General features: G+C 72.0%; 38 protein-coding genes and 1 pseudogene (2 of these 39 cut by a window edge). 29 read left to right on the top strand and 10 right to left on the bottom strand.

The features are described 5' to 3' along the window. The 12 genes from P1K89_RS03550 to P1K89_RS03495 form a co-directional block, all read left to right on the top strand. A protein-coding gene (locus tag P1K89_RS03550) for a glycoside hydrolase family 95 protein (protein WP_284614979.1) crosses the window boundary here: on the top strand, positions 1–2,168 show its 3' portion. 304 nt of this gene lie to the left of the window's left edge; 2,168 of the gene's 2,472 nt are visible here — the last part of the coding sequence; its start codon lies off the left edge, out of view; the stop codon is at positions 2,166–2,168. After that, positions 2,165–3,805 (top strand): family 43 glycosylhydrolase, encoded by a 1,641-nt coding sequence (locus P1K89_RS03545; protein WP_284614978.1) that lies wholly within the window; start codon positions 2,165–2,167, stop codon positions 3,803–3,805. Before P1K89_RS03550 ends, P1K89_RS03545 begins: the two co-directional genes overlap by 4 nt. Positions 3,806–4,033: 228 nt before the next feature. Further along, entirely contained in the window at positions 4,034–5,518 is a 1,485-nt protein-coding gene (locus tag P1K89_RS03540) for an alpha-N-arabinofuranosidase (protein ID WP_284614977.1), read from the top strand. Between the two features lie 74 nt (positions 5,519–5,592). Then, positions 5,593–7,233 (top strand): glycoside hydrolase family 5 protein, encoded by a 1,641-nt coding sequence (locus P1K89_RS03535; protein WP_284614976.1) that lies wholly within the window; start codon positions 5,593–5,595, stop codon positions 7,231–7,233. Positions 7,234–7,244: 11 nt separating this feature from the next. After that, positions 7,245–8,807 (top strand): alpha-L-fucosidase, encoded by a 1,563-nt coding sequence (locus P1K89_RS03530; RefSeq protein ID WP_284614975.1) that lies wholly within the window; start codon positions 7,245–7,247, stop codon positions 8,805–8,807. Positions 8,808–8,951: 144 nt separating this feature from the next. Further along, the gene (locus P1K89_RS03525) at positions 8,952–10,124 is read left to right on the top strand and encodes a glycoside hydrolase family 27 protein (protein WP_284614974.1); all 1,173 of its coding nucleotides are present in this window, start codon (positions 8,952–8,954) and stop codon (positions 10,122–10,124) included. Further along, positions 10,121–12,004, top strand: coding sequence for a beta-L-arabinofuranosidase domain-containing protein (locus P1K89_RS03520; RefSeq protein WP_284614973.1), 1,884 nt, complete (start codon positions 10,121–10,123; stop codon positions 12,002–12,004). Before P1K89_RS03525 ends, P1K89_RS03520 begins: the two co-directional genes overlap by 4 nt. Before the next feature lie 11 nt (positions 12,005–12,015). Next, entirely contained in the window at positions 12,016–13,962 is a 1,947-nt protein-coding gene (locus P1K89_RS03515) for a glycoside hydrolase family 97 protein (RefSeq protein WP_284614972.1), read from the top strand. A 29-nt stretch (positions 13,963–13,991) separates the two neighbouring features. Continuing rightward, complete coding sequence (locus P1K89_RS03510) at positions 13,992–15,422, top strand: glycoside hydrolase family 27 protein (protein WP_284614971.1); 1,431 nt, start codon at positions 13,992–13,994, stop codon at positions 15,420–15,422. Positions 15,423–15,424: 2 nt separating this feature from the next. Next, on the top strand, positions 15,425–18,400 hold the full coding sequence (locus P1K89_RS03505) for a glycoside hydrolase family 31 protein (protein WP_284614969.1): 2,976 nt from the start codon (positions 15,425–15,427) through the stop codon (positions 18,398–18,400). Between the two features lie 56 nt (positions 18,401–18,456). Continuing rightward, a complete protein-coding gene (locus P1K89_RS03500) occupies positions 18,457–20,490 on the top strand; it encodes a sialate O-acetylesterase (protein WP_284614968.1) in 2,034 nt (677 codons plus the stop codon). A gap of 52 nt (positions 20,491–20,542) precedes the next feature. Next, entirely contained in the window at positions 20,543–23,131 is a 2,589-nt protein-coding gene (locus tag P1K89_RS03495; protein WP_284614967.1) for a glycoside hydrolase family 2 protein, read from the top strand. Positions 23,132–23,267: 136 nt separating this feature from the next. Here the strand turns inward: P1K89_RS03495 and P1K89_RS03490 are convergent, their stop codons facing one another. Together P1K89_RS03490 and P1K89_RS03485 are read right to left on the bottom strand one after the other, a co-directional pair. After that, positions 23,268–24,221 (bottom strand): alpha/beta hydrolase, encoded by a 954-nt coding sequence (locus P1K89_RS03490; RefSeq protein WP_284614966.1) that lies wholly within the window; start codon positions 24,219–24,221, stop codon positions 23,268–23,270. Between the two features lie 16 nt (positions 24,222–24,237). Continuing rightward, on the bottom strand, positions 24,238–24,999 hold the full coding sequence (locus P1K89_RS03485; protein WP_284614965.1) for a PEP-CTERM sorting domain-containing protein: 762 nt from the start codon (positions 24,997–24,999) through the stop codon (positions 24,238–24,240). A 244-nt stretch (positions 25,000–25,243) separates the two neighbouring features. On the opposite strand from P1K89_RS03485, the gene P1K89_RS03480 reads away from it, so the two are divergent. Together P1K89_RS03480 and P1K89_RS03475 are read left to right on the top strand one after the other, a co-directional pair. Beyond that, entirely contained in the window at positions 25,244–26,674 is a 1,431-nt protein-coding gene (locus tag P1K89_RS03480; protein WP_284614963.1) for a hypothetical protein, read from the top strand. A 268-nt stretch (positions 26,675–26,942) separates the two neighbouring features. Further along, positions 26,943–28,079: an ABC transporter substrate-binding protein gene (locus P1K89_RS03475; RefSeq protein ID WP_284614962.1), complete on the top strand. Its 1,137-nt coding sequence runs from the start codon at positions 26,943–26,945 to the stop codon at positions 28,077–28,079. A 24-nt stretch (positions 28,080–28,103) separates the two neighbouring features. On the opposite strand, the gene P1K89_RS03470 is transcribed toward P1K89_RS03475, so the two are convergent. Beyond that, positions 28,104–29,921 (bottom strand): sigma-54-dependent Fis family transcriptional regulator, encoded by a 1,818-nt coding sequence (locus P1K89_RS03470; RefSeq protein WP_284614961.1) that lies wholly within the window; start codon positions 29,919–29,921, stop codon positions 28,104–28,106. Between the two features lie 251 nt (positions 29,922–30,172). On the opposite strand from P1K89_RS03470, the gene P1K89_RS03465 reads away from it, so the two are divergent. The 8 genes from P1K89_RS03465 (at position 30,173) to P1K89_RS03430 (ending at position 41,492) form a co-directional block, all read left to right on the top strand. Then, positions 30,173–31,651, top strand: coding sequence for a benzaldehyde dehydrogenase (locus tag P1K89_RS03465; protein WP_439897966.1), 1,479 nt, complete (start codon positions 30,173–30,175; stop codon positions 31,649–31,651). 123 nt (positions 31,652–31,774) lie between these two features. Then, the gene (locus tag P1K89_RS03460) at positions 31,775–32,542 is read left to right on the top strand and encodes a coniferyl-alcohol dehydrogenase (RefSeq protein ID WP_284614959.1); all 768 of its coding nucleotides are present in this window, start codon (positions 31,775–31,777) and stop codon (positions 32,540–32,542) included. Between the two features lie 73 nt (positions 32,543–32,615). After that, the gene (locus P1K89_RS03455; protein WP_284614958.1) at positions 32,616–34,370 is read left to right on the top strand and encodes a DUF1302 domain-containing protein; all 1,755 of its coding nucleotides are present in this window, start codon (positions 32,616–32,618) and stop codon (positions 34,368–34,370) included. A gap of 33 nt (positions 34,371–34,403) precedes the next feature. Further along, positions 34,404–35,762 (top strand): DUF1329 domain-containing protein, encoded by a 1,359-nt coding sequence (locus P1K89_RS03450; protein WP_439897950.1) that lies wholly within the window; start codon positions 34,404–34,406, stop codon positions 35,760–35,762. Next, the gene (locus P1K89_RS03445) at positions 35,759–36,847 is read left to right on the top strand and encodes a WD40/YVTN/BNR-like repeat-containing protein (protein WP_284614957.1); all 1,089 of its coding nucleotides are present in this window, start codon (positions 35,759–35,761) and stop codon (positions 36,845–36,847) included. The genes P1K89_RS03450 and P1K89_RS03445 overlap by 4 nt, the downstream gene beginning before the upstream one ends. 37 nt (positions 36,848–36,884) lie before the next feature. Continuing rightward, positions 36,885–39,353 (top strand): efflux RND transporter permease subunit, encoded by a 2,469-nt coding sequence (locus P1K89_RS03440; protein WP_284614956.1) that lies wholly within the window; start codon positions 36,885–36,887, stop codon positions 39,351–39,353. Then, complete coding sequence (locus P1K89_RS03435; protein WP_284614955.1) at positions 39,350–40,318, top strand: alpha/beta hydrolase; 969 nt, start codon at positions 39,350–39,352, stop codon at positions 40,316–40,318. Before P1K89_RS03440 ends, P1K89_RS03435 begins: the two co-directional genes overlap by 4 nt. Positions 40,319–40,331: 13 nt before the next feature. Further along, entirely contained in the window at positions 40,332–41,492 is a 1,161-nt protein-coding gene (locus tag P1K89_RS03430) for an ABC transporter substrate-binding protein (protein WP_284614954.1), read from the top strand. A gap of 33 nt (positions 41,493–41,525) precedes the next feature. On the opposite strand, the gene P1K89_RS03425 is transcribed toward P1K89_RS03430, so the two are convergent. The 3 genes from P1K89_RS03425 to P1K89_RS03415 form a co-directional block, all read right to left on the bottom strand. After that, positions 41,526–42,629, bottom strand: coding sequence for a M14 family metallopeptidase (locus tag P1K89_RS03425; RefSeq protein WP_284614953.1), 1,104 nt, complete (start codon positions 42,627–42,629; stop codon positions 41,526–41,528). A 100-nt stretch (positions 42,630–42,729) separates the two neighbouring features. After that, on the bottom strand, positions 42,730–43,764 hold the full coding sequence (locus P1K89_RS03420; RefSeq protein ID WP_284614952.1) for an FAD:protein FMN transferase: 1,035 nt from the start codon (positions 43,762–43,764) through the stop codon (positions 42,730–42,732). 7 nt (positions 43,765–43,771) lie between these two features. Then, positions 43,772–44,170, bottom strand: a complete 399-nt coding sequence (locus P1K89_RS03415) for a c-type cytochrome (protein ID WP_284614951.1) — start codon at positions 44,168–44,170, stop codon at positions 43,772–43,774. 154 nt (positions 44,171–44,324) lie between these two features. Between P1K89_RS03415 and nosZ the strand changes: the two genes are divergently transcribed. The 7 genes and pseudogenes from nosZ (at position 44,325) to P1K89_RS03375 (ending at position 53,581) form a co-directional block, all read left to right on the top strand. Continuing rightward, positions 44,325–46,235, top strand: a complete 1,911-nt coding sequence (gene nosZ, locus P1K89_RS03410; protein WP_284614950.1) for a TAT-dependent nitrous-oxide reductase — start codon at positions 44,325–44,327, stop codon at positions 46,233–46,235. A 97-nt stretch (positions 46,236–46,332) separates the two neighbouring features. Beyond that, positions 46,333–48,962, top strand: a pseudogene (locus tag P1K89_RS03405) (4Fe-4S binding protein). Beyond that, positions 48,959–50,230 carry a nitrous oxide reductase family maturation protein NosD gene (locus P1K89_RS03395; protein ID WP_439897949.1) on the top strand — a complete coding sequence of 424 codons (1,272 nt, stop codon included), beginning with the start codon at positions 48,959–48,961 and terminating at the stop codon, positions 50,228–50,230. The pseudogene P1K89_RS03405 and the gene P1K89_RS03395 overlap by 4 nt, the downstream one beginning before the upstream one ends. A gap of 6 nt (positions 50,231–50,236) precedes the next feature. Beyond that, entirely contained in the window at positions 50,237–51,205 is a 969-nt protein-coding gene (locus P1K89_RS03390; protein WP_284614947.1) for an ABC transporter ATP-binding protein, read from the top strand. After that, positions 51,205–52,029, top strand: a complete 825-nt coding sequence (locus P1K89_RS03385; protein ID WP_284616304.1) for an ABC transporter permease — start codon at positions 51,205–51,207, stop codon at positions 52,027–52,029. The genes P1K89_RS03390 and P1K89_RS03385 overlap by 1 nt, the downstream gene beginning before the upstream one ends. 17 nt (positions 52,030–52,046) lie before the next feature. Beyond that, positions 52,047–52,580: a nitrous oxide reductase accessory protein NosL gene (locus P1K89_RS03380; RefSeq protein ID WP_284616303.1), complete on the top strand. Its 534-nt coding sequence runs from the start codon at positions 52,047–52,049 to the stop codon at positions 52,578–52,580. A gap of 83 nt (positions 52,581–52,663) precedes the next feature. Beyond that, positions 52,664–53,581, top strand: a complete 918-nt coding sequence (locus tag P1K89_RS03375; RefSeq protein ID WP_284614946.1) for a DMT family transporter — start codon at positions 52,664–52,666, stop codon at positions 53,579–53,581. Between the two features lie 10 nt (positions 53,582–53,591). Here P1K89_RS03375 and P1K89_RS03370 read toward each other — a convergent pair whose 3' ends face one another. The 4 genes from P1K89_RS03370 to P1K89_RS03355 form a co-directional block, all read right to left on the bottom strand. Next, positions 53,592–54,299 carry a hypothetical protein gene (locus P1K89_RS03370; protein ID WP_284616302.1) on the bottom strand — a complete coding sequence of 236 codons (708 nt, stop codon included), beginning with the start codon at positions 54,297–54,299 and terminating at the stop codon, positions 53,592–53,594. Positions 54,300–54,395: 96 nt separating this feature from the next. After that, on the bottom strand, positions 54,396–56,027 hold the full coding sequence (gene ipdC / locus P1K89_RS03365; protein WP_284614945.1) for an indolepyruvate/phenylpyruvate decarboxylase: 1,632 nt from the start codon (positions 56,025–56,027) through the stop codon (positions 54,396–54,398). A gap of 86 nt (positions 56,028–56,113) precedes the next feature. Continuing rightward, complete coding sequence (locus P1K89_RS03360; protein ID WP_284614944.1) at positions 56,114–56,509, bottom strand: VOC family protein; 396 nt, start codon at positions 56,507–56,509, stop codon at positions 56,114–56,116. A gap of 548 nt (positions 56,510–57,057) precedes the next feature. Continuing rightward, positions 57,058–57,671 carry the 3' portion of a threo-3-hydroxy-L-aspartate ammonia-lyase gene (locus P1K89_RS03355; RefSeq protein WP_284614943.1) on the bottom strand. It continues 355 nt past the right edge of the window, so only the last 614 of its 969 coding nucleotides appear in the window; the start codon falls outside the window, past its right edge; it ends in the stop codon at positions 57,058–57,060.

The raw sequence follows: 57,671 nt of genomic DNA, 5'->3' as shown, positions 1-57,671 counted from the left end.
GGGTGCGCCAGCTGATCGCGCAGGCCAAGTGGAGCGAGGCCAACGAGCTGGTGTCGGCGGCGCTGATGGGCAAGCCCCTGAAGCAGATGCCCTTCAGCAGCGCCGGCGACCTGCTGCTGGACTTTCCCGGCGTCACCGGCGCGGCCCGACTGCGCCGCAGCCTCGACCTCGACAGCGCCGTCGCCGTCACGACCTTCATCGACGGCGGTGGGCGCCATCGGCGCGAAGTCTTCTGCAGCGTGCCCGACCAGGTGGCGGTGATGCGCCTGGAGATCGAGGGCGAGGGCACGATCGACCTCGACCTCGGCTACCGCCACGCCGACTACCAGCCCTACGGCGGCTTCGGCGACACCAGGCACGATGCACACGGCGTCGTCTACGTCGGCGCGCCGTGGCATCACCGCGAGTCGCTCGAGGCCGGGAAGCGCCCGCCGACGCTGGCGATCCGCGCCGACGGCCGCGACGCGCTGCTGGTCGAGGGCCGCAACGTCGCGGCCTTCGGCATCCCCGGCCAGCTGCGCTACGCGCTGCGCGTGCAGGCGGTCGGCGACGGGCGCATCGAGGCCGCCGGCGATCGGCTGCGCGTGCGCGGCGCGCGTCGGCTGATGCTGGTGATCGCGGGCGAGACCAGCTACGTCAACTACCGGGATGTGAGCGGCGACCCCGTGGCCGCCGTGCGCCGGCGCACCGCCGCGGCGGCGCTCAAGCCGTACGACAAGCTGCGCATCGACCACGTGCGCAGCCACCGCGCGCTGTTCCGCCGCCTGCACATCGACCTCGGCGGCCACGAGGCCGACGCGAAGCCCACGCACGCCCGCATCACCGGGGTGCCGCGCGCGGCCGATGCGGCGCTGGCGGCGCTGTACGTGCAGTATGCGCGTTATCTTCTGCTGTCCTGCTCGCGGCCGGGCAGCCAGCCGGCCAACCTGCAGGGGGTGTGGAACGAGGTGCTGCACCCGCCCTGGGAAGGCAAGTACACGATCAACATCAACACCGAGATGAACTACTGGCCCGCCGGGCCGGCGAACCTCTTCGAGTGCGTCGAGCCGCTGCTGAAGATGGTCGAGGACCTCGCGGTCACCGGCGCGCGCACCGCGCGCGACAGCTACGGCGCGCGCGGCTGGGTCGCGCACCACAACACCGACCTGTGGCGCGCCACCGCGCCAATCGACGGCCCGCTGTGGGGCATGTGGCCCACCGGCGGCGCGTGGCTGTGCACGACACTCTGGGAGGCCTGCCGCTACCAGCCCGACCCCGCGCTGCTGCGCCGGCTGGCGCCGCTGCTGAAGGGCGCCTCGCTGTTCTTCCTCGACACGCTGATCGAGGACCCGAAGGGCCGCGGCCTCGTCACGTCGCCGTCGATCTCGCCCGAGAACGAGCATCACCCCCAGGTCGCGCTGTGCGCCGGCCCGGCGATGGACAGCCAGATCCTGCGCGACCTGTTCGACGCGACGCTCGAGGCGCAGTCCACGCTGGGCGACGCCGACCCTCCGTTCGCCGAGGCCCTGCGCCAGGCGCGCGCGCGCCTGCCGGCCGACCGCATCGGCGCGCAGGGCCAGCTGCAGGAATGGCTGGACGACTGGGACGCGATCGCGGCCGATCAGCAGCACCGCCATGTCTCGCACCTGTACGCGGTCTACCCCAGCGGCCAGGTCAACGTGCGCGACACGCCCGCGCTGGCGCAGGCGGCGCGCGTCACGTTGAACGCGCGCGGCGACGAGAGCACCGGCTGGGCGACCGCGTGGCGGCTGGCGCTGTGGGCGCGGCTGGGCGACGGCGAGCGCGCCTACAAGATCCTGCAGGGCCTGCTGGGGCCGCGGCGCACCTACCCGAACATGTTCGACGCGCACCCGCCGTTCCAGATCGACGGCAACTTCGGCGGCGCGGCGGGCATCCTGGAGATGATCGTGCAATCCTGGGGCGGCGAGGTGCACCTGCTGCCCGCGCTGCCACGCGCCTGGCCGCAGGGCCGGCTGCACGGCGTGCGGGCGCACGGCGGGCTCGAGCTCGATGTCGACTGGCGCGGCGGGCAGCTTCACCGGCTGCAACTGCGCGGCCCGGCGCGGGCGGCGGTGGCGCTGCGCTACCGCGGCCAGCGGCTCGGCATGACGCTGGATGCACGCGGCCAGGGCCGCTTGACCGCGGATGACTTCAAGGCTGCGGCATGAGCGATCGCACGACGCTGCCGTCCAGCGCGCGGCGCCGCGCGATGAAGGCCGCACTTGCCGGCGCGGCCGGCACGGCCGGCACGGCCGGGGGGCCGGCAACGGCCGCCGCGCCGGCCGCGGCGGCGTGCGCCGCGGCGCCGCGCTTCGGCCGCGGCATCGAAGGCCAGCGCCGCGCGGACCTCGGCGACGGCCGCTTCGTCAATCCGATCGTGCCCGGCGACCACCCGGACCCGACGATCCTGAAGGACGGCGCCGACTACTACATGACGTTCTCGTCGTTCCAGTCGACGCCGGGCGCCGTGATCTGGCACTCGCGCGACCTGGTGAACTGGACGCCGATCACCGCCGCGCTGAACAAGCCCATCGGCACCGTCTGGGCGATGGACCTGGTCAAGCACGGCGGCCGCTACTTCCTCTACATCCCGGTGTTGCAGCCGAACCGCACGGCGACCTTCGTCGTGCATGCGGACAACATCCGCGGCCCCTGGAGCGAGCCGATCGACCTCGGCCTGGACGGCTGCATCGACCCCGGCCACGTCGTCGGCGAGGACGGCAGGCGCCACCTGTTCGTCAACGGCTTCCGCCGCGTCGGCCTCGCCGACGACGGCCTGTCCACCGTCGGCGCGCTCGAGCACGCGCACACCCCGTGGCAGTACCCGCCCGACTGGGAGGTCGAGATGTTCGCGCCCGAGGGGCCGAAGCTGCTGCGCCGGGGCGACTGGTTCTACATGATCTCTGCGGTCGGCGGCACCAGCGGGCCGCCGACCAGCCACATGGTCACCGTCGCGCGTGCGCGATCGGTCCACGGGCCGTGGCAGGACTGCCCGTTCAACCCGATCGTGCGCACGCGAAGTGCCGGCGAGCCCTGGTGGTCGCGTGGCCATGCCAGCGTCGTCGAAGGCCCGGCCGGCGACTGGTGGATGGTCTACCACGGCTACGAGAACGGCTTTCGCACGCTGGGCCGGCAGACGCTGCTGGAGCCCGTCGAGTGGACGGCCGACGGCTGGCTGCGGGCCAGGGGCGGCACGCTCGACCGGCCCCTGCGCAAGCCGCGCGGCGGCCAGGCGGGGCCCGCGGGCCTGGCGCTGTCGGACGACTTCCGCGGCAGCCGCCTCGGCCTGCAGTGGAGCTTCTTCGATGCCGCGGCGGACGAGCTCGCGCGTGCCCGCCCCGGTGCCGACGGTCTGACGCTGCGCGGCAAGGGCAGCGGCCCGGCCGACTGCTCGCCGCTGACCTGCCTGGTGGGCGAGCGCAGCTACGAGGCCGAGCTGGACTTCGAAGTGAGCGGCCAGGCGGTGGGCGGCCTGGCGCTCTTCTACGACGCCCGCGGCTTCGTCGGCATCGGCATCGGCGAAGGGCAGCTGCGCACCTGGCAGTACGGCCAGGAGCAGGCCTGGATGCGGCAGGCGGCGAGCGGCCGGCGCCACCGCCTGAAGGTGAGCAACCGCGAGCACATCGTCACCTTCCACCACGCGGCCGGCGACGGCCCGTGGGTCCGGCACCCGTGGCAGATGGAGGTGTCCGGCTTCCACCAGAACGTCTTCGGCGGCTTCCTCAGCCTGCGCATCGCGTTGATCGCGGCGGGGCAGGGCGACGTGCGCCTGACACGCTTCGCCTACCGCGGCCTCGGCGCCTGACGCGGCGGCGATTCGCTGCGTGATCTGGTGTTTGCCCGAAGTTCATTGCTTCGGCGACCGAACTAACATTCGACAAGCGCGCCACGGAGGCGCGCGTGGTTCCTGCGCCGAGCGAACGTCCCGCTGCAGGCGTTGCGTCCAGCCACCCACTCCGAGTTCAAGGAACGATCGATGTCCCACCGGTGCCTCGAGGCAGGCAAGAACGTTGCGGTTGCGGCCGTCATCGCCATGACGATGTTGTCCGGGGTGAGCGCCGCCGAGCCCGTGCCCGCGCGCCTGACCGTCGGCGCCGAGCCGGCCGGCCCGCGCATCGAACCCACGATCTACGGCCACTTCGTCGAGCATGCCGGCCGCGGCGTCTACGAAGGCCTGTGGGTGGGGCCTGAATCGCCGATTCCCAATACCCGCGGCTGGCGCAACGACGTCGTTGCCGCGCTGCGCCAGGTCGGCGTGCCGGTGATGCGCTGGCCCGGCGGCTGCTTCGCCGACGACTACGACTGGCGCGACGGCATCGGCGACCCCACGAAGCGCCCTGTGCGCCTGAACCGCTGGTGGGGCGGCACCGAGGACAACCGCGTCGGCACGCACGAGTTCATGGACCTGGCCGAGCAGATCGGCTCGGAGGTCTACATCGCCGCCAACATGGGCTCGATGCCGCCGCGCGCGATGAGCCACTGGCTCGAGTACATGACCGAAGGCGGCAGGACCGCGCTGGCCGAGGAGCGTCGCCGCAACGGCCGCGACAAGCCGTGGAAGGTGAAGTACGTCGGCGTCGGCAACGAGAGCTGGGGCTGCGGCGGCAACATGCGCGGCGAGTACCAGGCCGACCTGCACAACCAGTACGCCACCTTCCTGCGCGACGTCGTGCGCGTGGCCTCCGGCGACGGGCAGGGCAACGACCAGCTGATCGACGTGCTGATGGACCGCTCCGGCCCGCACCTGGACGCGCTGACCCTGCATTACTACACGATGCCCGGCGACTGGTCGAAGAAGGGCGACGCGACCGGATTCGATGCGCAGCAGTGGGCGAAGACGCTGAAGTCGGCGCTCGGCATCGAAGGGCGCATCGCCGCCGTCTCCCGCGTGATGGACAAGCGCGACGACAAGAAGCGCGTGGCGCTCTACGTCGACGAGTGGGGCACCTGGTACGACACGCCCGCGGGCGCGAGCGCGCTGTGGCAGCAGAACTCGCTGCGCGACGCGATGGTGGCCGCGCTGTCGTTCCACGTCTTCCACCGCCACACCGATCGGGTGAAGATGGCCAACATCGCGCAGATGGTCAACGTGCTGCAGGCGCTGGTGCTCACCGAGGGGCCGCGTTCGGTGCTGACGCCGACCTACCACGCGTTCGACCTGTACCGGCCGTTCAAGGGCGCGACGCCGCTGCAGGCCACCCTGCAGGCGCCGACCTTCCGCACCGGCGACGTCGAACTGCCCGCGGTGGAGGCCAGCGTCGCCCGCGCCGCGGACGGCAGCACGCTGCTGGCGCTGGTGAACCTCGACCCGCAACGCGCGGCCCGCGTGGCCACCAACCTGAAGGGCAGCGCGCAGGGGCGGGTGCTGACCGCCGCGGCCATCGACGCGCACAACACCGTCGCCCATCCGCAGGCCGTGGTGCCCGCGCCCTACAACGCCCGCGCCGGCGCCCAGGGCCTGGCGCTGGACCTGCCGCCGAAATCCATCGTCGTCGTCAGCGTGCCGTCCGCGCGCTGACATCCCCTCGCCACCACGCCCGCATCCGGCGGAGACAACCGGGACCGGGCGCCTTCCACCACGAAAGGTCGACCATGAGAACCTTGCTTGCGGGCCTGATGCTCGGCGCCGCCTTCCTCGCCGCACCCGCGGCGCAGGCGCAAAGCTGCGGCAGCGGCGGCGGCGCCAGCGTGTGCCTGATCGCCAACGGCCTGGCCGACAACATCCAGCTTGGCTGGACGGCCAGCGGCACCATCAAGTCGCTCGAGGTCTACCGCGACACCGATGCGAATCCGGTCGGCCGCAGCCGCATCGCCGTGCTGCCGGCGTCGGCCACCAGCTTCACCGATCCCAGCGCGGCCACCGGCACGCCGTACTGGTACTGGGTGCGCTTCGTCACCAACGCCGGCAGCTACAACTCCGGTGCGGCCACGGCCACGCGCGGCTCGGCCTGCCTGCCCACCGCGGTCACGCCGCTGGCCCAGGTCGGCGGCGTCTGGGCGCAGACCGATGCGCCGGTGCTGCCCATCGGATCGAGCGCCGTGCTCGGCCCGCAACCCGCGTCGGGCGGGTCGTGGTCATGGAGCGGCTGCGGCACCACCGGCTCGGCACGCCTGCAGACGATCAAGCCCGCGGCCGCCTGCAAGGCCAACGTCGTCTACACCAACAGCTGCGGCGCAAAGACCGCGCTGACCTTCAACGTCGCCGTCGCCGGCGTGATGCGCGACCTCACGAGCCTGCAGCTGTCCAAGCTGATGTCGCCGGGCTGGAACGTCGGCAACTCGCTGGACGCGACGCCGAACGAAACCTCCTGGGGCAACCCGCCGATCAACCAGGCGCTGCTGAACGGCGTGAAGGCCGCCGGCTTCAAGAGCGTGCGCATCCCGGTCACCTGGACCACGCACGTCGATGCCAACGACAACATCCACCCGCAGTGGATGGCGCGCGTGGCCGAGGTGGTGAAGTACGCGCGCAACGCCGGCCTGTACGTGATGATCAACCTGCACCACGAGGGCGGCTGGCTCGACAACGTCACCTACGACCAGCAGCCGGCGAACAACGCCCGCTTCGCCAAGCTGTGGACGCAGATCGCCGAGCACTTCAAGCACCATGACGACTACCTGCTGTTCGCCAGCCTCAACGAGGTCGGCAAGCAGAACGCGCCCTGGGGCGTGCCGCCGCAGCAGGAGTGGACGGACGTGCAGAACGGCTACCACCAGGTCTTCGTGAACGCCGTGCGTGCCACCGGCGGCAACAACGCCAAGCGCCACCTCGTCGTGCAGGGCTACTTCACGAACATCGACACCTCGTTCGACCGCGCGGTGCTGCCCACGGACACGATCGCCAACCGGCTGTTCTTCGAGGTGCACTACTACGACCCGTACAACTTCACGATCAACGGTGACGGCACGATGTGGCAATGGGGCGCCACCGCCACCAACCCCACCGAAACCTGGGCCGACGAGCCTTGGGTCGATGCGCAGTTCGACAAGATGAAGGCCCGCTTCGTCGACCAGGGCGTGCCGGTGATCGTCGGCGAATACGGCGCCTACCTGAAGCCGAACTACCCGGGCATGGCGCCGTACCGCAAGGCCTGGGCCGAGTACGTCACGCGCTCGATGTCGCAGCGCGGCCTGGTGCCGATGTGGTGGGACACCGGCGAGATGATCGACCGCGTCACCGGCGCGCACAAGCTGCCGGACCTGCTCAAGGTGCTCGTCGACAGCGCCAAGTGAGCGGGAACACCATGTCCGGCCTGAGCAAACGCACTTTCCTGAGCACGCCGTTGCTGGCGGCCGCCGGCCTGGGCGCCGCGCGCGTCGCGCAGGCGCAAGGCTGCGCGCCCGGCGCACCCGCGCCGTATGCGCCGCCGCCGCTGGCATCCGGGCCCTTCACCCCCGCTGTCGATTCGCTGCGCCAGCCGGCCATCCCGGCGTGGTACCGCGATGCCAAGCTGGGCATCTGGTCGCACTGGGGGCCGCAGGCCGTGCCCAGCCGCGGCGACTGGTACGCCCGCTTCATGTACGTGCCCGGCCACCCGCACTACGAGCACCACCTGAAGACCTACGGCCACCCGTCGGAGGTCGGCTACAAGGACATCATCAAGCGGTGGAAGGCCGAGCGCTTCGAGCCCGAGGCGCTGATGGACCGCTACGTCGCGGCCGGCGCCAAGTACTTCGTCTCGATGGGCGTGCACCACGACAACTTCGACCTGTGGGCGTCCAGGCACCACCGCTGGAATGCCACGCAGGTCGGACCGATGCGCGACGTGGTGGGCGACTGGGCGCGCGCCGCGCGCAGGCGCGGGCTTCGCTTCGGCGTCTCGGAGCACCTGGGCGCCAGCCACAACTGGTGGTGGACCAGCCACCAGTGCGACCAGTTCTGGCCCAAGCTGGGCGTGGACTACGACGGTGCGAAGCCGGAGAACGCCGACCTGTACCACGCGCCGCACGACACCCCGTTCCTGAACCGCGGCGGCGACTGGTACACCACGAACCCGAAGTTCCACGAGATCTGGTACCGCCGCATCGTCGACCTGATCGACAGCCACCAGCCGGACCTGCTGTACTCCGACGGCGGCATCCCGTTCGGTGCGGTCGGGCGGGCGGTGGTGGCCCACCTGTACAACACCTCGGTGCGCCGGCACGGCCAGATGCAGGCGGTCTACAACCACAAGGCGCTGGGGTCCGGGGATTTCATCCGCGAGGTCGGCGCGCAGGACGTCGAACGCGGCGTGCTCGACGGCATCAACCCGCTGCCGTGGCAGACCGACACGTCCAACGGCGACTGGTTCCACTCCGAGCACGACCACTACAAGACGCCGGCCCAGGTGCTGACGATGCTGTGCGACATCGTCAGCAAGAACGGCAACATGCTGCTCAACGTGGTCCAGCGGGCCGACGGGACCTTGACGCCCGAATCGGACCACTTGATGACGGAGATGGCCGCGTGGATGAAGGTCAACGCCGAGGCGATTCACGGCACGCGGCCGTGGAAGATCCACGGCGAAGGTCCGACCGAGGCCACCAGCGGCGCCTTCCAGGAGAACACGGCCTACACGCCGCAGGACATCCGCTTCACCACCCGGGGCGACGTGCTGTACGCGCTCACCCTGGGCGAGCCCCGGGGGACGGTGAAGATCGCGTCGCTGCGCCAGGGCAGCGCCCATGACCCGCGTCCGGTGCGCCGCGTCGAGCTGCTCGGGGCCGGGCCGCTGCCGTTTCGCCAGAGCGGCCAGGCGCTGGAGGTCGACGTGCCGGAACGCCTGCCGAGCCGCCATGTGAGCGCGTTGCGCATCGCGCGCGCCTGAAGGCCCGAGGGCGCCAGCGTGGCGAGTCCGCCTCTGCGCGCCATCGGGCGCCCCCCACCCAGTCCATCGCTTCCCATGCTCGCATCTGCCCTACGCCGCCGCATCAGTACCGTCAGCTTGTCCCGCACCTTGCTCGTCGCGCCCGTGGTCCTGCTCGCCGCCTTCGCGGCGCCGGCCTTCGGGCACGAGACACTGAAGCTCGACACCCCGAAGCCGCTGCTCGCACCCACGCCGCCGATGGGCTGGAACTCGTGGAACAAGTTCGGCTGCAACATCAACGAAGCGCTGGTGCGCCAGCAGGCCGATGCGATGGCCGCCTCCGGCATGAAGGACGCCGGCTACCGCTACATCGTCATCGACGACTGCTGGCAGAAGAGCCGCGATGCCGACGGCAACATCGTGGCCGATCCCGAGCGCTTTCCCGGCGGCATCAAGGCGCTGGCGGACTACGTGCATTCGAAGGGGCTGAAGTTCGGCCTTTATTCCGATGCCGGCGCGCTGACCTGCGGCGGCCGCCCGGGCAGCGCCGGCCACGAGTTCCAGGACGCGCGGCAGTACGCGAAGTGGGGCGTCGACTACCTGAAGTACGACTGGTGCCACACCGGCACCCGCAACGCCGAGGCCGCGTACACGATCATGGCGAAGGCGCTGCGCGAATCGGGCCGCGACATCGTGCTGTCGATCTGCGAATGGGGCGTCAACCAGCCCGAGCGCTGGGCACAGCAGGTCGGCCACCTGTGGCGCACCACCGGCGACATCTTCGACGCGTGGGAAGGCAAGAAGGACTGGTCGATCGGCATGACCAACATCCTCGACCTGCAGGCCGAGCGCTGGCGCCATTCCGGCCCCAACGCGTGGAACGACCCCGACATGCTGGAGGTCGGCAACGGCGGCATGACGAGCACCGAGTACGAGTCGCACTTCTCGCTGTGGGCCATGCTGGCGGCGCCGCTGATCGCCGGCAACGACCTGTCGAAAATGGACGCGGAGACGCGGCGCATCCTGACCAACGCCGACGTCATCACCGTCGACCAGGACCCGCTGGGCCAGCAGGCGCGCCGCATCTGGAAGCAGGGCGATATCGAGATCTGGGCCCGGCAGCTGTTGGGCGGCGAGCAGGCGGTGGTGCTGTTCAACCGCGGCAAGGCGCCGGCCGAGATGACGGTGAGCTGGGACCAGCTCAACCTGCCCGCCGCGCTGAAGGCCGACGTCCTGGACCTGTGGAGCAAGAAGGTCTCGAAGAACGTGCGCGGCCGCTTCGGTGGCACGGTGGCCCCGCACGGCGTCATCATGGCGCGCATCACGCCGCGGCCATGACGGGCATGCGCAGGCGCCAGGTCCTGCTGGCCGGCGCCGGGCTGGCGCCGGCGCTGTCGGCCCGGGCAACGCCTGTCGCAGCGGGCCGCGCGGCGCGGCCCTTCGCGCTGGCCGACGTGCGGCTGCTCGCCGGCCCGTTCCGCCGCGCGCAGGCGCTCGGCGCCCGCTACCTGCTGTCGCTCAACGCCGACCGCCTGCTGCACGGCTTTCGCCGCAACGCCGGGCTCGAGCCCCGGGCCGCGCGTTATGGCGGTTGGGAATCCAGGGACCTGTGCCCGGGCCACACGCTGGGCCACTACCTGAGCGCCTGCTCGATGATGGGGGCCGCCACGGCCCGGGCGGTGTTCCACCGGCGCGTGGGCCACGTCGTGGACGAGCTGCACGCCTGCCAGCAGGCCGCGGGCAGCGGCCTGGTCTGCGCATTTCCCGACGGCGACACGCAGCTGCGCAACGCGATCGCCGGCCGGCCGGTGACCGGCGTGCCGTGGTACACGATGCACAAGATCATGGCAGGCCTGCTCGACGCCCATGTGCATGCCGCCCATGCGCGCGCCTTGCCCGTGCTGCGGCGGCTGGCCGACTGGATGGTGGACGCGACCCAAGGCATCGACGACGACCGCTTCCAGCAGATGCTGGGCATCGAGTTCGGCGGCATGGGCGAGGTGCTGGCCGACCTGCAGGCCCTCACCGGCGACGCGCGCTACCTCAGCCTGGCACGGCGCTTCGATCACCGCATGCTGCTCGAGCCGCTGGCCGACGGCCGCGATCCGCTGGACGGGCTGCACGCCAATACGCAGATCCCCAAGGTGATCGGCTTCCAGCGCCTGGCCGAAGCCACCGGCGAGCAGCGCTACGCGAGGGCCGCGCATTACTTCTGGGGCCGGGTCGTGCACGAGCGCTCGTTCGCCACCGGCGGCCACGGTGACGGCGAGCACTTCTTCCCGCCTGCCGAGGCGCGCCGGCACATCGGCTCGGCGAAGACGATGGAGACCTGCTGCACCTACAACATGCTGCGCCTGACGCGGGCGCTCTTCGCCGCCGCGCCCTCCGCGGCGCATGCCGACTACTGCGAGCGCGCGCTGTTCAACGGCATCCTGGCCTCGCAGGACCCTGACACCGGCCTCGTCACCTACTTCCAGGCCACGCGCCCCGGCTATCCCAAGCTGTACGGCACGCCTGAGCGCTCGTTCTGGTGCTGCACCGGCACCGGCATGGAGAGCTTCGCCAAGCTCGGCGATTCGATCTACTTCCACGACGCCGACGATGGCGACGCGCTCTACGTCAACCTGTTCGTCGCCTCCACGCTCGACTGGGCCGCGAAGGGCGTGCGCCTGCGCCAGACGACGAACTTTCCGGAGCAGGCCGGCACGCGGCTGCAGATCGATGCGCGTGCGCCCACGCGCTTCGCGCTGCGCCTGCGCCATCCCGCGTGGTGCGCACGGCTGACCGTCCAGCTGAACGGCCGTCCGCTGATGACGAGCACCGAGCCCGGCCGCTACGTCGAGCTCGACCGTCAATGGCGGCCGGGCGACGTGATCGAGGTCGCGCTGCCGATGCGGCTCGCGCTGCAGCCGCTGCCCGGCGCCAGCGACATCGCCGCCGTGACGCTGGGGCCGCTGGTGCTGGCCGCGCGCCTGGGCCGCGAAGGCCTGCGGCCCGGCAACGACATCATCGACAGCGAGTACCTCTACGGCGCGGTGCTGAAGTCCGACACGGCCTTGCCGCGGCTCGCGCTGGGCGGCCGCCCGTTGCAGGACTTGCTGCGGCCCGCCGCGGCGCCGCTGCGCTTCCGCACCGGCCCGCCGGGCCGCGAGATCGAGCTGGCGCCCTTCCACCACATCGCGCATGAGCGCTACAGCCTCTACTGGCAAGTCGCCTGAGCAGGACCTGCATGTTTCGCCACACGTTCTTCACGACCTGCGCCTGGTGGGCGCTGACCCTGGCCACGGCGCACGCCGCGGACCAGGTGATCTTGTCGCCCGACGGCCGCACCACGCTGCGCATCGCCGACGACGGCAGCAGCTTCTCCGCGACGCGGCGCGGCGAACCCGTGATCGCCGCCTCGCCGCTGGGCCTGGAGCTGGACGGTGCGCCGGCCTGGGGCACGTTGGCGCTGGAGTCGCGCGAGGACACCACCGTCGACCGCAGGGTCCCGCTCGTCGCGACGAAGGCCTCCAGCGCACGCGACCACTACCGCGGCGCGACGCTCGCGTTCCGCGAGACCGGGGGCGGGCGGCGCCTGTTGATCGACGTCCGCGCGTATGACGACGGCATCGCGTTCCGCTATCGCCTGGAAGACGTGGCACCGGTGAAGCTGCGCGGCGAACGCACGGCCTTCGTGCCGGCGGGCGACCCGAGCTGCCTCGTCACGCCGGTCGACGGCGCGCACGAGCGGCCGTTCGAGCGCCTGCGCGTCTCGCAGCTCAAGCCCGACACGGCCTACGACGTGCCGGTGGTCTGCGCGACGCCGTCGGGTCGCACCCATTACGCGATCACCCAGGCGCACCTGGAGGGCTACACCGGCGCGTCGTTCCGGCGCGACGGGGCCGCGCTGCGGGTGCAGCTGTCGGCCGTGCCGCAGCGCCCGGGCCCGGCCGTCGTCTCGTCGCGCGGCCTGCAGACGGCCTGGCGCGCCGTGATGATGGCCGACCGCGCCGGCGCGCTGATCGAGTCGCACCTCGTCGGCAACCTGAACCCGCCGCCGAAGCCGGGCGACTACGGCGACTTCGGCTGGGTCAAGCCCGGCAAGACCTCGTGGGACTGGTGGTCGGGCCCGCTCGAAGGCGTGAAGCCCGACGTGGCCGCGTACAAGCGCTTCATCGACTTCGCGGCCGAGTCCGGCTTCTCCTATCACCTGATCGACGCGGGCTGGTCCTTCGGTGCTGGGCCCTGCTGCGACCCGCTGCCGACCACCGACATCACCCGCGCCGCCGACGGCATCGACATGCCGGCGCTGGTGCGCTACGCGGCCGACAAGGGCGTGGGCCTGCTGCTGTGGGTGCACTGGGAACACCTGGCGCCGCGTCTGGACGAGGTGCTCGATACCTACGCGCGCTGGGGCATCCGGGGCATCAAGGTCGACTTCATGAACCGCGACGACCAGGAGATGGTCTCCTTCTACCAGCGCGTGGCCGAGGCCACCGCGAAGCGCCGGCTGCTGCTGGACATGCACGGCGCCTATGTGCCCGCCGGTCTGCAGCGCACGTTCCCGAACTACATCACGCAGGAAGGCGTGCTCGGCGCCGAGTGGAACAAGATGGACAGGCGCATCACGCCGCAGCACAACCTGATGCTGCCGTACACGCGCATGCTGGTCGGGCCGATGGACTACACGCCCGGCGGCTTCCGCAACGTCGCGCCGCAGGCCTTCGAGGTGCGCGCGGTGATGCCGCAGACGCAGACCACGCGCGGCCAGGCGCTGGCGATGTTCGTGGTCTACGACAGCCCGCTGCAGATGGTCTCCGACGATCCCGCCGCCTACCGCGGCGAACCGGGCTTCGACTTCATCCGCCGCGTGCCGACGGCCTGGGACGAGACGCGCTTCCTGCAGGGCGAGCCGGGGCGCGACATCGTGCTGGCGCGGCGCGCGGGCGAGGCCTGGTACGTCGGCGCGACGACTTCCGACGAGGCGTGCACGCAGCGCGTGCCGCTGGACTTCCTGCCCCCGGGGCCGTACCGGGCCACCGCATGGGAAGACGGCGAGGTCGCGCGCGAGCTGCGGCGCAGCGTGCGAACCGTGAAGCGCGGCGACGTGCTGACGCTGCGCCTGGCACCCACCGGCGGCGCCGCCGTGGTGCTGGAGCCGCTGCCGGGAACGGCCGCCCGGCCCGCCCCGTGATCCGGGACAGGCCTTGCGCCGAATCGCCGATGCACACCGCCTGCGCTGCCAGCCCGCCTGACGAACCCGGCCGTCGCGGCTTCGTGCGCGCCGTGGTCGGCGGCGGGCTCGCCGCGGTGGCCGGCCTGCCCGCGGCGGCGGCCATCGGAGTGTCGGCCCCGGCCGCAGCCGAGCCGGGGCTGCCTTTCCATGCCTGGGCGCCGACGCCGCCGATGGGCTGGAACAGCTGGGATGCCTTCGGCGCCAGCGTCACCGAAGCCGAGTACCTGGACAACGCGCGCATCCTCGCCGAGCGCTTGCTGCCCTCCGGCTACGACATCGCCACCGTCGACATCCAGTGGTACGAGGCGGGCGCCACGTCGTCGTGGTACCGGCCCTTCGCGCCGCTGGTGCTCGACGCGCATGGCCGCCCGCAGCCGGCGCCCAACCGGTTTCCCAGCGCCGCCGGCGGCCGCGGCTTCGCACCGCTGGCCGCGCAGGTGCATCGCCTGGGCCTGCGCTTCGGCGTGCACCTGATGCGCGGCATTCCGCGGCAGGCGGTGGGGCTGGAACTGCCCATCGCCGGCAGCGCGTACCGCTGCCACGAGGTGGCCAACCCCGGCTCCACCTGCGCCTGGAACACCGACATGTGCGGCGTCAACCCGGAGCACCCGGGTGCGTTCGACTGGTACCGCGCCTGGTTCGCGCAGCTCGCCGAATGGGGCGTCGACTTCGTCAAGGTCGACGACATCGCCGCACCGTCCTATCACGCTAAAGAGGTGGCGCTGATCCGACGGGCCATCGATGCCACCGGCCGGCCGATGGTGCTGAGCCTGTCGCCCGGCCCGGCGCTGCTGGAGCAGGCGGCGCATCTGCAGGCCCACGCCAACCAGTGGCGCGTGTGCAACGACTTCTGGGACACCTGGCCGCAGCTGCGCGACAACCTGGCGAACCTGGTGAAGTGGGCGCCGCACGCACGCCCCGGCGCCTGGCCTGATGCCGACATGCTGCCGGTGGGCAGGATCGGCCTGCGAAACCACGACGGCGATGCGCCCACTCGTGGCGAGCGCGACACCCGCTTCACCCGCGACGAGCAGGTGCTGATGCTCACCGCGTGGACCTGCGCGCGCAGCCCGCTCATCCTGGGCAACGACCTGCGCCGGCTCGACGACTGGACGCTGCGCTTGGTGAGCAACCCCGAGGTGCTGGCGCTGCTGCGCGTGCCCGGCACGCGCGAATGGCACAGCACGCACCAGGGCCATCGCTTCCTCTGCAGCGGCCCGCAGGGCCACTGGGCCGCGTGGATGAACACCGGTGACACGCCTTGGAGCGCGCCGCTGCCTGCGTGGCTGCCCGACGCGCGCCGCGACTGCTGGGCGCGTGCCGACTTGAGTCCCGGCACCCGCCAGCTCATCGTGCCGCCGCATGGGGCGCGCCTGGTGCGCTGCGGTCCGATGCCGTTGAAGAACGACCCGACCTGATGATGAACCCGATCGAATTGAAGCGCCGCGACTTCCTTGGCGCGCTGGCAGGGGCCTCGGCCGGCGCGCTCGGCTTGCCGGCCGGCGCGGCCACGGCGCTGCCCTCCGCGCTGGATGGCGCCGGGCAGCTGCAGGCCCTGCGCATGGACGCCGCGCCGGACGGTTTCGCCTGGCGGCGCGTGGCCGAGGGGGTGCAGTTCCGCACCGGCGACCTGACCAAGAGCGTGCTGTTCTACGGCGCCGGCCTGGTGCGCGTGGCCGCCCACCTGGGCGTGGCCCACACCACCCAGCCCAGCCTGGTGGTGGTGGCGCGGCCGAAGCCCGTCGCCTTCGAGGTGAGCGACAGCGCCGACACGCTGGACATCGCCGGACCCGGCGTGCGCGTGACGGTGGACAAGCGCAGCGGCGCGCTGGCCTTCTTCGGCGCCGGCGGCCGCCTGCTGACCCGCGAGCGCGCCCAGGCGCCGACCGAGCTGCAGCGCGTCGAGATCGCCGGCGGCCCGAGCTACGCGCTGACGCAGACCTTCACGCTGACGCCCGACGAATCGCTGTACGGCCTGGGCCAGTACGACGAGCCGCACATGGACTACCGCGGCCGCGACGTGCTGATGGTGCAGACCAACATCGGCATCGTGGTGCCGTTCCTGGTCTCCACCCGCCGCTGGGGCCTGCTGTGGGACGTGTACTCGAAGATGCGCTTCAGCGACCGGCCCGACGGCATGCGCTTCGAGGTCGAGAGCGCGCCGGCCGGCGCCGACTACTACCTGGTGGCCGGAAGTGACATGGACGCGGTGATCGCGGGTTGTCGCCAGCTCAGCGGCGCGGCGCCGATGTTCCCGAAGGCGGCCTTCGGCCTGTTCATGAGCAAGGAGCGCTACCAGACCCAGCAGCAGCTGCTGGACGTGGTGCGGCGCTTCCGCGCCGACCGCTTCCCGCTGGACTACATCGTGCAGGACTGGCAGTACTGGGGCGGCGAGAAGGACGGCCCGAACGGCCGCGAATGGGACGGCCGGTGGAGCGGCATGGTCTGGGACGCCGAGCGCTTTCCCGACCCCGCCGCGATGACGCGCGAACTGCACGGCCCGCTCAAGGTCAAGCTGATGGCCTCGATCTGGCCCTCGGTGGGCAACGACACCGCGTTGGCGCGCGAGCTCGATGCGCACGGGCTGCGCTTCGAGCCGCTGCACTGGATCTCCAGGCGCGCGCGCATCTACGACGCTTTCAGCGCCGAGGGCCGCCGCATCTACTTCAAGCACCTCAAGCAGGGCCTGCTCGACGTCGGCGTCGATGCGCTGTGGATGGACGGCACCGAGGTGGAAGTGGGCGGCGCCGCGCACGACCCGCGCGAGGTCGAGGCCGACATCAAGCGGCTGGGCCGCACCGCGCTCGGCGATTCCACCCGCTACCTCAACGTCTACAGCCTGGTGACGACGCGCGGCGTCTACGAAGGCCAGCGGGCCGCCGCGGACCTCGGCGGCCGGCGCGTGTTCACGCTCACCCGCTCGGCCTGGGCCGGCCAGCAGCGTTATGCCGCGATGCCGTGGTCCGGCGATACCACGGCGTCCTGGGCCACGCTGCGCGCGCAGATCGCCGGCGGCCTGAACGTGTCGATGGCCGGCCTGCCGTACTGGACGCAGGACACCGGCGGCTTCTTCGTCAACTTCCCGGATGGGCAGCGCAACCCGGCGTACCGCGAGCTCTACGCCCGCTGGAACCAGTTCGGCATCTTCAACCCGGTCTACCGCATCCACGGTACCTCGATCGACCGCGAACCCTATCTGTTCAAGACGCTGGACCCGGCGCTGTACGGCTCGCTGCTGCGCGCCGCGCAGCTGCGCTACCGGCTGCTGCCCTACCTCTACAGCCTGGCCTGGCGCAGCACGCAGCAGGGCTACACGATGATGCGCGGGCTGGCGATGGACTTTCCCGACCAGCTGCCGTTGCGCCGGGTGGACGACACTTACATGTTCGGCCCGGCGTTCCTGGTGCAGCCGATCACGCGGCCGATGTTCCACCCGGTGCACCCGCCGCCGCCCACGGTGCCGGCGACGCAGCTGCGCACGCCCGACGGCCAGCGCGGCCTCGCGCTGGCGTATTTCGAGGGCATGAACTTCGAGAAGCCCGCCAGCCGCACCGTCGACACGGTGATCGCCCACCACTGGTCCGACCCGCCGCTGGGCAGCCTGCCGCCCGGCCTCGCCAGCCTGAATCGCTTCTCGGCGCGCTGGACCGGCACGATCACCGCCGCCGAGAGCGGCGAGCACGAGATCGGCGTCGAGGGTGATGACGGCTTTCGGGTGTGGCTGGACGGCCGGCTCGTCGTCGACGAGTGGGCCGTCGGCGGCGCCCGCTTCGGCGGCCACCGCCTGACGCTGCGCGAGGGCCAGACGCTGGAGCTGCGGGTGGACTTCTTCCAGGACGGCGGCGGCCGCGTGATGCGCCTGGCCTGGCGCACCCCGAGCCTGCTGCGCGAGCTGGCGGATGCGCAGCGCCGGCTCGACCGCCGCCAGGCCACGCTGCTGCCCGCCGGCTGCGACTGGTTCGACTTCTGGACCGGCGAATGCCACGCCGGCGGCCGCAGCACTGAGCGCGACTACGCGCTGGACGAGTTCCCGCTGTTCGTGCGCGCCGGCGCGATCGTGCCGCTCGGCCCGGTGGTTGAGCACACCGGCCAGCATCCCGACGCGCCCTGGGAGATCCGCGTCTACCCCGGTGCGGACGCTGACTTCACAATCTATGAAGACGACGGCGAAACCTATGCCTACGAACGCGGCGAGCGCGCCACCACCGCGCTGCGCTGGGACGACGCGCGCCAGACGCTGCACATCGGTGCGCGCCAGGGGCGCTACCGCGGCATGGTGGCCCGGCGCGCGCTGCGCGTGCGGTTGATGGCCGCGCCCGGGCAGGCCGAACAGGCCCGGACCGTGCGGGTTGAGGGCCGCGCGCTGACGCTGCGCTTCGGCCCGGACGAGCGATGAAGCAAGCGCCTCGCGGCAACACGCCCGGCCACGAAGAAGCGAGAAACCCGACCCCGATGAAGAAGTCCGCCCTGCCCCTGTTGCTGGCCCTGCTGGCCGTGTTGCCCGCCAAGGCGCCAGCCGAAGTGCGCCTGTCCCCCGTGTTCGGCGAGCACATGGTGCTGCAGCGCGACCGCCCGCTGCGCCTGTGGGGCACGGCCACGCCCGGCCAGACGCTGACGGTGGCGCTGGGCGGCCGCCAGGCCCGCGTCCGCGTCGGCGCCGATGGCCGCTGGCGCGTTCAGCTCGCACCGCTGCCGGCCGGCGGGCCGCACCGCTTGCGTGTCATTGGCGACCAGACCGTCGAGCTGCGCGATGTGCTGATCGGCGACGTCTGGCTGCTCGGCGGGCAGTCCAACATGGAGTGGGTGCTCGCCGAGACCGACACCGGTGCGCTGGAGAACACCACGCCGCAGAACCCGCAGCTGCGGCACCTGCGCGTGCCGCACCGCGCCAGCGTGCGGCCCGAGGCGGAGATCGCGCCTGCGCCCTGGGTCGTGGCCGAGCCCGGCAAGGTGGGCCAGTTCAGTGCCATCGGCTACCACTTCGCGCGCCAGATGCAGGCAGTGCAGGGCGTGCCGATCGGCCTGATCAACACCGCCTGGGGCGGCTCGATGCTGGAGACCTGGGTGCGCCGCGACGCCGCGCTGCAGGACCCCGACCTGGCACCCGCGGTGCGTGCGCTGCCGGCCGACAACGCCGCGTTCGGTGCGGCGCTGCGCGAGCACCTGCGCGGCCGCGTGGGCGCATGGCAACCGGGCCTGCCGCTGGAGGGCATCGATCCGGGCGGCTGGTCGGCCGCCGCCGACATCGACACCAGCTGGCCGACGCTGCAGGCGCTGCACGAGTGGGAAGGCCAGGGCCTGCCCAACCTCGACGGCGTGGTCTGGATGCGCAAGCGGGTGGAACTGACGCCCGCGCAGGCGGCCGGAGCGGCCGAGCTGCACCTGGCGAAGGTGGACGACTGCGACGAGACCTGGGTCAACGGCCAGCGGGTCGGCGGCCAGTGCGGCTGGGAGCAGCCGCGCCGCTATGCGCTGCCCGCCGGCCTGTTGCGCGCGGGTGCCAACTGGATCGCCGTGCGGGTTACCGACACGGGCGGCGGCGGCGGCTTCCATGGCGATGCGGCGTCGATGCGCCTGGACACCGCGGCCGGCGCCGTCCCGCTGACCGGCGCCTGGCGCGCGCGCGTCGAGCAGATCGCGGCTCCTGCGCAGCCGAGTGCCAACGACGCGCCGGCGCTGGCCCACAACGGCCTGATCGCGCCGCTGCACGGGCCACGCCGCGCCGGGCCGCCCCAAGCGGCGGACGCCCCCTCGGGGGGCAGCGACCAGCGGGAGCATGGGGGCCTATCCGTGCGTGGCGTGCTGTGGTATCAGGGCGAGGCCAATGCCGGCCGCGCGGCCGCCTACGCCGATGGCTTCAAGCGCCTGATCCAGGACTGGCGCGGCCAGTTCGGCGATGCGAAGCTGCCGTTCTTCTTCGTGCAGCTCGCCGCCTTTCTGCGGCTGGCCGACAACGTGCCCGGTGCCGGCGGCTGGCCCGAATTGCGCGAGTCGCAGGCCGCGGCGCTGGCGCTGCCGCACACCGGCATGGCCACCGCCATCGACGTCGGCGACGAGGTCGACATCCACCCGCGCGACAAGCGCACCGTGGGCCACCGGCTGGCCGCGCTGGCGCTGCACGAGCTCGGCCTGCGCGCCGCGCCGGCCGGCGGCCCGCGCCTGCTGGGCCACGAAGTGAGCGGCAGCGCGCTGCGGCTGCGCTTCGGCGACACCGCCGGCGGCCTGCGCACCGCGCGCGCGGGCGAACCTGTGAGCGGCTTCTACCTGGCCGGCGCCGACCGGCGCTGGCAGCCGGCGCAAGCCCGCCTCGACGGCGACCGCATCGTGCTCAGCAGCCCCGCCGTGCCCGCGCCGGTGGCGGCGCGCTACGCCTGGGTGAACAACCCGAGCGAGGCCAATGTCGTCGGCGGTGACGGCCTGCCGCTGCCCCCACTGCGCACCGACGACTGGCCGCTGGAATCGGCCGGGCGGCGTTACGCGCGCTGAAGCCGTGAAGGCTTCCGCAGGCGCCTCGACACCTTGAACCACCAAAGATCCCGTGACAAGACTGCTCGGCTTCCTGAGTGCCCTGTGCATCGGCCTGCTCGCGAATGCCGCCCTGGCGGCCCCGCGCAGCAGCGAGCTCATCAACCGCGACTGGACCTTCACGCTCGGCAATCCAGTGGGCGCGCAGGCGGTGGACCACGACACCAGCGGCTGGAAGCGCGCGGACCTGCCGCACTCGTTCTCCGAGCCGTACTTCCTGGGCACCGGCTTCTACGTCGGCCATGGCTGGTACCGCAGGCAGCTGGACTTGCCGGCCGCTGCCCTGGCCAGGCGCATCACGCTCGAGTTCGACGGCGTGTTCCAGGACGCGGTGGTCTACGTCAACGGCCAGCAGGCCGGCCGCCACGTCGGCGGCTACACCGGCTTCAGCATCGACATCACGCCCCATGCGAAGCCCGGCCGCAACCTGGTGGCCGTGCACGTCAATAACCTGTGGAATGCGCGTGTGGCGCCGCGTGCCGGCGAGCATGTGTTCTCCGGCGGCATCTACCGCAACGTGCGGCTGGTGATGACCGATCCCGTGCACGTGGCCTGGTACGGCACCTTCGTGACCACGCCGCAGGTGTCCGATCAGCGGGCCACCGTGCGCGTGCAGACGGAAGTGCGCAATCACCGCCCCGCCGAGGTCCGGGCGACGCTGGTCTCCGACGTGCTCGATGCGGACGGCCGGCGCGTGGCCGGCGCGCGCAGCGAACAGACTGTGCCGGCCGCCGGCACCGTCGCCATCGACCAGACGCTGTCCGAGCTGGCCAGGCCGCAGCTGTGGTCGCCCGAGCGGCCCATCCTCTACAAGCTCGTGAGCCGGCTCTACGTGGGCGGACGGCCCGTCGACCGCTTCGAGACGCCCTTCGGCATCCGCACGATCCGGTTCACCGCCGACAAGGGCTTCTTCCTCAACGGCAAGCCCCTGTACATGATCGGCGCCAACGTGCACCAGGACCAGGCCGGCTGGGGCGACGGCGTGACCGATGGCGCGGCGCGGCGCGACGTGCAGATGGTCAAGGACGCCGGCTTCAACTTCATCCGCGGCTCGCACTACCCGCATTCGCCGGCGTTCTCGAAGGCGACCGACGAGCTCGGCCTGCTGTTCTGGTCGGAGGCGCCGTTCTGGGGCATCGGCGGCTTCGGCGCCGACGGCACCTGGCTGTCCAGCGCCTACCCGCCCGATCCGGCGGACCGGCCCGGATTCGAGGCCAGCGTGCTGCAGCAGGCGGCGGAGATGATCCGCATCCACCGCAACCACCCGTCCATCGTGGTCTGGAGCGCCAGCAACGAGCCGTTCTTCACCGTCGGTGAAGCGATGGCGCCGATGCGCGATTTCCTGAAGCGCCAGGTCGCGTTCATGAAGACGCTGGACCCGACGCGGCCGGTGGCCATCGGCGGCGCGCAGCGCGGCGAGATCGACAAGCTGGGCGACATCGCCGGCTACAACGGCGACGGCGCCACGCTGTTCCTGAACCCGGGCGTGCCGTCGGTCGTCTCGGAGTACGGCTCGACGATGGTCGACCGGCCCGGCGACTACGAGCCCGGCTTCGGGCTGATGCCCGACACGCCCGACCAGCAGGCGAACCCGCGGCCTTACTCGTGGCGCTATCCGTGGCGCTCGGGCGAAGCGCTGTGGTGCGCCTTCGACCATGGCTCGATCGCCTCGGTGGAGTTCGGCTCGATGGGCTTCGTCGACTACTTCCGCCTGCCGAAACGGCAGTACCACTGGTACCGCGCGCACTACCGCGGCGTGGCGCCACCGGTATGGCCGGTCGAGGGCCAGCCGGCGCAGCTGCACCTGGCCGCGAGCCAGACGCTGATCCGCGGCACGCAGGGGCAAGACGATGCGCAGCTCGTCGTCACCGTGCAGGACGCCGCGGGCAGGGCGCTGAGCAACTCGCCCGACGTGACGCTGAGCATCGTCAGCGGCCCGGGCAAGTTCCCCACCGGCCGGCGCATCGTCTTCAGCAAGCCGTCGATGGTCGCCATCCGCGACGGCCAGGCCGCGATCGCGTTCCGGTCGTACTTCGCGGGCCGCACGGTGATCGAGGCCTCGTCGCCCGGCCTGAAGCCGGCGCGCATCACGATCGATACGACGGGGCCGGACCGCTTCGTCCCGGGCCGCTCGCCGCTGGCGCCCGACCAGCCGGTGATCGCCTGGCCGCGCATCAACCGCAACGCGCTCGAGGGCGACCCGATCAACGTCGCCACCAGCCGGCCGACGGCCAACAGCGGCGCCGAGGCCGGTCACGAAGCGCCGCTGGCCAACGACAACCAGGACCACACCGGGTGGCGCGCGTCGGCGAAAGACGGGTCTGCGTTCTGGCTCGTTCACCTGGAGAACGTGTACGCGCTGCACTGGCTGTCGCTGGTGATGCCGGACGACCGCGGCCCCGACCTCGTTGTGGAGGTGAGCCGGGACGGCACCGAGTGGCGCCCGGTCGCCGAGGCCAAGGGCGGACGCAAGAGCCACGAGATCGGGCTCTTCGACAAGGCGGCCACCGCCAGCTTCCTGCGCATCCGCTTTCCGGCCGTCACGCCGGACCGGCCGGCCACGATCAGCGAAGTGCGGGTGTGGGCCAAGCCCGCGAACTGAATCGCGCCGGTGCCTGCGAAGGGGCCGTCGGTGCATGACGCCTGAGATGAGCGGCCAGGTCCGGCGCCTGGCCGCGAAGCGGGTGGTGGGCCGGCCGCGTGGTGCGCGTCACGCGGCCGCTGCCGGCCGGAAGGCTTCAGCGGAACAGGCGTTGCGCGAAGTGATAGAGGTTGTCGGCCCAGCTCTCGCGCACGTGCCCGTACTCGTCGACGTTCCACACGTGTGGGACGCCGCGCTGCTGCAGCTCGCGGCGCAGCGCCTGCGGCACGCGGATCAGGCCGTCCTGGCGCCCGCAGGACAGGTACAGCAGCGCCAGCTGGCGCCGCGCCGCCTCGGCATCCGGCAGCAGCTGCGCCGCCGGCCGCGTATTGGGCGCCGGTGAGAAGGCGCCGACCCAGGCGAAGCGGTCGAGGTGCGCGAGGCCGATGTTCAGCGCCTGGCCGCCGCCCATCGACAGCCCGGCGATCGCGCGCCGGCGGCGGTCGCCGTCCGCGGCATAGGTGGCCTCGATCGCCGGGATCAGCGATTGCAGCAGCTCCGGTTCGAAGCGCGCGAACGCGGCGACGTGCTCGGGCGTGAACAGGCGTTCGACGGGCGGCACGCGGTCATCGGCCTGCGCGCGGCCGTTGGGCATCACGACGATCATCGGCCGCGCCCGCCCGGCGGCGATCAGGTTGTCGAGGATGTGGTGGGCCCGCACGTAGCCGCGCCACTCGTCGTGGTTGCCGCCGATGCCGTGCAGCAGGTACAGCACCGGGACCTTGCGGCCGGATGAATGGCCGGGGGGCAGGTAGACGCTGGCCGCGCGGCGCGTGCCGGTGACGGGTGAGTCGTGTTCGAAACGTTCGATCCGCCCGGCGGGCACACCCGCCTGCGCGGTGTCGAAGCCGGGCGGTGCCGCAGGGAAGGCGCGCACGTCGTCGGCGGCCAGCACGGGCGCTGCGCCGAAGTCGCGTGCCGGTTCGGGTGCGGAGGCCGCGCCGCTGCGCGCGCGCGCCGGCACCGCGGCCGCGCACAGCAGCCCCGCCGTGCCGGCGATCAGCGCACGCCGGCCGCGGCGGCCGGGCGGCGCCGGCGGGGATGCGTGCATCGCGTGCCGGACGGGCTCAGCGGCCGCGCCCGCGCCGGCTCAGGCTGAGCATCGCCAGGCCGGTCATCAGCATCGCGAGGCTGGCGGGCTCGGGCACCGCGTTCGGCTGATCGCTCTCGGCCGAGGCGCTCAGGCCGATGCGCAGGCGCGCCCAGCCGGTCGCGCCCGGATTGGTCCAGCTGGCCGACAAGGTCGCCGGCCCGCCGTAGGGGCCGCTCGTCGCATCGACGAAGGCCTCGGCGTAGTTGAGCGGCGCGCAGACGTCGGTCGTGAAGTCGGTGCTGCACAGCTCGATGGTGGCATTGGCCTGCGCGACGTCGCCCTCCGCGAAGAGCTCGGTCAGCGTGGTCGACAGCGTGATCGTCGCGTTGCCGCCGACCATGATGTAGCCGTCGAAGACCTGGGCGAACGCCCAGCCCGAGTGGCCGGCATCCGCCGACACCTGGGCGCTCGCGGACACGCCGTCGAGCAGGTTGCCGCCGCCGGTGGCCGCGCCGATGCCGGCCTTCGCGAACGAGCTCGCGTCGACGACGGTGGCATCGTAGGCGGCGCCGTGCCAGCCGGTCGCACCGTCGGCCATCGACGGGTTCTCCAGCGCGGCCGAGGTCGCCGCCGTGGGCGCCAGCCAGGCCTGGTCGTGCGGCAGCCAGTACCACCACTCGCCGCCGCTGACCGACAGCGACAGGTCGGAGATGCCGACCCGCGCGATGCCGGCGCTGGCCAGTTGGGAAGCGGCCAGCAGGGTGGCACCGAGAACGAATCGTAGGCGTTGGCGCATGCAGGTCTCCGGAATGGCTATATTGATTAGTGCGAAGCACGAATTTAATAGCGACGACGCGATGACTCCCACTGCGGCTTTCCCTAGGGTCTGCGCCGCGCCTTGTCCACCGCGGGCGGATGCGCGGTGGGCACCCCGGGCGCAGCTGCCTGGGCGGGCCCGGCACCACGGCATCGGCACCGCCAGACGACGCAGCTTGATGCGCAGCAAGCCCATCGGCGCGCACGCTGTCTCTAATGCGGCCATGAATCACACCGCCGAAGCGACCGACCCGACCCCCTCGGCCACCGTGGTGGCCCTGCGCCACGGCGCCGCCGAGAACGCGGCCGGCTGGGGCGCGCAGAGGCGCCGCGCGACCGCCGTGCTGGCCGGGCTCGATCCGATGATCGAAGCGCAGGCCGGCCACCGCGCTGCGCTGGCCGCGCTCGCCGCCCGGCTCGGGGCGCTGGGTGTCACGGCGCAGGCCTTCGCGTGCCGGCTGGAACTGCAGCAGTGGCTGGCCCAGGGCGCGGACAGCGCCGCCACCGATGCGACGCACGCCGCGGCCGAGGCCGCCCGCAGCAGCCATGCCGCGGCGCAGGCGGCCGAAGCGCTGAACCGCACCGTGCAGGGCGCGTTCATGCTGCTGCAGGCCGACGACTTCGGGTCGGCACTGGCGCGCGACGCGAAGCTCGCCGCGCAGGCCAGCCAGCAGGCCGCCGTCGCGCTGGCCGAGCTGGAACGCAGCGCCGGCGCCACCGCGGCGGCGGCGGCCTCGCCGCGCGGCCACACGGCGGCAGAGGCCGTGCGCCTGGCGCAGCCCGAGACCCGCCGGCTGGCCGAGACCCTGGAGACAGCCAGCCAGCTGGCCACCGAACGTTGTGCCGCCAGCCAGGCCGAGCTGGCCCGGCTGTGCCACCAGCGCAACGAGCAGGCCGTGCTGCAGCATCGCGCCGAGGCCGAGCACGCCGGCTGGCAGGGGCTGTTGGGTGCGCTGCCCGGGCCGGCCGCCGCCTCGCCCGATGTCGGGCCGACCGCCGCGGCAGTCGCGCAGGCGGCCGAAGAAGAGGCCCGCGCCCTTCACATGCAGGCCCAGGCGGCCAGCGAGGCGGCGCAGGCGCAGCAGGCCGAAGCGCAGCAACTGCAGCGGGCGCTGCAGGCGGCGCTGCTGGCCGGCCGCGCGCTGGCACCGGCGGCGCAGGCCGCCCGGCAGGCCGCGAAGCAGGCCGAGCCCTGGGCCAAAGGCTTGCCGATGCGCTGCGCCGCCGTGCTGGCGCTGGGTTGCGATGCCGAGCCCGCGCTGCAGGCGGTGGGCCACGCCCTTCAGGCGCTAGGCGCGACGCGCCATCGCGCGCTGGCGCACGGGGCGGCACTGCCAAAGGCGCTGGAGGCGGCGCTGGCCCAGGCGGCCGACGACCACGCGGCCGCGACAGCCGCCCTGGCCGCAGCGCTGCCCGCGCTGGCCGCGGCCCACCACGGCGCCGGCCGTGCGGCGAGCGCCGCGGCGACGCTGGTGGCCGAAAGCGATGCGGAAGGCGACGCCGGCCCCGCGGCGCAGGCGGAACTGCTGGCGCAACTGGCCGCGCTGGTACAGGCGCAGGACCAGGCGGTGCAGCAGTGCGAGCGGGCCGTGGAGGATGCGGTCAGTGCGGCAGCGCAAGCGCAGGCCGCCGTGTTGCGCGCGCCAGGCGGCTGAGGCCGACGTCAGCGCACGGCCCGAAGCATCGAGCGTCAGCGACGCGAACGAGTTCACGGCGCTGCCCGGTCGCCTCCGGGTTTGTCACGACCTCTCCCGTCGATATCGTTAATCAGAATAACAATATGAACGCGTGATCGCGTGCAGCTTGCAGTGCGTAGGCAGGGTGCAACGGTCATTGAACAAGTTCATCGACTGAGTCAAATCGTTCGCCCCCGCCACTGGCTTCCCAGGGGCTGCCGCGGCGTTCGTCGAACGGGAGAAGACCATGCCCACCACCCGACGCGCCGTGCTCGCGGCCCTGCCGCTGCTGTTGGCCACTGCACGCACACGGTCCGCCGGCGTCACCGGCGACACGCTTCACCTGGGCGCCTCGCTGGTGCTGAGCGGCCCGCTCGGCACGCAGACGGCGGCCTATGCGGCCGGCTCCCGGCTGTGCTTCGAGGCCGCGAATGCACGCGGCGGCGTGCACGATCGCCGCATCCGCTACACGACGCTGGACGATGGCTTCGACGTGCAGCGCGCGGTGCAGAACACGCGGCGGCTGATCGAGCAGGAGCAGGTCTTCCTGATCCACAACTGCACCGGCACCGCGCACACCGCGGCCATCCTGCCGCTGGCCCGCGCCGCCGGCGTCATCGTGTTCGGCCCGGTCACCGGGGCCACCAGCCTGCGCCAGGGGCACGAGCGCATGCTGTTCCACGTCCGCGCGGGTTACGCCGACGAGGCGGCGCGCATCGTGCGGCAGCTGCGCGAGCTGGGCACCACCGCGGTGGCGCTGTTCGCGCAGGACGATGCCTTCGGCCAGGCGCTGCTCGTCGAGGTGAAGAAGGCGGCCGACGCGGCAGGGCTGCGCCTGGCGGCCGAAGTGCGCGTGGACCCGAAGCAACCCGAGCTCGATGCCGCGGCGCGGGCCGTGGCGGTCGCCGCGCCGCAGGCGGTGGTGATGTGCACGGCCGGCGGCACCTTCACCGGACTGGTCAAGGCCTTGCAGGCCACCGCCGTGCGGCCGACCGTCTACGGCTTCTCGGTCGCTTCGGCCGACCAGCTCGTGCGCGAGTTGGGCGCGGCCGCACGCGGCATCGTGCTGGCGCAGATCATGCCGTCGCTGGCGAACCGGTCGAACCCGGCGGTCAACGAGTTCCTGGCGCTGCACGAGGCGCAGGCCGTCGGCACGCCGCCGTCGGCCTCGATGTTCGAAGGCTACATGCACGCGCGCGTGCTGCTGGAGGGCCTGCGCCGGGCCGGCCGCGCGCTGGACACCGACCGCCTCGTCGCCGCATTCGAATCGGCCGGCGAGATCACCTTCGGCAAGTTCGCGCTGCACTACACGCCGCAATCGCACCGCGGCTCGGCCTACGTCGAGCTGGCCATCATCGGCAGCGACGGCCGGCTGCGCTATTGATCGCGCGCCGGTGCAGGCCGGCCCTCAGCGTTGCGCCGGCGGCGCCCGGTTCTCCAGCCGATAGGCCAGCTGCGCGCGCGTCAGCCCGAGGCGCCGTGCGGCGGCGGACAGGTTGCCGCCGGCGGCTTCCACCGCCTCGCGCAGCAGCCGGTCTTCCAGGGCCGTGAGCTCCAGCGTCTCGGCGCCCAGCGCCTGCTGCAGGTGCTGCAGCAGGTTGCTCACGCCGGCGGTGTCGGGGCTGGGCATCAGCGCGCCGCCGGCGCCGATGGCCAGCAGCGTCTCGTCCGACAGCTGCTCGCGGCGGAACAGGTGGCGCACGTCGATCGGCGCGCCGTCGTCGGCGGAGATCACGCCGCGTTCGATCAGGTTCTGCAGCTCGCGGATGTTGCCCGGGAAGGCGTAGTGCAGCAGCGCGCGCACCGCGCGCGGCGTGAAGCCGCTGGGCGAGCGGCCGTGGCGGGCCGACTCGCGGCGCAGGAAGTGGTTCATCAGCAGCGGGATGTCGTCGCGCCGCTCGCGCAGCGGCGGCAGGTGCATCGGGTAGACGTTGAGCCGGAAGAACAGGTCCTCGCGGAAGCGACCGGCGTGCACCTCGGCCTGCAGGTCGACGTTGGTGGCGGCGACCACGCGTACATCGACGGTCAGCGTGCGGGTGCCGCCGATGCGCTCGATCTCGCCTTCCTGCAGCGCGCGCAGCAGCTTGCCCTGGCTGACAGGGCTCAACGTGGCGATCTCGTCGAGGAAGAGCGTGCCGCCGTCGGCGCGCTCGAAACGGCCGGGTCGCGAGTTGCTGGCGCCGGTGAAGGCGCCGCGCTCGACGCCGAAGAGCTCGGCCTCGATCAGCGTGTCGGGGATGGCGGCGCAGTTCACCGCGACGAAGGGCCGCTCGGCGCGGCGGCTGATGCGGTGCAGGCGCCGCGCGAAGGCTTCCTTGCCGACGCCGGACTCGCCGGTGAACAGCACCGTGGCCTGGGTGCGCGCGACGCGGTCGAGCTGGTGGCAGGCGGCGTTGAAGGCCGACGAGGCGCCGACGATCTCGTGCCGGTCGGCCGGGGCATCGGCCGGCTGTGCACTCGCGGCCGCCGCCGCCACCATCCGCGCCGGCGCCGGCGCGGGTTCGGCGGCCAGGTCCTCGGCCAGGCTGCGGAAGTCGCGCGCCTGCAGGTAGCGCATGTCCTCGCTGACGTCGCCCCACGCCGCCGCGTGGCGGCCGATCACGCGGCAACTGGACGCGCCCATCGCGCGGCATTCGACCTCGCGGAAGATCACCAGCTGGCCGAACAGCGTGGTCACGTAGCCGCAGGCATAACCCACCTGGCTCCAGCAGGCCGCGTCGGTGCCGATGCCATAGGCCGCGATGTGCTCGTCATCCTCGCTGGAGTGCTCCCACAGGAACTCGCCCTCGTAGAAGCCGCGGTCGATGTCGAAGTCGAAGGCCAGCGGCGTGACCTTCACCATGCCTTCCAGCGCATGCAGCCGCGTGCCGGCCATGAAGACCGCGGCCGCGTCACCCTGCGGCCAGCGCTCGCGCACCAGCGTGGCATCGCGCGCGCCGCTGACGTAGCCGGCACGCGTCAGCAGCCCGCGCGCACGTTCCAGGCCCAGCGCATCGACCAGCTCGCGGCGCAGGTGGCCCATCGCCGAGCTGTGCCACAGCAGCATGCGCTGGTCGTTGAGCCAGATGCGGCCGTCGCCGGGCGAGAAGAACAGCGACTCGGTCAGGTCCGACAGCGTCGGCGGCAGGCCGGCCGCGGGATCGAAGTGCGCGCTGTCACCACGCCGCAGCATGGCGCCGGTCCGGCGGGCCACCTCGGCCAGCGAGATGCGTTGCGGTTTGGCCATATTTGTTCAATTCATGAAATGCTCGCCGCGAGTTTGCCCAGGATTTTCTGATTTCCGCAACTGAAAAAGCTTCAGTGGCTTCATGTTGCGGTGCAACGTCGGCATCCGGGAATGTCCTGATCCGGACCCCGTGCCGCCCTCGGGGCGGAACCGTCCGTAGCGCCGTGCTGCAGCGCCGCAACCGGCCGCCGGCACGGCCCGCGGCATGCGCGTTGCGATGGTGAAGGTCGATGGCGCCCGCCATTCATCCGATGGAGACCCGCGACGTGACAAGCACGACCTTCCTGAATCCCGCGCTCTGGCGCGAACATCTCTTCAGCACCGGCTGGCGCGCGGCGAGCCTGTCCGCCGACGTGATCGAACCGGCCACCGGCGAGCCGCTGGTGCGCACCGGCGTCGCGGTGCCGGCCGACGTGGCCACGGCCACGGCCGCCGCGGCCGCGGCGCAGCCGGCCTGGGCCGCGATGGCGCCGCGCGAGCGCGCCGCGGTGTTCCACCGCGCCGCGGCGCTGCTGCAGCAGCACTTCGACGAGCTGGCGCTCTTCGTCACCCGCGAATCGGGCGCCATCCTGCCCAAGGGCCAGCACGAGGTCCGCGAGGCCGTCGCCTTCTGCCAGCTGGCCGCCGGCATGCCGATGCAGGCGCAGGGCGAGCTGCTGCCGTCCACCCCCGGCCGGCTCAGCATCGCGCGGCGCGTGCCGCACGGCGTGGTCGGCGTGATCTCGCCCTTCAACTTCCCGCTGATCCTGACGCTGCGCGTCGTCGCCCCGGCGCTGGCTGCGGGCAATGCGGTGGTGGTGAAGCCCGATGCGCGCACGCCCGTCTCGGGCGGCTTCCTGATCGCGCAGCTGTTCGAGGCCGCCGGCCTGCCCGCCGGCGTGCTGCACGTGCTGCCCGGCGGGGCCGAGGTCGGCGAGGCGCTGGTCGGCGATGCCCACGTGCAGATGGTGTCGTTCACCGGTTCGGCCGCGGTGGGCCGGCGCGTCGGCGAGCTGGCGGCACGGCACCTGAAGAAGACCTCGCTCGAGCTGGGCGGCAGCAATGCGCTGGTGATCCTGGACGACGCCGACCTGGACCTGGCCGCCAGCAACGCCGCCTGGGGCGCCTGGCTGCACCAGGGCCAGATCTGCATGGCGACCAACCGCGTGCTGGTGCACGAATCGATCGCCGACGTGCTCACCGAACGCCTGGTCGCCAAGGCCACGCACCTACCGGTGGGCAACGGCGCGACGCAGCCCGTCGCGCTGGGGCCGCTGATCGACGCACGCTCGCGCGACCGCGTGCATGCCGTGGTGCAGGACAGCGTGCAGGCGGGCGCGCGGCTGCTCGCCGGCGGCAGCTACGACGGCCTCTTCTACAAGCCCACCGTGCTGTCCGGCGTGAAGCCGGGCATGCGCTGCCACGACGAGGAAGTCTTCGGCCCTGTGCTGAACATCGCCACCTTCGCCACCGACGACGAGGCCGTCGCGCTGGCCAACGACCACCACGGCGGCCTGGCGGCGGCGGTGATCTCACGATCGGTCGGCCGCGCGCTGGCGGTGGCCCGGCAACTGAAGGCCGGCATGGTGCACGTGAACGACCAGACGGTGAACGACGATGCCGTCAACCCCTTCGGCGGCCCCGGCGTCGCCGGCAACGGCAGCTCGCACGGCGGCCGCGGCGACTGGGAGCAGTTCACCACCTGGCAGTGGCTGACGGTGAAGGACGCACCGCCCGCCTTCCCCTTCTGACGGCCACCCCCGAAGCGCCTTCGGCGCTTCCCCCTCGAGGGGGCGGCCGCCAGCGGCCCGGCAGAGCCGGTTCCGCGGCGGCTGCCTGGAAAGGCCCGCGTTTTCGATCGACTGGAGACATTCATGGACTTCCAAGGCAAGACCATCGTCATCACCGGCGCCAGCTCCGGCATCGGCGCCGAGACCGCGCGCCTCATGCGCCTGGCCGGCGCCCGCGTGATCGGCATGGACCGCAACGAGCCGATGCTGACGCTGGACGGCTTCGTCAAGGCCGACCTGTCCGAGCAGGCGGCCATCGATGCCGCGGTGAAGCAGCTGCCCGAGCGCGTCGATGCGCTGTGCAACATCGCCGGCGTGCCCGGCACCGCGCCGGCCGACCTGGTCGCCCGGGTGAACTACCTGGGCCTGCGCCACCTGTGCCAGCGCATGCTGGAGCGGCTGCCCGCCGGCGGCAGCATCGTCAACATCTCGTCCATCCTCGGCGCCGAGTGGCCGCAGCGGCTGGACCTGCACAAGGCGCTGGCCGAAACGCCGCATTTCGAGGCCGGCCTCGCCTGGCTCGCGAAGCATCCGGTGGCGCAGGCCAGCTGCTACCAGTACTTCAAGGAAGCGCTGATCGTCTGGAGCGTCACGCAGTCGCAGACCTGGTTCCTGGAGCGCGGCGTGCGCATGAACTGCGTGGCGCCCGGCCCCGTGTTCACGCCGATCCTCGGCGACTTCGTGCAGATGCTGGGCGACGAACGCGTGCAGAAGGACGCCCACCGCATGAAGCGCCCGGCCTACGCCGACGAGGTGGCGCCGGTGGTGGCCTTCCTGTGCTCGGACGCGGCGCGCTGGGTCAGCGGCATCAACCTGCCGGTCGACGGCGGGCTGGCCTCGACCTACGTCTGACCCGACTGCGACAGCAGGGCCGCGCCCCCGAGGGCGCGTGACCCATCGATACCAAGACCGACCGGAGACAAGCATGACCTTCCGCCGCCACGCGCTGGCGGTGGCTGCAGCGCTCGCGCTGCCTGCCACGCTCGCGCCCCCCGCCGCCCACGGCTTCGAGATCCCCACGCCCGACCCGGAGCTGAAGGTCCGCCTGGACCTGACGCCGAAGTTCAGCACAGGCTACCGCCTGAAAGACGCGTCACCGGCGCTGACCAAGCTCGACGTCGCCGCCGACCCCGGCATCGCCAACGAGGACGACGGCGACCACAACTTCGCCAAGGGCCTGATCTCGCGCCGCTTCGACCTGCTGGGCGAATTCGACGTGTCGGCGCGCCACTGGGGCGCACGGCTGTCCGGCACGGCCTGGCACGACGGCCTCTACCTCGGCCGCAGCGACTACCGCGGCACGCCGCTGCTAGCCGGCGGGCAGCCGCTCGGGCCGGTGGTGTCCACGTCGAACAACTTCCCCGGCCAGGCCGCGGACGAATTCCTGCCCGATACGCGCCGCCAGCACGGCCGCGGCAGCGAGGTGCTGGACGCCTTCGCCTACCTCAAGGGCGAGATCGGCGGCATGAAGGGCACGCTGCGCGTGGGCAAGCACACGCTGCAGTGGGGCGAGAGCCTGTTCTTCGGCCAGAACGGCATCGCCAACGCCCAGGGGCCGGTGGACGTCGCGAAGATCGTCTCGGTGCCGGGCTGGCAGTTCAAGGAAGTGCTGCTGCCGGTGGAGCAGGTGTCGGGCTCGCTGCAACTGGCGCCGGGGCTGTCGATGGGGGCGTACTACCAGCTCCGGTGGCGGCCGAGCAAGATCCCCGGCGTCGGCAGCTACTTCTCGAACCAGGACTATGTCGGCACCGGCACGGTGGGCTTCGGCAACGCGCCGGACGGCTCGCCGATCGCCCTGAGCTACGACAAGGGCAAGGACTTCCGGCCCAGGGACAGCGGGCAGGGCGGCGTGCAGCTGCGCTTCAGCCCCGTCGGCGGCGACTACGAGTTCGGCGTCTACGCCGCCCGCTACCACGACAAGACGCCGGCGGTGCCGGTGTTCGACTTCGTCAACGGCAACGTGCACCTGGCCTATGCCAGCAACATCCGCACCGTCGGCGCCAGCGCCACGGCGTCGGTGGGGCAGCTGAACTGGGCGGTCGAGGCCTCGGTGCGCGACAACGCGCCGCTGACCAGCGACCCCGCGGTGCTGGGCCTGGGTCCCATCCTGGCCTGCGACACCAGCAGCGCCACGCCCTGCTACGCGGTCGGCCGCACCGGTCACCTGCAGGCCTCGGGCATCTACGTGCTGCAGCCGAACGCGCTGTGGCAGGGCGGGGCGGTGGTGGGCGAACTGGCCTACAACCGGCGCCTGAAGATCACCCGCGACATCTTCGCGATCGGCCCCGGCGGCAGCAGCGTCGGCCTGGGCGGCCTGGACCCGAACACGACCAAGGGCGCCTGGGCCTTCCGGATGCTCTTCGAGCCGCAGTACTTCCAGGTGCTGCCGGGGCTGGACGTGTCGGTGCCCATCGGCCTGGGGTGGAACTTCGGCGGACGCTCGTCGGCGATCTTCAACTTCGCCGGCGGCGCGTCGGACGCGGGCGACTACAGCGTCGGCGTGAAGGGCCGGTACCAGAACGAGTGGAACCTCGCGCTGGCCTACACGGGCTACTTCGGCGACGAGAAGACCTTCACCGGCAACTTCACGCCCGGCACCGGCGCGCCGCGCCAGCTGAGCTTCGCGCAGTCGCTGCGCGACCGCGCCCACCTCTCGTTCAGCGTCTCGCGCACGTTCTGACGGCCACCCCGTTCACGAGTTAGGAGTCTTTCGATGCGATTCATGTTCACGGCCGCCGCCAGCGCGGCCACCCTGGCCCTGTGGGCCGCCGGCGCCGCGGCGGCGGTGACGGCCGACGAAGCCGCCCGCCTCAAGACCACGCTGACCCCGCTGGGCGCCGAACGCGCCGGCAACAAGGACGGCAGCATCCCCGCGTGGGAGGGCGGCCTGACGAAGGCGCCGGCCGGCTACAAGGCCGGCGACCCGCGGCCGGACCCTTTCGCCGCCGACAAGCCGGTGCTCACGATCACCGCGAAGAACCTGGATGCGCATGCCGCGCGCCTGAGCGACGGCGTCAAGGCCCTGCTGAAGAAGCACCCCGATTTCCGGCTCGAGGTCTACCCCACGCGGCGCAGCGCCGCGGCGCCGCAGGCCGTCTACGACAACACCCTGCGCAATGCCACGAAGGCGAAAGCGGTGGACGGCGGCCATGGCGTGGAGGGCGCGATCGGCGGCATCCCGTTCCCGATCCCCAAGGACGGCCACGAGGTCATCCTGAACCACCGCCTCGCGTGGACCGGCACCACGGTGCAGGCGCCGGTGCGCGTGTGGGTGATGACCGCCGACGGCAAGCGCGCGATGGCCTCCGGCGGCACGCAGACCTTCCGCCGTCCCTACTACGACGCCGACGCGTCCGCCGACAAGTTCGACGGCTACTACCAGCTCGGCAAGTTCGTCGTCAGCGAACCCGGCTCGAAAGCCGGCGAGGCCATCCTGGCGCACGACGGCCTGACCAGCGCGCAGCCGCGTGGCCTGTGGCAGTACCTGGTCGGCCAGCGCCGCGTGCGCAAGGCGCCTTCGGTGGCCTACGACACGCCGGACTCGGTGACCTCCGGCATCGGCCTGTTCGACGAGGCCTTCATGCTCTTCGGCCCGCTCGACAAGCACGACCTGAAGCTGGTGGGCAAGCGCGAGCTCTACATCCCCTACAACAACAACCGCGCCGCCGCCGCGAAGGTGGTCGACCTCGTCACACCGAACACGCTGAACCCGGCGCTGGTGCGCTGGGAGCTGCACCGGGTGTGGGAAGTGGAGGCGACGCTTGCCGCCGGCAAGCGCCACGTGGTGCCCAAGCGCAAGTACTACATCGACGAGGACAGCTGGCAGATCGTGCTGCTCGACGGCTGGGATGCCAAGGGCGAGCTCTGGCGCACCAACTTCACGCTGACGCTGCTGGCGCCGGACATCCCGGCGGTGGTGGGCAACATGCTGTGGGGCGGCTACGACCTGCAGACCGGCGCCTACTACCTGAACATGGCCTCGAACGAGCTGCCGGTGCAGTACAAGCCGCTGCCGCCGCTGCCGCGCAGCTTCTTCAGCCCCGAGGAACTGGCCAACGAGGGCGCGCGGTGATCGCACGCCGCCAGCTGCTGGTGCTCGCGGCGCTGCCGGCAGCGGGCCACGCGGCCCCTGCCGCCGCCACGACCGCCGCCGCCACGACCGCCACCACGGCCGCGGCACCGGCCGCCGCCGAGGGGCCGGCGGTGCTGCGCACGCCCGCGCTGATCACGCCGCGTGCCGCCGGTGCCGCGATGCTGGCGGTGGCGCGTGCCGGCCGCCGCCTGGTGGCGGCGGGCGAACGCGGCATCGTGCGCCTCAGCGACGACGACGGCGCCGGCTGGTCCCAGGCGCGCGTGCCGGTGCAGGTCAGCCTGACCGCGCTGCACTTCGCCGATGCGCGGCGGGGCTGGGCCACCGGGCACCTGGGCACGATCCTGCGCACGGGCGATGGCGGCGCGAACTGGACGCTGCAATTGCACGGTATCGACGCGGCCCGGCGCCTGCTGGCGGCCGCCGCGGACGAGCCGGCCCGGCAGCGCGCGCAGCGCCTGGTCGACGAAGGGCCGGACAAGGCCTTCTTCGACCTCGACCTGGCCGGCCCGCGCGGCCTGGCGGTCGGCGCCTACGGCCTGGCCGCCGAGACGCGGGACGAGGGCGCCAGCTGGCAGCCGGTGCCGCCCGCGCGGCTGCCCAACCCGAAGGGCCTGCACCTCTACGCCGCGCGCTGGCTGGGCCGGCAGCTCTTCGTCGCCGGCGAGCAGGGCCTGCTGCTGCGCTCCGACGACGGCGGCGGCAGCTTCGAGCCGCTGGCCTCGCCCTACAAGGGCAGCTTCTTCGGCCTGCTGGCCATGCGCGCGGGCAGCCTGATCGCCTTCGGCCTGCGCGGCCACGCCTTCCGCTCGACCGACGCCGGCGCCAGCTGGGAGAAGCTGGAGACCGGCGTGCCCGCGAGCCTGGGCGCCGGCGTGCAGCGCGCCGACGGCCGCCTGCTGCTGCTGGCGCAGAACGGCGACCTGCTGGCCAGCCGCGACGATGGCCGCCATTTCGAACGCCTGTCCGCCGCCCGGCCGCTGCCGGCGGCCGCGCTGGCCGCCTGCGACGACGGCCACGTCGTCGTCGCCGGGCTGCGCGGCCTGCAGCGCGTGAAGACGTCCTGAGCGACGCCGCCGCCGGCATCCCACCACGGAGTCCCGCTTGAAACACGACATCGCCGACGATGCCCAGCCGGTCGTCGCCCGCCTGGCCGACTTCGACCCCCGCTCGGGCTCGGCGCTCGAACGCGCCTTCTTCAACCACCGGCCGCTGGTGCTGCTGGCCTGCCTGCTGGCGACGCTGCTGCTGGGCTGGCAGGCGCTGGGGCTGAAGCTCAACGCGAGCTTCGAGAAGACGATCCCGACCGCGCATCCCTATATCGCGAACTACCTGGCCAACCGGGCCAACCTCGGCGGGCAGGGCAATGCGCTGCGCATCGCGGTGGCCGTCGACCAGGGCGACATCTTCACGAAGGACTACCTCGAGACGCTGCGGCAGCTCAACGACGAGGTCTTCCTGCTGCCCGGCGTCGACCGGCCGTTCATGAAGTCGCTGTGGACCAGCAATACGCGCTGGATCGCGGTGACCGAGGACGGCCTCGACGGCAACACCGTGATCGGCGACCGCTACGACGATTCGCCCGAGGCGCTGGCCGAGGTGCGCGCCAACGTCGAGCGCTCGGGCGAGATCGGCCAGATCGTCGCGGCTGACTTCCAGTCCAGCATCGTCTTCGTGCCGCTGCTGGACAAGGACCCGCGCAGCGGTGCCGCGCTGGACTACGGCGAGCTGTCGCGCCGCATCGAGGCGCTGCGCACGAAGTACCAGTCCGCGCACCTGCAGATCCATGTCACCGGCTTCGCCAAGGTGGCCGGCGACCTGATCGACGGCCTGCGGCAGATGGTGGGCTTCTTCGCGCTGGCGCTGGCCATCACCAGCGGCGTGCTCTATGCCTACACCCGCTGCGCACGCTCGACGCTGCTGGTGGTGGCCTGCTCGCTGGTCGCGGTGGTCTGGCAGTTCGGGCTGCTGAAGCTGCTGGGCCACGAGCTCGACCCCTACTCGGTGCTGGTGCCCTTCCTCGTCTTCGCCATCGGCATGAGCCATGGCGCGCAGAAGATGAACGGCATCCTGCAGGACGTGGGCCGGGGCACGCACCGCGTGGTGGCGGCGCGCTACACCTTCCGGCGCCTGTTCGTCGCCGGGCTGACCGCGCTGCTGTGCGACGCCGTGGGCTTCGCGGTGCTGGCGCTGATCCCGATCCGCGTGATCCAGGACCTTGCGGTGATCGCCAGCATCGGCGTCGCGGTGCTGATCTTCACCAACCTCGTGCTGCTGCCGGTGCTGCTGTCCTGGCTGGGCGTGAGCCCGGCGGCCGCGCAGCGCAGCCTGCGGCTCGAATCGCGCGAGTCGTCCCGGCGCGGCCTCTGGGCGGCCATCGCGCGCTTCACCGAAACCGGGCCGGCCCGCGCGGCCATCGCCGCCGGCGTGGTGCTGGCGGTGGCCGGCTACGGCGCCAGCCTGCAACTGCGCATCGGCGACCTCGATGCCGGTGCGCCCGAGCTGCGGCCCGACTCCCGCTACAACCGCGACAACGCTTACATCGCCGCGCACTACGCGGCCAGCGCCGACATCCTGACGGTGATGGTCGCGACGCCCGAGGACCAGTGCACGCGCTACGCCGTGCTGTCGCGGGTCGACGCGCTGGCGTGGCGCCTGCAGCAGCTGCCGGGCGTCGAAGCCACGCAGTCGATGGCGGCGCTGTCGAAATGGGCCTCGGTGGGCTACAACGAAGGCCAGCCGAAGTGGTACGAGCTGGTGCCCAACGACGCGGCGCTCGGCGGCGTGCAGACGCGGGCCCCGCGCGAGCTCTTCAACCAGGGCTGCTCCTTCCTGTCGCTGCTGGTCTACCTGCAGGACCACAAGGCCGAGACGCTGTCGCGCGTGGTCGGCGAGGTGGAGGCCTTCATCGCCGAGCACGAGCGCACGCCCGGCGCGGCCGCGCAGTCGCGCTTCCTGCTCGCCGCCGGTTCGGCCGGCATCGATGCGGCCACCAACATCGTCGTCGCGAAGGCGATGCGCGAGATGCTGCTGTGGGTCTACGGCGCGGTGCTGCTGCTGTGCTGGCTCACCTTCCGCTCCTGGCGCGCGGTGCTGGTGGCGGTGCTGCCGCTCGTCCTGACCTCGATCCTGTGCGAAGCGCTGATGGTGATCCTGGGCATGGGCGTCAAGGTGGCCACGCTGCCGGTGATCGCGCTGGGTGTCGGCATCGGCGTCGACTATGCGCTGTACGTGCTCAGCGTGATGCTGGTGCGGCTGCGCGCCGGCGCCAGCCTGGCCGAGGCCTATGCGCAGGCGCTGCGCTTCACGGGCCGGGTGGTGATGCTCACCGGCATCACGCTCGCTTTGGCCGTTGGCACCTGGGCCTTCAGCCCCATCAAGTTCCAGGCCGACATGGGCGTGCTGCTGGCCTTCATGTTCCTCTGGAACATGGTCGGCGCGCTGGTGCTGCTGCCGGCGCTGGCGCGCTGGCTGCTGCGGCCGGCGGCCGGACCGCACGCCGAGGACACCGGCCAAGCGCGAAGCCGCCTGGCGACACCGACCGAGCAACCCCTGATGGAGACCCCCCGATGACTGCACGACTGCCCGACCCGCTGCCGATGACGAGCGAGATCGACCCGCCGCTGGCCGGCTTCCTGGCCCAGGCCGCGTCGCAGCCGCCGCTGGAAAGCCTGCCGGTGGACGTGGTCCGGCAGGTCTACCGCGATCTGAGCGGCGCGCTCGGCCTGCCGCCGCCGCCGGTGAAGATGGTGCGGGACCTCGCGGCCGAGGGGCCGGGTGGCACGCTGCCGCTGCGCCTTTACTACCCGGCCAATGACGCGGCCGCGCCGCTGCCGGTGCTGGTCTACCTGCACGGCGGCGGCTGGGTCATCGGCGACCTCGAGACGCATGATGCGGTCTGCCGCCGCCTGTGCCACGACGCCGGCATGCTGGTGGTGGCGGTCGACTACCGCCTTGCGCCCGAGCACCCGTTTCCCGCGGCGCCGGCCGATGCCGAAGCGGCGCTGCGCTGGGTGGCCGCGCACGCCGCCGAGCTGGGCGCCGATCCGGCCCGGCTGGTGGTGGCCGGCGACAGCGCCGGCGCGCAGCTGGCCGCGGTGGCAGCGATGCGGGTGGCGGGCGAGGTGCCGCTGCGCGGTCTGGGCCTGCTCTATCCGCCGGCGCTGCACCACCAGGAATCGATGCCCTCACGCGTCGAGAACGGCGAGGGCAAGTTCCTGACGGCCGCGGTGATGACCTGGTTCATGGACGCCTACCTCGGCACCGACGCGTCCCTGGTGCGCCACCCGGAAGTCGCGCTGCTGCACGCCGACCGCCTGAACGCGCTGCCGCCGACCTGGATCGCCACGCTGGGCCACGACCCGTTGCGCGACGAAGGCCTCTTGCTGGCGCAGGCGGCCGCCGCCAGCGGCGTGGCAGTCACCCACGTGCACGAGCCCTCGGGCGTGCATGCGTGCATCCACTTCACCGCGCTGTCGCCGGTCGGCGGGCGGCTGATGAACGGCCTGGCGCAGTGGTTGCGGCAGATCGCCCACTGAGAAAGGAGCATCCATGTCCATCCGTTCAACACTCTGCCGCCGCGCGTGCGCGGTGCTGCTGGCGATGCTCGGCGCCTCGGCCGCGCGGGCCGACATCACCATCGGCGTCTCGCTGTCGCTGACCGGTCCCTTGTCCTCGCTGGGCATTCCGGTGAAGAGCTCGCTGGCGCTGTGGCCCGAGCGCATCGCGGGCGAGAAGCTGAACCTCGTCGTGCTCGACGACGCCTCGGACACGACGCAGGCGGTCAGCAACGCGCGGCGCTTCATCGTCGACAGCCAGGCCGACCTGATGATCGGCTCCTCCGGCGTGCCGGCGGTGCTGGCGCTGGCGCCGCTGGCGGCCGAGGCGAAGACCGTGCAGCTGGCGCTGGCCCCGGTGCCGCGGCCGGGCGGGGCCGGCGACTGGACCTTCAACCTGCCGCAGCCCATCACGCTGATGGCCGACGTGCTCGCCCGCCGCATGGCGGCCGACAAGGTCCGGCGCGTGGCCTTCCTCGGCTGGAACGAGGCCTACGGCGAAGCCTGGGCGCAGATCTTCAAGGGCTCGGCGCAGAAGGCGGGGCTGGAGATCGTCGCCAGCGAGCGCTTCGCGCCGCCGGACACCGGCATCACCGCGCAGGCGCTGAAGGTGCTGGCCGCGAAACCCGACGCCGTGCTGATCGTCGCCGCCGGCACGGGTGCGGCGATGCCGCACATCGCGCTGCGCGAGCGCGGCTACACCGGGCCGATCTACCAGACGCACGGCGCCGGATCGCCCGACCTGGTGCGCGTGGCCGGCCGCAGGATGGACGGCGCGATCCTGCCCGCCGGCCCGATGCTGGTGGCCGAGCAGCTGCCCGATACGCATCCGGTGAAGAAGGTGGCGCTGGCCTATGTGCAGCCCTATGAGCAGAAGCACGGCCCGATGACGCGCACGCAGTTCGGTGGCCATGCGCACGATGCGCTGCAGATCCTGCAGCGCATCGTGCCGGTGGCGCTGAAGGCGGCCAGGCCCGGCACGGCGGCGTTCCGCCAGGCCCTGCGTGACGCGCTGGAGAACGAGCGCGAGATCGTGCTGTCGCACGGCGTCGTCAACTACACGCGTGCCGACCACGTCGGCTTCGACGAACGCGGCGTCGTGATGCTGACCATCGACCAGGGGCGCTTCCGCCTGGCCGACCCGCCGCGGCCCTGAAGGCGCGCGGCCGGCCGGTCTTCGCCGCGGGCTTCAGGCCCGCGCCAGCCCCGCCAGCGCCTGCCGGTAGACCTGCTCGGAGCGGAACAGCACCATCTCCTTCCAGTCGTCGTGCGGCGGGAAGAAGTGGTCGCGCGTGGCCTGGCGGATCGCCGCCGCCTCGGGGCCGCGCGGGTCGCCGTGGCGCCACAGCCAGGCATCGTCGCGCAGCACGCGGGCGCCGCGCGGCGGTGGGTAGGTGCCGAACTCCAGCGCGACGAAGGCGATGTCAGCATGCGCCAGCGCGCGCTCGTAGCCGAACTCGGTGAGGCCGGTCTTCTCCTGCGAGCTCGACGTGCCCAGCAGCGGCTCGGTGACGCTGTCGCCCCACCAGTCGCGCGCGCGCCGCACGCGCTCGCCGCCCGGCGCGTGGTTGCAGATCGGCTCGCCATACCCGTACGGCCCGAGCCCGGTATGCATGTCGACGATGGCGATGGTCTGCCTGCGGCCGCCGGTGCGCGGCGACAGGTGCTGCCGAAGAATGGCCTCGCTGGTGCGGCGCGCCCAGGTGGGACCGGTGCCGCCGAAGAAGAGGCCGTCGGGGTGCGTGTACTGGCCGGTCGAGCGGGCGACGCGCTCGGCATGTTCGCCGTGCTGCGCGCGGTAGGCCGCGATCGCGGCATCGCAGCGCGCGAGCGTGGCCTCGTCGAGCGAGGCCGGCGTGTAGTGCGCGTGCAGTTCGGTGTAGCCGGGGTTGTCCGGCAGCGGCTGCGTGAAGTCGATCCAGTTGCGGTTGAGGTCGACGTTCTCCTCGGTCACGCGCCGTTGCCAGGCGAAGCCGTGGGCATTGATGCCGTGGATCAGCAGCACGCCGGTGTCGGGTGGCAGGGCCTGCGACAGCGGGCCGCGCAGGAAAGCGATCTGCGGCCCCGACCCGGCGAAGGCCTCCACGCCATGCGTGCCGGAGATGATGACCAGCGCGCGGCTCGCGTTCTCGGGGCCCAGCCACGCGCTGTCGGCGAAGAGGGCCTCGCCATGCGGTCCTGTCAGCGGGTGCGGCCAGTGGGTGAGCACCGCGCGCCGCTTCGTCGCGGCGGCCAGGAATTCATCGCGTGCTTCGACGTGGTCGAGCGAGAAGGCGGAGAGGTCGAGGTTCATCCGGCCATTGTGGGGGCTGGCGTGGGGGCAGGCGTGCGGGCCGCCGGCGAGAGTCGCCTGGCGGGCGGCGCGGACGCGGCCGCAGGCCGCCCGGATCGCCTCAGGCCGACGTGCGCCGCCGCATGCCGGCACTCAGCCACAACGTGCCGTCGCGGCCGCCGATGAGCGCGTCGATGCCGCGCCCGCGCAGCCACTCGCGGCCTTCGTCGGGCCCCATCACCATCGTCGCGGTGCCGATGCCGTTGACCGCGTCGAGCGATTCGGCCACCAGCGTGACGCCGTGCGGCCCTGTCGCCGGGTAACCGGTGTGCGGGTCCAGCACGTGGTGATAGATCCGGCCGTCGCGTTCGAAGCAGCGCTCGTAGTCGCCGGAGGACGCGACGATGCCGTTGCTGATCTGAACGGTACCCGCCAGGCGCTGCGGCGCGCGCGGATCGCGGATGCCGATGCGCCACGGCCGTGCGCCGGGCGCGGTGATGCCCAGCACGTCGCCACCGCCGTCGACCAGCGCGCTGTCGATGCCGTGCCGCTGCAGCGTGCGCAGGCCGGCGTGCAGGATCGGCAGCTTGGCGATGCCGCCCAGGTCGAGCCGCATGCCGCGGCGCGTCAGCAGCGCGGTGCCGGCATGGTCGTCGAGCACCAGCTGCCGCCAGTCGACGCCGCCGAGACCGCGGGCGATCTGCTGCGGCGTCGGCATCGCCGGTGCGGCGGGGTCGAAATGCCAGCGGCCGACCGAGCCGACCGTGGCATCGAAGGCGCCGTGGCTCTGCCGGGCCACCGATTGCGCGGCCTGCAGCACCTGCATCAGCTCGCGCGGCACGGCGACCGGCTGCAGGCCGGCGGCCAGGTTGATCGCGCCGACCACGCTGGTCGGCTGGTAGTGGCTCATCATCGCGACGAGCCGCGCCATCTCGGCGTAGGCCGCCTCGATCGCCGGCGCCAGCAGCCCCGGGTCGCCGACCGCGGCGATGCCCACGCGCGTGCCCATCAGCGGCCGCTGCACGCGCAGCGGGGCCGCCGCGGTGCGCGACGGTTCACCACGCAGCGGCAGCGCCCAGCCGGCGAGCAGCGCGGTGCCGCCGGCGAGCAGGCGGCGGCGGGTCGCCGGTAGGCCGGCGTACACAGGACGCGTCATTCGGACATTACTTGGACAGGCCGACCATGTAGTCGACGGCTGCCTTCACGTCGTTGTCGGGCAGCGCCGAACCGCCCTTCGGCGGCATCGCGCCCTTGGCGCCGGTGAAGCCTTCGATAGCGTGCTTGTAGAGCGTGTCGTTGCCCTGCGCGATGCGCGGGGCCCACTCGGCCTTGTCGCCGGGCTTGGGCGCACCGGCGACGCCGGCGGCATGGCACAGCGCGCAGGCCTTGCCGAACGCGGACTTGCCGGCTTCGTTGACGGCCACGGGGGCGGCCGGCGCGGGCGCTGCGGCGGGGGCGGGGGTGGCGGCGGGCGCCGGCGCGGCGGCCGGTGCTTCGGACTTGCCGCACGCGGCCAGCAACAGGGTGCAGAGCGCGACGGCAAGGCTGAGTTGTCGGGTCATGAAGGGCCTCTTGATCAAAGTGAACGCATTGTCCCGGCATAACCCGCACGCGCTATTTGAGGAATCTCAAATACATCTTTAAGTCGCGCCACGATGATGCGTGCCATCGGCGGCAACCATGCATTTCGCCCGATATCAAACCAACGAGGACAACATGACCCCCAGCGACAACAAGGCGGCATCGCGCCGTCGATTCCTCGGCACCACCGCCGCCGCCGGCCTGGCCGGGGCGGGCCTGGTCGCCTGCTCCGACAAGCCCGCCACCGCGACCGTCAAGCCGGCGTCCGCGCCGGCCCTCGGCAACCCTGGCGAGCATGTCGCCGGCGTGCACCTGAAGCCGGGCGAACTGGACACCTACTACGGCCTGTGGAGCGGCGGACACTCCGGCGACCTGCGCGTGCTGGGCCTGCCCTCGGGCCGCGAGATCACCCGCATTCCCGTGTTCGTGCCCGATGCGCTCGTGGGCTGGGGCATCACGAACGAGTCCAAGAAGATCATGGGCACCAAGGCCGACGGCAGCCTGCGCTACACGGTGGCCGATACCCACCACGTGCACGCGTCGTACAAGGACGGCAACTACGACGGCCGCTACGCCTGGATCAACGACAAGATCAACAGCCGCATCGCCCGCGTGCGGCTCGACACCTTCACGTGCGACAAGATCACCGAGCTGCCCAACGTGCAGGGCTTCCACGGCATCTTCCCGGACAAGCGCGACCCGGTCGATCCGGCGATCAACCACACCACGCGTGTGTTCTGCGGCGCCGAGTTCTCGATCCCGCTGCCCAATGCCGGCACCGAGGATGCGACCAAGTACCGCTCGATGTTCACCTGCGTCGACGCCGAGACGATGGAAGTGCGCTGGCAGGCACTGATCGACGGCAACTGCGACCTCACCGCCACCTCGTACGACGGCAAGCTCGCGGCGACCAACCAGTACAACGTCGAGATGGGCGCGAAGTACGAGGACATGATGTCCGCCGAGCGCGACGCGTGCCTGTTCTTCAACGTCGCCCGCATCGAGGCCGCGGTGAAGGCCGGCAAGTTCAAGACGTTCGGCGACAGCAAGGTGCCGGTGGTCGACGGCACGCGCGAGGCGAACAAGGACGCCAAGACGGCGCTGACGGCCTATGTGAGCGTGCCCAAGAACCCGCACGGCGTGAATGCGTCGCCCGACGGCAAGTACTTCATCTGCGCCGGCAAGCTGTCGCCCACCGCGACGGTGATCGACCTGGCCAAGGTGCTCGACTACTTCGACGGCAAGCTCGAGAAGCCCGACCAGACGATCGTCGCCGAGGTCGAGCTGGGCCTGGGCCCGCTGCACACCGCCTTCGACGGCCGCGGCAATGCCTACACCACGCTGTTCCTGGACAGCCAGGTCGTGAAGTGGAACGTCGACGCGGCGATCAAGTTCCATGGCGGCGACAAGAGCGCGAAGTACGTCGTCGACCGCATCGACGTGCACTACCAGCCGGGCCACCTGAACGCCTCGCAGTCGGAGACCAAGGCCGCCGACGGCAAGTGGCTGGCGGTGGGCTGCAAGTTCTCGAAGGACCGCTACCTGCCGGTCGGCCCGCTGCACCCGGAGAACGAGCAGCTGATCGACATCTCCGGCGACAAGATGGTGCTGATGGCCGACCACCCGGTGCGCGGCGAGCCGCACGACTTCATCATCTTCAAGCGCGAGCTGCTGAAGCCGAAGCAGGTCTATGCGATCGACGATTCGCCGATCGCGGTGAAGGACGTGAAGGAGTCGGGCGTGACGCGCGAGGGCCGCAAGGTCACGGTGCGCATGGCCTCGGTGGCGCCGGCCTTCAGCCTGCGCGAGTTCAAGGTCAGGAAGGGCGACGAGGTCACGCTGATCCTCACCAACCTCGACAAGGTCGAGGACCTGACGCACGGCTTCGCGATCCCGAAGTACAACGTCAACTTCATCGTCAATCCGCAGGAGACGAAGTCGGTGACCTTCGTCGCCGACAAGCCGGGCGTCTACTGGGCCTACTGCACGCACTTCTGCCACGCGCTGCACCTGGAGATGCGCTCGCGCATGATCGTCGAGGCCTGACGAACCGACCCACCCCCGGAGCGGCCTGGCGGCCGCCTCCCCCTCAAGGGGGCGACACCAGCGGCCCGGCAGAGCCGGTTCCGCGGTGTCCGCTTGAATGCACGCCTTTGCCATGTCACTTGTCTTTCGCTGGCTTCTACTTCTGGCGTGCTTCACTGCCCCTTCGGCGTCCTGGTCTGGCGCCTACGAAGCCGAGCTGCCCGATCAGATCCACAGCAGCAAGCGCCTGTGCGACTTCGCGCCGTGCAAGGACGTCTTCCCGGGCGCCACCTCGTTCGGCGAGCGCAAGGGCCAGCCGCCCTACGTCGAGGCCTTCGCCGGCGACAAGCTCGCCGGCTACGTGATGCTGTCGACCGACATCACCGACATCCCGGCCTATTCCGGCAAGCCGGTGGTCACGCTGATCGGCATGGACCTGAAGGGCCGCTTCGTCGGCGTGAAGGTGCTCAAGCATTCCGAGCCGATCCTGCTGCTCGGCATCCCCGAGTCGGCGCTGATCAAGTTCAACGAGCAGTACCTCGGCAAGTTCGTCGGCGACAAGCTCGAGATCGGCGCGTCCAGGGCCGACGAGCAGGCCATCGGGCTCGACGCGATCTCCGGCGCCACCGTCACGGTGATCGCGCAGAACCAGGTCATGATGACGTCGGGCCAGGCGGTCGCGAAGCAGACCGGCATCCTCGCGCCGACCTTGCGCCCGCAGGCCACCTTCGCCGAGCGCGGCGACCGGCCCAGCTGGCAGCAGCTGGTCGACGAAGGCAGCGTGCAGCGCCTGGTGGTGCAGGCGCAGCAGGTCGGGCGGGATGTCTCTGCGGGGGGCCGCGCGCCGTTCATCGAGCTGTGGTTCGGCGGCCTCGACCATCCGGACATCGGCCGCGCGCTGCTGGGCGATGCCGGCTGGTTGAACCTGCGCTCGCGGCTGGCACCGCACGAGCACGCGATCTTCGTCGTGCGCACCGCGGGCAGTGAATCCTTCAAGGGCTCTGGCTTCGTGCGCGGCGGCCTCTACGACCGCGTGCACGTGCGCCAGGGCAGCGACACCTTCACTTTCCGCGACCTCGACTACGTCAACCTCTACGGCCTGGAGGCCGCCGGCGCACCGGCGGTGACCGAGTCGGCGATCTTCATCGTGCGCGGCCAGGGCTTCTCGGCCGCCTACCCGTGGAAGCTGGCCTTCCTCGGCAACCGGGTCGACCGCGCCACCGGCACGCGCAGCTTCGCGCGCTTCGATGCCGAGACCTGGCTGCCCGCTGCGCGCTTGGCAAACGGCCGGCCGGTCATCGAGGAACCCGAAGCCGCGTGGCAGCGCGTGTGGTCGGCCAAGGCGCCGCAGATCGCCGCCTTCGCCGCGATGCTGATCGCGCTGGGCGTGGTCTATTCGCAGCGCGAGCGCCTGACGCGCCACTCGACCCGCCGCAACAAGTGGCCGGTCAATGCCTTCAAGTATTCGTTCTGGCTTGCCGGCATCGGGCTCGTCGGCTTCGGCCTGATGGCGCAGCCCTCGATCACGCAGGTGCTGACCTGGTTCCACGCGCTGCTGTTCCACTGGGAGTGGCAGCTCTTCCTCAGCGACCCGTTCATCTTCCTGTTCTGGGTCTTCATCATCGCCACCGTCTTCATCTGGGGCCGGGGCCTGTTCTGCGGCTGGATCTGCCCGTTCGGCTCGCTGTCGGAGCTGCTCTACAAGCTCGGCGGCGCAGTGGGGCTCAAGCGCTTCCAGTTCTCGGTGCCGCGGCGCTGGCACGACCGGCTGAAGTGGGTGAAGTACGGCGTGTTCTTCGGCCTGGTCGCGGTGTCGATGTTCTCGATGCCGGTCGCCGAGATGCTCGCCGAGGTCGAGCCCTTCAAGACCACCTTCTTAGTCGGCTGGGGCCAGCGCGCGTGGCCGTACACGCTGTTCATGGCGGTGCTGCTGGGCCTGTCGATCTTCGTCGAGCGGCCGTTCTGCAAGTACCTGTGCCCGCTGGGCGCGTCGCTGGCGATGCCGTCGACCTTCCGCTGGTTCGGCCTGCGCCGCAAGCAGGAGTGCAGCACGTGCAAGGCCTGCGCTGTCGGCTGCGGCGCGCAGGCGATCGATGCGCACGGCCGCATCGACCACCGCGAATGCCTGCACTGCCTCGACTGCATGGTGCTCTACACCGACACGCATGCCTGCCCGCCGCTGGCCAAGGAACGCAAGCGTCGTGAAGCCGCGGGCCTGCCCTTGACGCGTATCAATCGCGACGGCTACTTCATCCCCATCATCCCGGTCCAGGAATGAAGACGAACCCGACCATGGTCGACCCCCGCATGCCCACGCCCGCCGCGACGCCTGCCTATGCGCAGGGCGAGCCGGGCCTGTGCGGCTGGATCTGCGCCGAAGCCTGGGACCACCTGTGGCCGTGGCGCAGCGGCGTCGTGCGCCCCGAGGACACGCGCGGCTTCGGCCCGCGCAGCACGCTGCGCCTGGCCAGCTACGCGCTGGCAACGGCCGCCACCGTGATGTGGGCATTGGCCTTGAGCGGCGGCCTGCGCGCCGGCGCGATCATCGGCTGGTGGTTCGGCTGGAGCGTGCTCGAGGTCTTGATCCGCCTGCGCGACAAGCGCTACGTGAAGGACGGCCCGTGGTGGGGCCGGCGCTACCGCGTCGCGAGCGTGATGGACATGCTGAGCTACGTCGGCTTCAAGAACCTGCTGATCGGCGCGGCGCTGTTCCTCGCGCTGAAGGCGGCCGGGAGGTTCATCGCATGAAGACGCGCTGGATCGGCCTGCTGTTCGCGCTCTGGATGCTGCTGTGGATCGACGCGGCCAGCGCGGCCGGCCCGGCGACCCGCAGCGTGCGCGCCGGCGAGGCCATCCAGCCCGCGCTCGACGCCGCCGCCCCGGGCGACGTGATCGAGGTGCAGCCCGGCCACTACGCCGGCAACCTGAAGATCAGCAAGCCGCTCACTTTGCGCGGCATCGGCCGGCCGACGATCTCCGGCGGCCTGCAGGGCGACACCATCCGCATCGCCGCGACCGACGTGACCCTCGAGGGCCTGATCGTGCGCGACTCGGGCGACAGCCTGCTGGCGCAGAACGCCGGCATCTACGTGGCGCCCGGATCGCACCGCGCGCTGGTGCGCGGCAACGACCTGGTCTACAACCTGTTCGGCCTGTGGATCGAGAAGGCCGACGGCGTGACGGTGGAGCGCAACCTGATCGTCGGCAAGCGCGACTACGGCTCTTCGCAGCGCGGCAACGGCGTGCAGCTGTACAACACCAAGGGCGCGCGCATCATCGGCAACAACATCTCGTTCGTGCGCGACGCGCTCTACGTCGACGTCTCGCACGACGCGATCTTCCGCGCCAACCGGCTGCACCACAGCCGCTACGGCACGCACTACATGAACTCCTACCGCAACCTGTGGGAGGACAACGAGAGCTTCCGCAACCGCGGCGGCCTGGCGCTGATGGAAGTGAAGGACCAGGTCGTGCGCCGCAACAAGGCCTGGGGCAATACCGACCACGGCATCATGCTGCGCACGCTGCAGGACTCGGTGATCGAGGACAACGTGGTCAGCGGCAACGCGCGCGGCTTCTTCATCTACGACGTCGAGTACGCCACGCTGCGCCGCAACGTGGTCACCAACAACCAGGTCGGCGTGCACCTCGCGGCCGGCTCGACGCGCAACGTCGTCGAGCGCAACGACTTCATCGGCAACCGCGAGCAGGTGCGCTACGTCGGCTCGAAGGACGAGACCTGGGGCAAGGACGAAGGCAACCACTGGAGCAACTACGTCGGCTGGGACCGCGACGGCGACGGCCGCGGCGACGTGCGCTACGAAGCCAACGACGTCGTCGACCGCCTGGTCTGGCAGCACCCCGAAGCCAAGCTGCTGCTGGCCGCGCCCGCGGTGCAGGCGATGCGCCTGGTGGCGCAGCAGTTCCCGGTGCTGCGCGTGCCCAGCGTGATCGATCCCAAGCCGCGGATGAAGCCGACGGCGGCGCCCGCGACCAGCGCGGCCGCGCTGCGCTGAAAGGACATGATGCGTTCCCCCGTCACCCGTGTCGCCGATGCCGTCGTGCTGCGCGGCGTCGTGCGCCACTTCGGCGCTGTGCATGCCGTCGACGGCGTCGACCTCGAGGTCGAGCGCGGCGAGCTGTTCGGCCTGATCGGCCACAACGGCGCCGGCAAGAGCACGCTGATCCGGCTGATGCTCGGGCTGATCGAGCCCGGCGCCGGCGAGATCCGCATCGACGGCCAGCCGGTCAACGGCCGGGGCTTTCGCGACGTGCGGCGGCGCATCGGCTGGCTGCCGGAGAACGTCGTGCTGTACGACAACCTGAGCGGCCACGAGACGATGGCCTACTTCGCCAAGCTCAAGGGCGCCGACCGTGCCGAGATCGGCCCGCTGCTCGAGCGCGTGGGCCTGGCCGACGCGGCGCAGCGCCCGGTGCGCGAGTACAGCAAGGGCATGCGCCAGCGGCTGGGCTTCGCGCAGGCGCTGCTGGGCAAGCCGGCGGTGCTGTTCCTCGACGAGCCGACCACCGGCCTCGACCCCGCCGCGATCCGCGATTTCTACGCCACCCTGCGCGAGCTGCGCCAGGCCGGCACGACGGTGATCGTCACCTCGCACATCCTGGCCGAGCTGCAGGAGCGGGTCGACCGGCTCGCGCTGCTGGCGCATGGCCGCGTGCAGGCCACCGGCAGCGTGCAGCAGCTGCGCGAGCGCATGGCGCTGCCGCTGGACGTGTCGTTGCGCGCCACCTCCGTCGAGGCGCTGCCCGCGCTGCAGGCGGCACTCGCCGGGCTGCCGGTGCAGGACCTGTCCTGCGATGGCGCCGAGCTGCGCGCGCACCTGCCGCGCGCCTCGAAGATGGCGCTGCTGCGCGCGCTGGCCATGCTGCCGGCCGAGTGGGTCGACGACGTGCAGGTGCACGAGCCGACGCTGGAGGACGTCTACTTCGCGCTGCGCGAGAACCGGCAGCCCACCATCGGGAGTGCATCGTGATCGAGCTGCGCCAGGTCGCCGCCGTCGCCGGCAAGGAGTTCCGCGACCGCCTGCGCAACCGCTGGGTGCTGGCGGTGGCGCTGGTCTTCACCGTCTTCGCCGTCGTCATCGCCTGGTTCGGTGGTGCGCAGCAGGGCGCCGTCGGCCTGCGCTCGACCGAAGCGACGATCGCCAGCCTGGTCAGCCTCGTGATCTACCTGATCCCGCTGATCGCGCTGCTGCTGGGGTTCGACGCGGTGGTCGGCGAGCGCGAGCGCGGCACGCTGGAGCTGGTGCTCGCGCTGCCGATCACCCGGCTGGAGCTGCTGCTGGGCAAGTACCTCGGCCTCGCGGCGGCGCTCACCGCGTCGACGCTGGCGGGCTTCGGCGTCGTCGCGGGGGTGCTCGGCGCGCAGGCCGGGCGTTCGGCGCTGGAACCCTATGCCGGCTTCATCGCCGCGTCGGTGCTGCTGGGGCTGGCGTTTCTCAGCCTCGCGGTGCTGGTGTCGGTGCTGGCCTCGGACCGCGCGCGCGCCTCGGGCCTGGCGATCGCGCTGTGGTTCTTCTTCGTGCTGGTCTTCGACCTGCTGCTGCTGGGCCTCCTGGTGACCACCGGCGGCCGCATGGGCGACGCCGCGGCGGCCTTCCCCTACCTGCTGCTGCTCAATCCCGCGGACGTGTTCCGCATCCTCAATGTGTTTTCGCTCGAGGAGGTCCAGAACCTCTACGGGCTCACCGGCATCGTGCCGGCGCCGCTGGCCAAGCCCTGGCTGATGGCGCTGGTGATGCTGGGCTGGATCGCGGCGCCGCTGGCGGCGGCCGCCTGGAGGTTCCGTTCGCGATGAAGACGTCGACCCTTTCGATGAACCCGGCGCGCCGCCGCCTGTTCTGCGCGGCCTGCGCCGTGCCGTTCGCGGCGCTGGTCGCCGGCTGCGGCGACAGCAAGACCGAAGCCGCCAGCGCGGCGGCGCAGGACTTCACGAGCGCGACCACCTGCGAGCTCGACGGCATGTCGCTGGCCGACTACCCCGGCCCGAAGGCGCAGGTGCACTACGCCAACGCCGCCGCGCCGGTGTTCTTCTGCGACACGGTGGAGCTCTTCGCCGCGCTGCTGAACCCCGAGCAGGTGCGCGCCGTGCGCGCGGCCTACGTGCAGGACATGGCGCGCGCCGACTGGAACCAGCCGCGCGGCCACTGGATCGACGCGAAGAGCGCGTGGTTCGTGGTCGGCAGCAAGCGCCACGGCTCGATGGGCCCGACCTTCGCGAGCTTCGCGGCCGAGGACGCGGCACGCCAGTTCGCCGGCCAGCACGGCGGCAAGGCGCTGCGCTATGCCGAGGTCAAGCCCGACATGGCCGACCTGTCGGGCGGCGCGAAGCACGACGCGCGCATGTAGCCGAACCCGCCGGCACCGCCAGCAGCGCCGGATCGCGCCGGCCCGCGAAACCCCGCCGCGCGCGGCCACGGCATGATCGGCCCATGTCCTCGTCGATCCATACCGCCGCCAACCGTCGCGGCATGGCCTGCATGTCCGCGGCCATGGTCTGCTTCGTCATCAACGACATGCTGATGAAGAAGCTGGGGGAATCGCTGCCGCTGGCGCAGCTGATCTTCGTGCGCGGCATCGTCGCATCGCTGCTGGTGCTGGTCGCGGCGCACGCCACCGGCGCGACGCGCCACCTCGCCGCGGTGACCGATCGCCGCGTGCTGCTGCGCGCGCTGATCGATGCCGTCGGCAGCCTGGTCTTCCTGGCGTCGCTGATGCACCTGCCGCTGGCCAACGCGACGGCGATCAACCTCGCGTCGCCGCTGGTGATCGTCGTGCTCGCGGTGCTGGTGCAGGGCGAGCGGCCGGGGCCGACGCGCTGGCTGGCGGTGGCCGCGGGCTTCGCCGGCGTGCTGCTGATCGTGCAGCCGAGTGCCGCGGGCTTCAGCGGCTGGGCCTGGGTGTGCCTGGCCGGCACGCTGTGCCATGCCAGCCGCGACCTGATGACGCGCCGCATCGGCGCATCGGTGCCGGCGCTGATGGTGACCTTGGCCAACGCCGTCAGCGTGACCGCGGCGGCCGGCTTGTGGATGAGCACGTCCGGCTGGCAGCCGATCGGGTGGCCGCAGGGCGCGCTGGTGCTGCTGACCGCGACGCTGCTGTCGGCCGGCTACTGGCTGATCGTGCTGGCGATGCAGGCGGGCGAGATGTCGGTGGTCGCGCCGTTCCGCTACGTCGCGCTGCTCGCCGCGCTGCTGCTGGGCTGGCTGGTGTGGGGCGACCTGCCGAACGCGCTCGCCAGCGGCGGCATCGTGCTGCTGCTGGCCGCCGGCGTCTACCTGCTGCACGAGCAGCGCGCCGCGGCCGCGGCGCGGGCGGTGGTCGCGGCGGGGCCGGCGGGCGGCGGTTGATCGTGGGCCGCTAGCGCGCCGTGCCGTCGTCGGCGTCGGCGGCATCGTGTGCCGCGCCGGCGCCGAGGCCCACGCCCATGCCGAGGCCGGCACCGCCGGCGCCCCGTCCGCCGCCGCCACGCGCGCCGCCAGCACCGCCGCCCGCACCGCCGCCGCGTTCATTGCGGCCGCCGCGCGCAGCGCCGGTCGCAGGCCGCAACGGACCTTGCTTCGGGATGCCGAGCTCGGACGGCACCGGCTCGAGGTCCAGCACGTCGCGGATGAAGCTGCGCAGCGAGATCACCAGCGCAGCGGTCTCGACCGGGCGCCCGGCCACCATGTCGTTGGCCGCCTGGACCGCCAGGCGCACCTGGTCGGCGGTGCCGAGCAGGAGCACGTCCGACAGCGCCGCCTCGACCGCATCGCGCACCCGCCGCCGCCGCTCGGCGCCGGGTGACGAGGGGTCCGACACCGCGCCATCCGCCGGCGCCTGGCGCAGCTCGCGCAGGTGGCTCGGATCGACCGCCAGCTCGCCGGTGAACGAGCCGCCCAGCGTCTTGTACGCGGCGATCAGCGTCTTCAGCCGCTCGTTGATCTGGCGGTTCTCGCGTTCGCGCCGCTGCTGCACCGTGTGCATCAGCAGCAGCCGGATGCCGATCGCGATCACCGAGACGAGGACCAGGCCGAGCAGCGTGGTCAGCGCGCCCTGCCAGGTGCTGAAGTCGAAGGCACTGCGCATGCGGAAGGTCCCCGGCAGCATGGATGCCCACCGCGGGCAAGCCGGATGCCTTGCCGGTAGGTGCCTGCGGTGGCGAGACGAACGCGGTGGGGCGTGTCAGCCCGCCGACAGGCGTTTCACCGCGCCGACGAAGCGCGCCAGCGTCGGCGAGCAGGCGCCGGGCGCGAGGCGCACGTCGATCAGCTGGAAGCGGCCGCGGGTGGCGTGCGCGCGGGCCAGCGCGGCGTCGAGCTCGGCGCCGGTCGACACAGCCTGGCCGTCGCCACCCATGCCGGCGGCCATCGACGCGAAGTCCCAGCGGTCGAGGTCGTTGAAGCGGGCCCCGGGCTCGAAGACGCGCAGCATCTCCCAGCCGGCGTTGTTGAACACCAGCACGATCGGGTCGACGCCGCAGCGGCGCGCGTTGCCGAGCTCCCAGCCGGTCATCTGGAACGCCCCGTCGCCGACCAGCACGATCGGCCGCAGGCCCGTCGCCACCTGCAGGCCGATGGCCGCCGGCACGCCGTAGCCCATGCCGGCGTAGTAGCCGGGCGCGATCAGCGCGGTCGGCAGCAGGTCCATCGCGGTGAACAGGCAGTCGCCGACGTCGCAGGCCACCGGCAGCGTGCCGTGGCGCTGCATCAGCCGGTTGACCGCGCGGGCGATGTCGGCCGGCACGACCGGCGTGTTGTCGCCCGCGGCCTCTTGCGCGCGTGCCGGCGTGGCAGCCGGCGCGGTCGGCGAGGCCGCGCCGGGGCGGGCCGTCGCGCGCTCCAGCAGCGCGTCGATCAGCCGTGCCAGCGGCACGTCCGGGTAGACGTGGTGGCCCATCACGACGCGGCCGTCGAGCGCCTGGATCGCATAGCGCAGGTCGATGCGCCGGCTGGAGACCGCGAAGTTGGTGTCCGAGACGATGACGCCCAGCAGCAGCAGCCCGTCGGAACCTTCGACCTCGGCCGAAACCGCCGGATCGCCGGCCAGGCCCAGGTAGGCGCCGCGCAGCGCGAGGCCGGTGCCCGTCAGCAGGCCGCGCCCCATGAAGCTGGTGACCACCGCAATGCCGAGCCGGCGCGCGAGCTCGGCCACCTTCTGCTCCAGGCCGTAGCGCCGCACCTCGACGCCGACCATCAGCACCGGCCGCTCCGCGCGCTGCAGGCGTTCGAGCAGTTCGTCGGCGCAGGCGGCGAGCGCCTGCTCGTCGACCGGCGCGGCCTGCGGGCGCGGCACCTCGGCGCAGGGCCTGGCCGGCATGTCGCGCGGGATCTCCAGGTACACCGGCCGCGAGGCCTGCAGCGCGGCATCGAGCACGCGCGCGATCTGCGCCGGCGCCTGGCGTGCGTCGTCCAGGCGCGCGCGGTCGACGGTGAGCTCCTCGAAGACGCGCCACTGCGAGTCGAGCGTCTTGACCTGGTGGTGCAGCAGCAGCCCGCTCGCGGCTTCGTGCGCCGCCGGCGCACCGGACAGCACGACCAGCGGCACACGCTCGGCATACGCCGCGGCCACCGCGTTGACGACGTTGAACGCACCGGCGCCGTAGGTGACGGCCGCGACACCCAGCCCGCCGCGCAGGCGCGAGGCGGCATCGGCCGCGAAGCCCACCGACGGCTCGTGGGAGAGCGTGTGCAGCGGCAGCTGCCCGCTGCGCTCGATCTCGCGGAACAGCGGCAGTGCGAAGTCGCCGGGAATGCCGAAGATCTCGGTCGCGCCGCGCAGCGCCAGCGCCTGCAGCAATCGGTCGGTGAGGTTCATGCCCGATTCTGGGCAAGGGGGTGCCTGCCGGCCTTGCGCCGGGTCAACGGTCGTGCACGGATCCGGTGCACGATCGTGCGGATTCGCTAACGCCTGATCGGCGCGTCAGATGCAAAGGCCAGCACGTGGCCGTCCGGGTCCAGCAGGTAACCGGCGCGGTGGCCCCAGTCGCGCGGCTGCACCGGGCTCAGCTCGACCGCGCCCGCCGCCAGCGCGCGTGCGTGGCAGGCGACAGGATCGTCGACCAGCAGGTACAGCTCGGCACGCGGCGTGCCGCGCGCGGCGCCCGGGTCGGGCAGGCGGTGGCCCAGCAGCCGCCAGATGCCGGCCTCGGGCATCAGGCCCAGCACCGCGCCGCCGTCGAGCGCGAACTCGGTCATGCCGGGCACGTCCAGGCGCGGTGCGCGGTCGAGCGCTGCACGCCAGAAGGCGGCGCTCGCCGCTTGGTCGGCGACATAGAGGATGAAGTGGGCGGTGGCCATTCGGGTCTCCCGGCGGTCGCGCGGCTGTGGGGTGCGTTGTGCCGCGATGCGCATGGCGATGGCACGGCGATGGGTTGGGGTTGCATAGACCGTCGCAATCGGTCAGGGCGCAATGCTGTTCGCCTGTCCATTCTGGGCCCGCTGCGGTCGTTCCCGTGTGTGGCCGAGCGACTGGCGATGTGTCGAGCGACAAAGGCGCGGGCGGGCAGGCCGCATCGCGCGAGTCCGGCGGTCGGCCCCTGGGGGGCCGACTTCCCGGGCTTGAGCGGCTCGGGGGCGCGCCGTCCATTTAGCTTCGCTCGCTGCGCTCGCTACGCACAGCGCCGGCGAGTCAGTTGTCGAAGCTCGCTGCGCTCGCCGCCCCCAAGCCGCTCAAGCCCGGCGCCTCCCACGCGCGCTGCGGCCTGCCCGCCCGCGCCTTTGCGAGTCACCGAGGACTTTGAAGGACCGCATGCCCGCACCCCGAGCCGCTCGGGCGCTCCACACCTTGCAGGACCAGCGGCATCAACGTCCGCTGCCGATAGCCCCGCAGTTGTGCTCGACCGCCTTCAGCCCGCCAGTAGCGCGCAGAACCGCGTCAAGTCGACATTGCCGCCGCTGACGATCACGCCGACCCGCTTTCCCGCCAGTTCGTCCTTCATGCGCCGCGCCGCGGCGAAGCCGAGCCCGCCGGTGGGCTCGACGATCAGCTTCATGCGCTCGGCCATGAAGCGCATCGCGTCGACCAGCTCGGCATCGCTGGCGGTCAGCACGTCGTCCACGTCGCGGCGGATGATGCCGAACGTGATCTGGCCGAGGTGCTGCGTCTGCGCGCCGTCGGCGATGGTCTGCGGCGTGTCGATGTGCACGATGGCCCCGCTGCGGAAGGATTGCTGGCCGTCGTTGCCGGCCGCGGGCTCGACGCCGTAGAGCTTGCACTCCGGCGACAGCGCGCGCGTGGCCAGCGCCGTGCCGGACAGCAGCCCGCCGCCGCCCAGCGGCACGAACAGCGCATCGAGCCGGCCGACCTCGTCGAACAGCTCCTTGGCGGCGGTGCCCTGCCCGGCCAGCACGTGCGGGTGGTCGTAGGGCGGGATCAAGGTCAGGCCGTGTTCCTGCGCCAGCCGGCGGCCGATCTGCTCGCGGTCCTCGGTGTAGCGGTCGTAGACGATCACCTGGCCGC

The organism is Aquabacterium humicola (assembly GCF_030167915.1).
Taxonomy (GTDB): Bacteria; Pseudomonadota; Gammaproteobacteria; order Burkholderiales; family Burkholderiaceae_C; genus Pseudaquabacterium; species Pseudaquabacterium humicola.
This window is presented reverse-complemented; position numbering and strand designations above follow the sequence as displayed.

Bases quoted from the DNA above. Each gene is read 5' to 3' on its own strand.
- P1K89_RS03475 (WP_284614962.1), top strand. From the start codon at position 26,943: ATGCCCACCACCCGACGCGCCGTGCTCGCGGCCCTGCCGCTGCTGTTG.
- P1K89_RS03515 (WP_284614972.1), top strand. From the start codon at position 12,016: ATGTTTCGCCACACGTTCTTCACGACCTGCGCCTGGTGGGCGCTGACC.
- P1K89_RS03360 (WP_284614944.1), bottom strand. From the start codon at position 56,509: ATGGCCACCGCCCACTTCATCCTCTATGTCGCCGACCAAGCGGCGAGC.
- P1K89_RS03505 (WP_284614969.1), top strand. From the start codon at position 15,425: ATGAACCCGATCGAATTGAAGCGCCGCGACTTCCTTGGCGCGCTGGCA.
- P1K89_RS03450 (WP_439897950.1), top strand. From the start codon at position 34,404: ATGCGATTCATGTTCACGGCCGCCGCCAGCGCGGCCACCCTGGCCCTG.
- P1K89_RS03540 (WP_284614977.1), top strand. From the start codon at position 4,034: ATGACGATGTTGTCCGGGGTGAGCGCCGCCGAGCCCGTGCCCGCGCGC.
- P1K89_RS03435 (WP_284614955.1), top strand. From the start codon at position 39,350: ATGACTGCACGACTGCCCGACCCGCTGCCGATGACGAGCGAGATCGAC.
- P1K89_RS03545 (WP_284614978.1), top strand. From the start codon at position 2,165: ATGAGCGATCGCACGACGCTGCCGTCCAGCGCGCGGCGCCGCGCGATG.
- P1K89_RS03460 (WP_284614959.1), top strand. From the start codon at position 31,775: ATGGACTTCCAAGGCAAGACCATCGTCATCACCGGCGCCAGCTCCGGC.
- P1K89_RS03530 (WP_284614975.1), top strand. From the start codon at position 7,245: ATGTCCGGCCTGAGCAAACGCACTTTCCTGAGCACGCCGTTGCTGGCG.
- P1K89_RS03395 (WP_439897949.1), top strand. From the start codon at position 48,959: ATGAAGACGCGCTGGATCGGCCTGCTGTTCGCGCTCTGGATGCTGCTG.
- P1K89_RS03480 (WP_284614963.1), top strand. From the start codon at position 25,244: ATGAATCACACCGCCGAAGCGACCGACCCGACCCCCTCGGCCACCGTG.
- P1K89_RS03535 (WP_284614976.1), top strand. From the start codon at position 5,593: ATGAGAACCTTGCTTGCGGGCCTGATGCTCGGCGCCGCCTTCCTCGCC.
- P1K89_RS03465 (WP_439897966.1), top strand. From the start codon at position 30,173: ATGGAGACCCGCGACGTGACAAGCACGACCTTCCTGAATCCCGCGCTC.
- P1K89_RS03510 (WP_284614971.1), top strand. From the start codon at position 13,992: ATGCACACCGCCTGCGCTGCCAGCCCGCCTGACGAACCCGGCCGTCGC.
- ipdC (WP_284614945.1), bottom strand. From the start codon at position 56,027: ATGAACCTCACCGACCGATTGCTGCAGGCGCTGGCGCTGCGCGGCGCG.
- P1K89_RS03420 (WP_284614952.1), bottom strand. From the start codon at position 43,764: ATGACGCGTCCTGTGTACGCCGGCCTACCGGCGACCCGCCGCCGCCTG.
- P1K89_RS03485 (WP_284614965.1), bottom strand. From the start codon at position 24,999: ATGCGCCAACGCCTACGATTCGTTCTCGGTGCCACCCTGCTGGCCGCT.
- P1K89_RS03455 (WP_284614958.1), top strand. From the start codon at position 32,616: ATGACCTTCCGCCGCCACGCGCTGGCGGTGGCTGCAGCGCTCGCGCTG.
- P1K89_RS03415 (WP_284614951.1), bottom strand. From the start codon at position 44,170: ATGACCCGACAACTCAGCCTTGCCGTCGCGCTCTGCACCCTGTTGCTG.
- P1K89_RS03490 (WP_284614966.1), bottom strand. From the start codon at position 24,221: ATGCACGCATCCCCGCCGGCGCCGCCCGGCCGCCGCGGCCGGCGTGCG.
- nosZ (WP_284614950.1), top strand. From the start codon at position 44,325: ATGACCCCCAGCGACAACAAGGCGGCATCGCGCCGTCGATTCCTCGGC.
- P1K89_RS03470 (WP_284614961.1), bottom strand. From the start codon at position 29,921: ATGGCCAAACCGCAACGCATCTCGCTGGCCGAGGTGGCCCGCCGGACC.
- P1K89_RS03370 (WP_284616302.1), bottom strand. From the start codon at position 54,299: ATGCGCAGTGCCTTCGACTTCAGCACCTGGCAGGGCGCGCTGACCACG.
- P1K89_RS03430 (WP_284614954.1), top strand. From the start codon at position 40,332: ATGTCCATCCGTTCAACACTCTGCCGCCGCGCGTGCGCGGTGCTGCTG.
- P1K89_RS03425 (WP_284614953.1), bottom strand. From the start codon at position 42,629: ATGAACCTCGACCTCTCCGCCTTCTCGCTCGACCACGTCGAAGCACGC.
- P1K89_RS03390 (WP_284614947.1), top strand. From the start codon at position 50,237: ATGATGCGTTCCCCCGTCACCCGTGTCGCCGATGCCGTCGTGCTGCGC.
- P1K89_RS03520 (WP_284614973.1), top strand. From the start codon at position 10,121: ATGACGGGCATGCGCAGGCGCCAGGTCCTGCTGGCCGGCGCCGGGCTG.
- P1K89_RS03375 (WP_284614946.1), top strand. From the start codon at position 52,664: ATGTCCTCGTCGATCCATACCGCCGCCAACCGTCGCGGCATGGCCTGC.
- P1K89_RS03380 (WP_284616303.1), top strand. From the start codon at position 52,047: ATGAACCCGGCGCGCCGCCGCCTGTTCTGCGCGGCCTGCGCCGTGCCG.
- P1K89_RS03500 (WP_284614968.1), top strand. From the start codon at position 18,457: ATGAAGAAGTCCGCCCTGCCCCTGTTGCTGGCCCTGCTGGCCGTGTTG.